The organism is Streptomyces sp. JLBG701 (genome assembly GCF_058544905.1).
The window spans coordinates 3,962,546-4,020,216 of the sequence record NZ_CM178588.1 but is presented as its reverse complement, the minus strand read 5'-3'; the positions used below and the strand labels follow the sequence as shown (position 1 = coordinate 4,020,216).

The following is a 57,671-nucleotide window of genomic DNA, read 5'->3' as shown; positions in this document are numbered from 1 at the left end:
GCGACCCTCTGCGCGGCCCTGGGCGGCCGCTCCCCATTCTCCAGGGACACCACGCTGGCCACGTTGCACGCGGTGCTCTACGAGGAGCCCGAACTCCCCTCCACAGGCGGCCCGTTGCGCGACATCCTGGCCGCGATCCTGGAGAAGGAACCCTCGGCCCGCCCCAGCCTGGAGGACCTGGAGAGCTCCCTGAAACCGATCGCCTTCCCGAGGCACGCATCGACGATTGCGGTACGGGGGGAAGAGGGCGAACCGGGGACGGGGGCCGGGCAGGGGCGGCAGCCTGGCGGGGGAGCCGAGGCTGAGGTCGGCGAGGGACGAGGGGCTGAGGCAGGGGTCGGGCGCGGTCCTGTCGGGGGGCCGGGTTCGGCTGCGCCGGGCTTCGGCGGGGGAGCGGCTGTTGGGCCGCGTTCGGCTGCGGCGGGCCCGAGTGCCAGAGAGGCTGGCGGGCCGGGTTCGGCTTCGTCGGGTCCTGGTGGGGGAGCGGCTGCTGGGCCAAGTTCGGCCGCCCCGGGCTCTGGTGGCGGACCCGCTGTTGGGCCGCCTTCGGCTGCACCGGGCTCGGGAGCCGGAGAGGCTGGCGGGCCGGGTTCGGCTTCGCCGGGCTCTGGTGGGGGAGCGGCTGCTGGGTCACGTTCGGCCGCCCCGGGGTCAGGTGGCGGTCCCGCTGTTGGGCAGTCGTCGGTCGGCCCGAGTGCTGACACCGGTCCGGCCCGCGAGGAGCGCTTCGCCACGCCGAGCCTTGGCAACAGGCGAGGCGGCGGGCAGCCGTCGCCGGTACAGGGTTCGGAGGGCGGCCAGGGCGCCGGGGAGCCGGCGCCGGAGCAAGGAGACGTGGGCCGCCCTGACTTGGGCCGGTCGTCTGCGGCGCCGGGATCTGCCGGCGGGGTCGACCTGAATCGGTCGTCGGCCGCGCAAGGATCTGCCGGTGGGTCAGAGCCGGGTCGGTCGTCGTCAGCGGCGCCCGATCGCGGGCCCGAGGCGGAGAGGGCGATGGGTGCGTCCGAGGCGGTGCCTGGTGCGCAGGCGGTGGGCGGGTCTCAGGCCACCGCCGGGCCTGGGTCCCAGCCGGCGTCCGCCACTGAGCCGACGTTCGGTTCGCAGGCGGGCGCTGTGTCTCAAGAGGGGGGTGGTTCTCAGGCCGGGTCCGGTTCTGGGATGGGGCTGGGGTCCCCACCTGGATCTGCCGCCGAGTCGGAGTCCGGTTCGCGGGCGGGGGACGCGTCTCAGACAGCGCTGGGTTCTCAAGCAGCCTCCGGTTCTCATCCTGTGGCCGCCTCCGAATGGGCGCCGGGCTCTCAGCCCGCGCCATTCCCCGAGCCCGCCTCCGGCTCGCAGTCTGCGTCCGGGGTTCGGCATGGATCCGGGGGGCAGCGTGGGTCCGGACCCGCGCCGGGATCTGTACCTGGCCCCAGCGCTACTTCCGAGCCCGCCTCCGGCTCGCAGTCTGCGTTCGGGGTCCGGCATGGACCCGGGGTGCAGCGTGGGTCCGGACCTGCGTCGGGATCTGTACCTGACACCGGCGTTATTTCCGCCCCAGGCGCTACTTCCGAGCCCGTCGCCGGCTCCGTGCCCGAACCTGCGCCGGGCCCCCAGTCCGGCCACACTCCTGGGCCTACGCCCGCTCCCGCGTCCGGAGCCGCGTCGGGGCAGGTCTTCGATCCCACGCCCGGCCACGCTTCTGGATCCGAAGCCGCTCCCGGCTCCGTGTTCGGAGTCGCGTCGGGTCAGGCCTCCGGCCTCACACCTGGCCACGCTTCTGGATCCGAGGCTGGTCCCGACCCCGCGTCCGGAGTCGCGCCGGAACAGGCTCCCGGCGCCGAGTCGGACCGAACTCCCGGCCACGCCCCCGGATCTGGGCCCGCCCCCGCCCCCGACCCCGTATCCCCACACGCCCCGAGCGTGCACCCCGGCCCCGCTCCGGGCACCACTACTGGCCCCGCGTCCGGCCCAACTCCCGCCCCCACTCCCGAATCCCCAGCCACCCCGAGGTCACCCGAATCACCAACCCCTCCCCTCCCATGGGCCCCGAGGGAGTGGCCCACCCCCGCCTTCGTGGAGGCGCCGCCTGCGCGGGCGGTCCGTGATCCGCGGGAGCCGGAGGTCATAGAGGACGCGGTACCGGTACGACCCCAACACCCGGCCCCGGTCGACGAAGAGCCGCCGGTCACCGGAGACCGACCGGTCACCGACGCGCAACCCGCCGCTGACGAGCGACCCGCCACCGGCGACCGCCCCCCGACCCAGGACACCCCCGGAGTCGAGGCCCCCACGCCTGACCCCACTCCCACGCCCCCTCCCACGCCCACCCCCACCTTCACAACCGCCGCCGCCTCCACCCCCTCCGCCGAAGCAGTCTCCGAGCTGCGGTCGGAGGCCGGTTCCGAGACGCCGTCCAAGTTGCCCAGCCGACCTCTCCCACAGGCGTCCGCCGCCAACTCCGCCAACTCCGCGGGCAACGGCCCCCGTCGAGGCGGCATCTCCCTCGCGCGTGCCCAGGCGGTGACCGAGGAGCACCGGCCGGGGCTCGGACCGCACCCCCTCTCGATGCCCCCCGGTGAACTGCCCGGCCCCGCCCTGCCGTCCACCCACCGGCGCGCCCGGCGCCGGGCGCTTCTCCTCGCCGCGATAGGGGTGGTGACCGCCGGTGCCGTGGTCGCGATCGTGCTCGCGGCGAATTCAGGGTCGTCGGGCGACAACCAGGCCGGTCCCTCGACGTCCGCCTCGTCCGCCCCCTCGAACACCCCGAGCGCCACCCCGTCGCCCACCGTCGAGGGCACGGCCAGGCCGCCCAGCATCCCGCCGGGTGCGCACCAGGAGGCCGGCGGGTTCGCGTGGGCCACGCCCACGGGCTGGCGGCGGGACGTGAAGACCGGCTCGGAGATCCACTACACCTCCCCGAACGGCAAGCAGGAGCTGGTGGCCAAGTCCACGCTGGCCCGCGGCAACCTGATGGAGTCCTGGCGCACCTCGGAGCGGAACGCCCGCGACGGCAAGGACTACCAGCTGATCCGCCTGGAGGAGACGAAGTTCCGCGGCAACCCGGCGGTCGTCTGGGAGTACACCTTCACCCTGAACAACGTGGCCTGGCACGCCCAGCTCCTCGGCTTCGACGCGCACGGCAAGTCGTACCAGGTCAACACCTGGTACCAGCCGGACATCGAGGCGCAGGCGCTCAAGACCTACGGCAAGGTGAAGGACAGCTTCACCGTGATGTGAGCGCGCCACCGGCAGAACAAGAGGGAGCCCCGAGATACGGGGCTCCCTCACGTCATGCCTTCGTGCACGGACTCAGCCGGCGGACACCTTGGCCGTCGCCTCGTCGTCCGTCACCGGCACCGCCGCGGCCCTACGACCGCCGGTCACCTTCTCCTTCACCAGAGCGATCGTCAGCACAACCGCCGCGACCAGCAACGAGAGCAGCACGGTCTCGCGCCCGTCGTGCTCGGTGTCGGTCAGCATGTAGCTGAGGACGAAGACGATCAGCGCGGCCGTCGCCCAGGTGAGATAGGGGTACAGCCACATCTTCACGACCAGCTTCTCCGGCGACTCCCGCTGGATGATCTTCCGCATCCGCAACTGCGAGAAGCAGATCACCAGCCAGACGAACAGGGCGACCGCACCGGAGGAGTTGACGAGGAAGAGGAAGACCGAGTCCGGGAACTTGTAGTTGAAGAACACGGCCACGAACCCGAACACGACCGACGCGACGATCGCCGCGAGCGGCACACCACGGGACGTGGTCCGCGCGAACGCCTTGGGCGCGTCGCCCCGCTCGCCGAGCGAGAAGGCCATGCGGGAGGCCGTGTAGAGCCCGGAGTTGAGGCAGGACAGCACCGAGGTCAGCACGATGAAGTTCATGATCTGACCGGCGTGCGCGATGCCGAGGGAGTCGAGGGCGGCGACGTAGGAGCCCTTCTCCGCGATCGAGGGGTCGTTCCACGGCAGCAGGGTCACGACGATGAAGATCGAGCCGAGGTAGAAGACGGCGATACGCCAGATGATGCTGTTGGTGGACTTGGTGACGGCCCGCTGCGGGTCCTCGGACTCGCCGGCCGCCAGCGTCGCGATCTCGCTGCCCATGAAGGAGAAGACGACGAGCAGCACACCGGTGAGGATGGCGCCGGGCCCGTTGGGCAGGAAGCCGCCGCCGTCGGTGAGGTTGGACAGGCCCGCCTTGTCGGCGTCGACGCCCGGCAGTACGCCGAAGACGGCCAGCGCGCCGATGACGATGAACGCGCCGATCGCCACGACCTTGATCCCGGCGAACCAGAACTCGAACTCGCCGTACGAGCCGACGGAGACGAGGTTCGTCGCGGTCAGCACCACCATCACGATGAGCGCCCAGCCCCACTGCGGTACGGCGGGAATCCACCCTTCGAGGATCTTGGCGCCGGCGGTCGCCTCGACGGCGAGCACGACGACCCAGAAGAACCAGTAGAGCCAGCCGATGGAGAAGCCGGCCCAGCGGCCGAGCGCGCGGTCGGCGTGCGCTGAGAAGGAGCCGGACGTGGGGTTCGCGGCGGACATCTCGCCGAGCATGCGCATCACCAGCACCACGAGCGTGCCGACGAGCGCGTAGGAGAGAAGGATGCCGGGTCCTGCGGTGGCGATGCCGGAACTGGATCCGACGAACAGACCGGCACCGATGACACCGCCGATGGCGATCATCGTCAGATGCCGGTTCTTGAGCCCTGCCTGGAGGCCACTCATGGGGGGAATTCCTTTGCGCCGGGTGCACTTCCTCCCGTAGCGGCGGTTGGGGCGCCGTACGAGTCGGTCCAGTGAATCTGAGGCAAAGGAATTATTGAACCTTTGATTCTGGATCGTTACTTGAGGTTTTCCTGAGGTTGTGCAGCGTTGCGGTCCCTTTTCCCAGGTGGCCCCCCGGCCTGCTGCCCCGAAACAGACATGTCACACTCGGACCATGCGCGTGTATCTCGGCTCCGACCATGCGGGCTTCGAACTCAAGAACCACCTCGTCGAGTGGCTCAAGGAGGCCGGCCACGACCCCGTGGACTGCGGCCCGCTCATCTACGACGCCCAGGACGACTACCCGCCCTTCTGCCTCCGCGCCGCGGAGAAGGCGGCCGCGGACCCCGACTCCCTCGGCATCGTGATCGGCGGCTCCGGCAACGGCGAGCAGATCGCCGCGAACAAGGTCAAGGGCGTACGGGCGGCCCTCGCCTGGAGCGAGGAGACCGCGTCGCTCGGGCGACAGCACAACAACGCGAACGTCGTCGCGGTGGGTGCGCGGATGCACACCGAGGAGGAGGCGACGAAGTTCGTCGAGACCTTCCTCAACACGCCGTTCTCCGGTGATGAGCGTCACATTCGCCGGATCGAGATGCTGGCGGGGTACGAGACGACGGGCGACTTGCCGCCGATCCCGGCACACCACCCGCAGCAGTAGCAGGATTTGGCGGAGACCCGGGGGGCAGGTGCTCCCGGGTCTTTCGACTCCCGCCCGTCAAGTGACCGAGACGGACGGGTGGGTGGGAAAGGAAATCGGTACGTGCCAGAAGGGCACACTATTCACCGGCTCGCGCTGGATTATGCTGCCCGCTTCTCCGGTCGGCCCGCGCAAGTCACCAGCCCCCAGGGGAAGTTCGCCGACGCCGCGGCTCTCCTCGACGGAACCGTGCTGCACACTGCGGATGCCCACGGCAAACACCTCTTCCTCGGCTTCCGAGACGGCGACTGGGTCCACGTCCACCTCGGTCTCTTCGGCAAGGTGAACTTCGGGGACGCCCCGGCGCCCCCACCCACGGACACGGTCAGGCTCCGCCTCGCGAACAGCACGTCGTACGTCGATCTCCGCGGCCCCACCACCTGTGCCCTGATCACGGACGTCGAGAAGGCCCAGATACACGACCGCCTGGGCCCGGACCCCCTCCGCCCCGACGAGGACCCGCTCCCGGCCTACGCTCGCGTCTCCCGCAGCCGTACGACCATCGCCGCCCTGCTGATGGACCAGAAGGTCATCGCCGGCGTCGGCAACGTCTACCGCGCCGAGGTCCTGTTCCGGCACGGCATCGACCCGTACCGCCTCGGCAAGGACATCACCCCGGCCGAGTGGGACGCGATCTGGACGGACCTCGTCGCCCTGATGCGCGAGGGCGTCCGCCACAACCGCATCGACACCGTCCGCCCGGAACACACCCCGGAGGCGATGAACCGCCCGCCGCGCGTCGACGACCACGGTGGCGAGGTCTACGTCTACCGCAGGGCCAACCTCCCCTGCCACATCTGTGGCGGCGCGATCCGCACCGCCGATCTTGCCGCCCGCAATCTGTTCTGGTGCCCCACCTGTCAGGCCAAGTGACCAGCCACCAGAGGCCGTCAAAGGCTGTCGCGGACTGCTAGAAGCCGTGCGGCAGCCACGGTGCCACCGTCGACGCGAACCCCACCGACGCCTCCGTCAGCGCCCCCTGCCGCAGCTCCCGCACCCGCCCGGCCGCGCCGAGCGAGGCCAGGGTCACTCCACCGAGGTACGCCGCTCCCAACTCCCGTACGGACAAGGCGAGATCGGCCGCATCCTCCGTACGCCCGCAGGACGCGCCCTTCGCGTCGCCCGTCAACCGCCAACGGCCCGCGTTCCAGGGGCAGAAGGCGTCCTCGACCTCCAACACCACGTCCACCGGCGCCTGATAGGTCCGCGCCTCCAACGCCGCCCCGACGTCCACAAGGCGTACGTGCAGCCCGTCCCGCACCCGCAGCGAGCAGTGCCTGATGTTGGACACCATGTGCTGCCACGGCTCGTCCACCGGCCGCCCGCGCGCGGTCAGCCTCGACGTGAGATCGAGCTCGAACAGGAACCGCCACAGCGCGGCGTGCGCCGCCGCGTCGAGCGCGTGCGTGTCCCGCAACTCGACCGTGCCCTTGGAAACGCCCGCCTCCCACTTGGGCTTGACGTGGTAGCGCGCGAACCCGACGACCTCCCCGTCCCGCTCCGCGACCACGCACTGCAGCGGCGACGCCCCCTCCCGGTCACTCTCCGGGTCGAGCAGCATGTACCGCTCCCAGCCGGGCCGGCGAGCCAACATGCCCGGTCGCAGCGGCACTTCGCGCGCGTACACCGCCTCGCACGCGTCGAGCACGTCGGCCGGATCGGCGTACCGCAGCCGTACGTCGTCGGTGCCGGGCGGCACGGAGAGCCGTACGCGACTCGTGTCGATGTCGAGACCGACCGCGTGCGTCGCGATGCCGTACCCGAACCGCCCGTAGATCACGGGCTCGGACGCCGTCAGCGCCGCGAGCGGCCAGCCCCAGGACCGTACGTCGTCCAACTGCCGCCGCATCATCGACGTGAGGATGCCTCGTCTGCGGTGCGTGGGTGAGACGCCGACCATCGTGACGCCCGCGGTGGGCACCTGGGCGCCGCCGGGTACTGTCAGGCGGAAGCTGTACGCGCCCGTCGTCCCGACGCACGCGTCACCGTCCCAGACCCCGATGGAGCGGTCGATCTCGGTGAGCGCGTGATCCAACTCCCGCTCTTCGGACGAATCCGGGACCCCACCGAAGGCGCGAACCAGGTTGTCGTACCACATGTCCCATTCGTCCGGCCGCAGTGCCCGCAGGACGGTCGTTCCAGAGTCAGTCCCCATGAATCATGACTACCAGGCTCAATGCGGGACGAGCGAGGGAATTTTCTTCGGGTGGCAGCGCGATGGCTTTCGGTGAAGTTCACTGTGAGGTTGAGCGCTCGGACGGGGGACAAGTGGGACCTCCCGTGCCAAGGAGCTGGTCGGATGGATAGGGTCCCGAACTAATGGCAGCAGCACGAGAGCGGCGCGCGGAGGCCGAGACGTTCACGGCCCGGTTGAAAAAGCTGGTTCACCGGGCCCGCACCGGCATGCGCAGAAGCGCCGTGGACTACTTCCGGGGGGACGGTTCGGACTGGGTCGCGCTGGCCGGTCTGCTCCTCACCGTCCCGCTGATCGCGGCCACGACACTCGCCAACTCGGTGTGGTGTTCACCGGCCGCGCTGGTCCTCCCGATCGTCGCGGGCGGCATCCTGCTGCGCCCGGCGAGCCTGCTCGGCCTGTACGCGGCCGCGGCGACCGCGCTGATCGTGGAGTCGGTCCGGCTGGGCCCGTACACGGAGGGCCCCTCCCGCGTCACACCCGGCGTGGTCCTGGTCGTCGCCGCCTGCGGCTTCTTCGGCCTGCTGATCGCCCAGTTCCGCAGCCGCGTGGGCGTGCCCTGGCGGCGCGGCGGCACCATGCTCTTCGACCTGCGCGAACGCATTCGCGTCCAGAGCAAGTTGCCCAAGCTGCCGATCGGCTGGCACCGCGAGATGGCGCTGCGGCCGGCCGGCGGCCAGTCCTTCTCGGGCGACTTCGTTGTCGCGGCCCGTACGAACGGTGGCCGCACGATGGAGGTCGTCCTCACGGACGTCTCCGGCAAGGGCATGGACGCGGGCTCCCGGGCCTTGCTGTTGTCGGGCGCCTTCGGCGGACTCCTCGGCTCCCTGCCCCCGCACGCCTTCCTCCCGGCCGCCAACGGCTATCTCCTCCGCCAGGACTGGGACGAGGGCTTCGCGACCTCGATCCACCTCGTCCTCGACCTCGACTCCGGCGACTACGAGCTCTTCTCCGCCGGACACCCGCCGGGCCTCCAGCTCAGCGCGGGCAGCGGCCGCTGGGAGGAGAAGGCCGCGGAGGGGCCGTTGTTGGGGGTGTACGACGGTGCCCAGTTCGACCCCGTGAAGGGCTCCCTGCGTCCCGGTGACGTCCTGATGCTGTTCACCGACGGCCTTGTGGAGACGTCAGACCGGGACATCGTCGAGGGCATCGACCGCCTCACCGGAGAGGCCGACCGGTATGTCGCCGGCGGCTTCCACGGCGCCGCGTGGCATCTCATCGAGGCGGTGGCGAAGGACGTCAACGACGACAGGGCGCTGCTGCTGGTGTGCCGAGAAGGTCCTACGGCTGCCGCGCAGGCTGCCGCCCGCTGAACCGGTGTTGGTGTGGGCGCGCTGGAAATGCCTGGACCGGCGCTGCCAAGCTGCCCTCAGGAGGCCCACAGTCATGACCGGCACCCCCCGAACCCCCTTGCCCCTGGCCGAAGTAGAGGCCATCGCCCGCGCCGCCCACCAGGGGCAGACCGACAAGGCGGGGCGGCCCTACGCCGAGCATCTTTTCGCCGTCGCCGAGGGCGTACGCGCGCGTGGTGGTGATGACGAGCAGATCGCGGCGGCCTGGCTGCACGACGCCGTCGAGGACGACGCGCTGTCCGAGCGATGGCTCGACGAGGCCGCGCTGAGTCGTCGTACGAAGGACATCGTGCTGGCGGTCACCAAGCGGGCCGGAGAGGCGCCCGAGGTGTATGCGGGGCGCGTACTCGCCACGCCCGGCGCGTTGTTGGTCAAGGAGGCGGACCTGGCGCACAACGCGGACCCGGCGCGCCTCGCACGCCTCGACGAGCCCACCCGCACACGACTGACCGAGAAGTACGCACGGATGCGCGCACTTCTCGGTCTGAATCGTGATTCCGATCGGTGACTAGGGTCTGTCCGGCGGATCAGGTCGCAGGAAAGCAACGGCGCCAAACCAGCGCAGGCAAGCCCCGCGTCTGCGGCATGATCCGCCGGACAGGCCCTAGGCCTGGGCGCGGACCTTCTCGCGATCTCGGGCCAGTTCCGCGGCGTCCCGTTTGAAGGCCCACCGCATCTCGGGTTCCATCGCGAACCGGAAGACGCGCCGCACCGGAGCGGTGCACAGGAGCGTCACGGCGGTGGCCGCGAGGACGGTCACGAAGATCTCGCCGAGGGGGCGGTGCAGCCAGGCGTGGTCGAACCAGCCGTAGAAGTCACCGGCCTTGATCAGGAAGCCGTGCAGCAGGTAGCCGTACAGCGTGCCCGCGCCGAGTGCCGTGAACCACATCTTGCGGCGCGGCACCCACGCGTAGAAACAGGCAGTCAGCACCAGCGAGCAGCCGAACAGGGCGAGCACCATCACGGGCCCGACCCACGCCGGGTTGCCCAACTCCTGGGCCGCGGCGCGGTGGTAGAACCACCCGGTGTTCATCCGGGGCACCGCCCACCAGCCGAAGGCCAGCGCGGCGGCGAACACGGGCACGGACAGGATCCGCACCTCGCGGCGGCGCACCAGCTGGAAGTGCTCGGGCTTCAGGCACAGGCCCAGCACGAAGTACGGCAGGAACTGCAGGACCCGCTGGATGTCCAGGTCGTCGCCGAGCTCCGGCGCGACGGACCCGAACATGGCGACGGCGAGCGCGAGCGGTAGCGGCCAACGCACCGCCTTCCACAGGGGAGTCGTCATACGCCAGATGAAGAGCGCCAGCAGGAACCAGGTGAGGTACCAGGGGTCGAGCAGGCTGATCCCGTGGCCCGGGTCGTCGTTGCCCCAGCGGGCGAAGAGGTTGTAGGCGACCTCGAAGACGACGTACGGCACGAGGACGCCGGTGACCAGGCGCCTGAGCCGGTCGGCGCGCATGTCGAAACCGCGGGAGAAGTAGCCGGAGATGATGATGAACGCCGGCATGTGGAAGGCGTACACGACCATGTACAGGCCTTCGAGGATGCGGCTGTCGCCCTTCAGCGGCTCCCAGGCGTGGGCCGCGGCGACGAGCACGATCGCCAGGTACTTGGCGTTGTCGAAGAAGGCGTCGCGCTGTTTAGGGGGCTGTTGCCCACCCTCTTGGTGCTGGTGTTGCTGTCTGTTCTGCGGGGAGCGCGGACTCGGCACTCCGTCCGCCGGCGAGGGTGCCGGGGGGAGTGGCGCTCGGTTGTGGCCTTGCTGGTGTAGCGAGTTCGTCACAGGAACCTCGCTGCACACTCGGGGGACGAGGCAGCGTAGAACATCTGAGGCACCCTAGCGTTTCCTGTGGGTTTCCGTAAAACCGGCGGCGAATTTACTGTTCATCCGCTGCGGGTACCCGCCATTTCCCGTAAGTCGACATGGTTATGGCGTGACGGCAAGCACACTTCGATCCCGCCTCACCTTCGCCCGGATTGTCGTGCTTCATCCCGACTAAATGGTGCATAAGACCAGCGGGCGACTCTGGCGAAATGTCCGCTTCATTGCTCTATTTCGCGCCTGTGACAACAATTCGAATTAGCTGCGAGCGCGATGTGTGGAGACGGAAACAATCGTCGTGAATAACCTGTGTGGGTGCGGCGTCGAATTCCTGTGCGGTACCACGCGCGGGCGCCTCGGAGGCGCCTCGGACGGCAAAGATCCCGTACGGCTGTGGCCGATGATGCGTCACCGGCCGCATACGGGGGCCTCGTTGGTGGCACGATGGTTCTGGCGGGGGTGCGCGGGGTCGCGCCTCCGGGCCGGGAGAGCGGACCGACCGAGGGTGAGTGATCAGTTGTGGCCATTTCGTTGTCAGTGGTGCTGCTGTTGGCGATCATCCTGGTGGTGTTGATCCGGGGAGGATCGATCAAGGCCGGCCCCGCGGTCGTCGCGGTGCTCTTCGGCTTCTTCCTGGCCTCGACCGGCATGGCCGACGACATCCAGCGCTTCCTCAACTCGATAGCCGAGACGATCAACTCGATCCAGTTCTGACCGTCCGAGCGTGATGCCCGTCGAGGCCAGAAATGCGCAAATCCGGCATTTCTGGCCCGGTGGTGGACTTTTGCGCGAGCGAATGCGCCCGGGTCAATCCGCAGGGGACTCGGTTGGATCGCCGGGGCGGGCTGCCGCGCTCGCGTCGGCTTCGGCCCCTCCCCGAGCAGCGTCCCCGGAAGCGACTCAGGGCCAGGCGGAGGAGTGCTGACTGCCTCTGGCCTGGCCCTGATTCGTATGGAGCGGGCGACGGGAATCGAACCCGCGTAGCTAGTTTGGAAGACTAGGGCTCTACCATTGAGCTACGCCCGCACAAGGCGCGCCGCAGGTCAGGTGACCCCGGCACACAAGGCATCGTAGCGGGTCGTGCGGCGTGACCGCACACCCCACTCGTGGTCGCCCCGCCGCCCGCACGCGCGCTCGTGAAATGCGGCAGCCGTGCCGCCTGCGGGCATGTACCCTACGTGTCGCACCAGACGGGGTGTGGCGCAGCTTGGTAGCGCGTCCGCTTTGGGAGCGGAAGGCCGTGGGTTCAAATCCCGCCACCCCGACCACCGGTCGAGCCATCGGCGACCTGTACCGACCTGATACCTCGAAAGATCGCTTTTTGGGGCGTCCCGCCGCTGCGGCTACTATGCAAGCTGCGCGCCCGTGTGTCTCACACTCTGAAGTCCTCCGGGCGGCGAAACCGCCGGACCTGTCTGGGTCCGCAACCCAAGAAGTCAGCCCCCAAGGAGACCGAACCGTGAAGAGCGCCGTGGAGACCCTGAACCCGACTCGGGTTCGGCTCAGCATCGAGGTGCCCTTCGAGGAGCTCAAGGACAGCCTCGACGCGGCGTACAAGAAGATCAACCAGCAGGTCACGGTGAAGGGCTTCCGGAAGGGCAAGATCCCGGCGCGCGTCATCGACCAGCGGTTCGGGCGCGGTGCGGTTCTGGAGGAGGCCGTCAACGACGCGCTTCCGAAGTTCTACACCGAGGCGGTCAACACGGCCGAGCTCAACGTGCTGGGCCAGCCCGAGGTCGACATCACGGAGCTGAAGGACGGCGAGACGCTGAACTTCACCGCCGAGGTCGACGTCCGCCCGACCATCGAGATCCCGGACTACTCCGGCATCGAGGTCGAGGTCGACGCCGTCGAGGTCACCGACGAGGACATCGACAAGTCCGTCGAGCAGCTCCGCGAGCGCTTCGCCTCGACCTCCCCGGTCGAGCGTGCCGCCGAGGACGGCGACGTCGTGACGCTGGACCTGGAGGCCAAGGTCGACGGCGAGGTCCTGGAGGACGGCGTCGCCGAGGGCGTCTCCTACACCATCGGCTCCGGTGAGCTGCTGGACGGCATCGACGAGGCCGTGAAGGGCGTGGAGGCCGGTGGCGAGGCCACCTTCACCTCCGAGCTCAAGGGCGGCTCGGCGGCCGGCAAGGAGGCCGAGGTCACCGTCAAGGTCACCCAGGTCGCCGCCCGCGAACTCCCCGAGCTGGACGACGAGTTCGCGCAGCTCGCCTCCGAGTTCGACACCCTCGACGAGCTGAAGGCCGACAGCCGCAAGCGCCTCGAGAACATGAAGCAGTACGACCAGGCCACGCAGGCCCAGGAGCGCGTCCTGGAGAAGCTGCTGGAGCTCGTCGAGGTGCCCGTCCCCGAGAAGCTGCTCGAGGAAGAGATCAACACCCGCAAGCACAACCTGGAGCACCACCAGCTCGGCCAGATGGGCCTCGACCTCCCGAAGTACCTGGAGATCCAGGGCAAGACCGAGGAGGAGTTCGAGACCGAGACCCGTGAGGCCGCGGTCAAGGGCATCAAGACCCAGTTCGTCCTCGACGAGCTCGTCAACAAGGAGAAGCTGAACGTCAACCAGGAGGAGCTCACCGAGCACCTCATGCGGCGTGCGGCCTCCTCCGGCATGTCCCCCGACCAGTTCGCCCAGGCGGTCGTCGAGGGCGGCCAGGTTCCCCTCCTCGTCGGCGAGGTCGCCCGCGGCAAGGCCCTGGCCGTAGTGGTCGAGGCCGCCACGGTCAAGGACACCAACGGCGAGGTCATCGACCTGGACGACGAGGACGAGACCGAGACGGCCACGGAGACGGTCGAGGCCGTCGAGGGTGCTGTCGAGGCCGAGGAGAAGACCGAGGGCTGACGCTCACGGCACCTCTGATGGACGTATGACGGGCTCCTGGGCACTGCGACCCGGGGGCCCGTTCGTCGTACCTGGGGGCAGCCACCTCAGGGGCGCGGGGCTGTATCGATATGCGGCTCCGCCGCGATGGGGTCCCCCGCTCGAGCGAAGCCGAGAGTGGGGGAGCGACCGGCCACCGCGGACCCGCAGCCGACCACGTACCAAAAGTCACCACGGCGCTACGCCCCCGGCGAACAGCCCCCTCTGCGGGATTCCCCGAAGGGACCAGCGCGTTAGGGTCCATGAGTACCAGGGCGGGGAAGTCCCGCAAACTGCCCAGCCCCCGGACGGGAACACGTGAGACGGCCCGGCGCCGTCGTAAGACGAGCAGGTGGATACGTGACGAATCTGATGCCTACCGCTGCCGGCGAGCCTTCCATCGGTGGCCTCGGCGACCAGGTCTACAACCGGCTGCTCAACGAGCGGATCATCTTCCTCGGCCAGCCGGTCGACGACGACATCGCAAACAAGATCACCGCGCAGCTGCTGCTCCTTGCCGCTGACCCGGACAAGGACATTTACCTCTACATCAACAGCCCCGGCGGCTCGATCACGGCCGGCATGGCGATCTACGACACCATGCAGTACATCAAGAACGACGTGGTGACGATCGCCATGGGCCTCGCCGCCTCCATGGGCCAGTTCCTGCTGAGCGCGGGCACCCCCGGCAAGCGCTTCGCGCTGCCGAACGCGGAAATCCTGATCCACCAGCCCTCCGCCGGCCTGGCCGGCTCGGCCTCCGACATCAAGATCCATGCGGAGCGGCTGCTGCACACCAAGAAGCGCATGGCGGAGCTGACGTCCAGGCACACCGGTCAGTCGTTCGAGGAGATCACCCGCGCCTCCGACCGTGACCGCTGGTTCGACGCCGACGAGGCCAAGGAGTACGGCCTCATCGACGAGGTCATCAGCACGGCCGCCAACATGCCGGGTGGCGGCGGCACCGGGGCCTGAGGCCCCAGCACAGCCCCCAGCCGACCGCCTCAGCCTCTAGGAGAGAGACAGTGAACGACTTCCCCGGCAGCAGCCTGTACGACCGCACACGCGCCGAGTACACGGGTCCCACGGCGGAGTCCCGTTACGTCATCCCGCGCTTCGTCGAGCGCACCTCGCAGGGCATCCGCGAGTACGACCCGTACGCGAAGCTCTTCGAGGAGCGGGTCATCTTCCTCGGCGTCCAGATCGACGACGCCTCCGCCAACGACGTCATGGCGCAGCTGCTGTGCCTGGAGTCGATGGACCCGGACCGTGACATCTCGGTCTACATCAACAGCCCCGGCGGCTCCTTCACGGCGCTGACCGCGATCTACGACACGATGCAGTTCGTGAAGCCGGACGTCCAGACGGTCTGCATGGGCCAGGCGGCCTCCGCCGCGGCGATCCTGCTGGCCGCCGGCACGCCGGGCAAGCGCATGGCGCTGCCGAACGCGCGCGTGCTGATCCACCAGCCGTACAGCGAGACGGGTCGCGGTCAGGTCTCCGACCTCGAAATCGCCGCGAACGAGATCCTACGGATGCGTGCGCAGCTGGAGGAGATGCTGGCCAAGCACTCGACCACGCCGATCGAGAAGATCCGCGAGGACATCGAGCGCGACAAGATCCTCACGGCCGAGGAAGCGCTCTCGTACGGCCTGATCGACCAGATCATCTCCACCCGGAAGATGAACAACGAATCCGTGCGCTGACGCGGACGCTGTATCGTCTGCCGCCCCTTGGCACGGTTTGACACGCTGCACGTCAAAGCGAACCGTGCCAAGGGGGGCCCGAACGGGGGGCCCGGCAAGGTACCGTCGGACATAAGGCAGCACCAGGAGCCGCTGGACCTAGGCGTCTCCCAGGCGAAGGGGAAGCACACCGTGGCACGCATCGGTGACGGCGGCGATCTGCTCAAGTGCTCGTTCTGCGGCAAGAGCCAGAAGCAGGTCAAGAAGCTCATCGCAGGGCCCGGTGTGTACATCTGCGACGAGTGCATCGACCTCTGCAACGAGATCATCGAGGAAGAACTCGCGGAGACGAGCGAGGTGCGCTGGGAGGAACTCCCCAAGCCCCGCGAGATCTACGAGTTCCTCGAGGGTTACGTGGTCGGCCAGGAGCCGGCCAAGAAGGCGCTCTCGGTCGCGGTGTACAACCACTACAAGCGGGTCCAGGCCGGTGAGAACGGCGGCGGTCAAAACCGCGAGGACGCCATCGAGTTGGCCAAGTCCAACATCCTTCTGCTGGGCCCCACGGGCTCCGGCAAGACGCTGCTGGCGCAGACACTGGCCCGCATGCTGAACGTCCCGTTCGCGATCGCCGACGCGACCGCGCTGACGGAGGCGGGCTATGTGGGCGAGGACGTGGAGAACATCCTCCTCAAGCTCATCCAGGCCGCCGACTACGACGTCAAGAAGGCCGAGACGGGCATCATCTACATCGACGAGATCGACAAGGTCGCGAGGAAGAGTGAGAACCCTTCCATCACCCGTGACGTGTCGGGCGAAGGTGTTCAGCAGGCCCTGCTGAAGATCCTGGAGGGCACGACGGCCTCGGTGCCGCCGCAGGGCGGGCGCAAGCACCCCCACCAGGAGTTCATCCAGATCGACACGACGAACGTCCTGTTCATCGTGGGCGGCGCGTTCGCGGGCCTGGAGAAGCTCATCGAGTCGAGGGCGGGCGCCAAGGGCATCGGCTTCGGCGCCACGATCCGCTCGAAGCGGGAGCTGCAGTCCAAGGACCAGTTCGAGGACGTCATGCCCGAGGACCTGGTCAAGTTCGGCATGATCCCCGAGTTCATCGGCCGCCTCCCCGTCATCACCTCGGTCCACAACCTGGACCGCGAGGCGCTCCTCCAGATCCTGATCGAGCCGCGCAACGCGCTGGTGAAGCAGTACCAGCGCCTCTTCGAACTCGACGGCGTGGAGCTGGACTTCGAGCGCGAGGCCCTGGAGGCCATCGCCGACCAGGCCATCCTGCGCCAGACCGGCGCGCGCGGCCTGCGCGCCATCATGGAGGAAGTCCTCATGTCCGTGATGTACGAGGTCCCGTCCCGCAAGGACGTGGCCCGCGTCGTCATCACGGCGGACGTCGTCCACTCCAACGTGAACCCGACCCTGATCCCGCGCGACGCGCGCCCCGGACGGGGCCCGGGCGAGCAGAAGACGGCGTAACCGCCACCGCCACAGGCATGAGCGAGGGGCCCCGGTCGATCAACCGACCGGGGCCCTTCGCCGTTGACGGAGTGTCAGACTCAGGCCTCGACGCGCACGTCGTTACGGAGCTTGGCGGCCAACTCGGCCGCGTCCTCCATCGACGTGCTCTTGCCGTCGGCCAGGCCGGCGATGTCGTACGAGATCACATAGCTGAGGGTGCTGTGGTCACCCCAGATGCAGATGGGCATCGTCGTGGTCGTACCGGACTCGGTGGACTCGATCTCCTGGCACTTCATGACGCCGTTGTCGAAGCCGGACGGCGTGAACTCCTTGGGGCTGCCCACGAGTTTGCCGTCGGAGGCGTCGGCCTCCGCCACGGAGTCCTTCTTCATCTCGGCGAACAACGCGTCCACGACCTTCTCCGGGTCGTCGATCGTGCCGTACACGCCGGCGAACATCAGGCTCTTCATGCTGAGCCCGGAACCGGCCGTGTAGACGGCGCTGACGTCCTTGGGGTCCTTGACCCCCCACGACTCGGCGTCCTTGATCTCCTCGTCGGTCATCCCGTCGGTCTCGGCGTCGCTGCCCTTCTTGTACGTGCCGTCGACGACCGTGGCCGGCGTCGAGAGCTTGTGCGCCCCGTCGTCGGCGATGTCGGAGCCGCTGCCGCTCCCGCTGCCCGCGCCGATCACGAAGTACGCCCCCACGGCGATCGCGGCCACGACGGCCACCGCGCCGAGGATGATCCCCACCTTCTTCCCGCCGCCGCCTCCGGAGGGCGGCTGGGGCACCCCGTACGGCGCCTGGCCGTAGGGCGGCTGCTGGCCGTACGGGTCCTGCTGGCCGTACGGCGGCTGCGGCTGGGTCGGGACGCCCTGCGTGGGCTGCTGCGGGTAGCCGTAGCCCGGCTGGGGCGGAGGGGCCTGCTGGGGGTAGCCGTAGCCGGGCTGGGGGGCCTGCGGCGGCTGGCCGTACGGACCGGGCTGGCCGTACGGTCCTGGCTGCTGTGGCTGCCCGCCGTACGGGCCCGGCTGGTTGTAGCTCATCTCTGGGTTCCCCTCCAGATGCTTATGTGTTCCTGACATCCTGGCCCAGTCACAAGAACCACACGGCCCCGGGGCACGCACCGTTACAGAGGAATCCCGTTTCGGGACTGCCCGGTGACACCCCTAAACTGAGCGGGTGACCGAGAACGCTCAGCAGCAGCCAACAGCGCCCCACACCGAACTGCCGACTCAGTACGCGCCGGCCGATGTAGAGGCGGCGCTGTACGAGCGCTGGGTAGAGCGCGGCTACTTCGAGGCGGACGAGAAGAGCGACAAGCCGCCGTTCACCGTCGTCATCCCGCCGCCGAACGTCACGGGCAGCCTGCACCTCGGCCATGCCTTCGAGCACACGATCATCGACGCCCTCACCCGCCGCAAGCGCATGCAGGGTTACGAGACGCTGTGGCAGCCCGGCATGGACCACGCCGGTATCGCGACCCAGAACGTCGTCGAGCGCGAGCTCGGCAAGGAGGGCAAGTCCCGTCACGACCTGGGCCGCGAGGCCTTCGTCGAGCGTGTCTGGCAGTGGAAGGCCGAGTCCGGCGGCCAGATCTCCGGTCAGATGCGCCGCCTTGGCGACGGCGTCGCGTGGTCCCGCGAGCGCTTCACCATGGACGAGGGGCTCTCCCAGGCCGTCCAGACCATCTTCAAGCGGCTCTACGACGACGAGTTGATCTACCGCGCCGAGCGCATCATCAACTGGTGTCCGCGCTGTCTCACCGCGATCTCCGACATCGAGGTCGAGTACCAGGACGACGACGGCGAGCTCGTCTCCATGAAGTACGGCGAGGGGGACGACACGATCGTCGTCGCCACCACGCGCGCGGAGACGATGCTCGGCGACACCGCCGTCGCCGTTCACCCGGAGGACGAGCGGTACAAGCACCTCGTCGGCAAGCTCATCAAGCTGCCGCTGACGGACCGTTCCATCCCGGTCGTCGCGGACGAGCACGTCGACCCCGAGTTCGGCACGGGCGCCGTCAAGGTCACCCCGGCCCACGACCCGAACGACTTCGAGATCGGCCAGCGGCACGACCTGCCGGCCATCACGATCATGGACGAGCATGCGGTCATCACCGCCCACGGCCCCTTCCAGGGCCTGGACCGCCTGGAGGCCCGCTCGGCGATCGTCGCCGCGCTGCGCGCCGAGGGCCGGATCGTCGCCGAGAAGCGGCCGTACGTCCACTCGGTCGGCCACTGCTCGCGCTGCAAGACCACGATCGAGCCCAGGCTCTCCATGCAGTGGTGGGTCAAGGTCGGCCCGCTGGCGAAGGCGGCCGGCGACGCGGTCCGCGACGGCCGGGTCAAGATCCACCCCCAGGAGATGGAGAAGCGGTACTTCGACTGGGTCGACAACCTCCACGACTGGTGCATCTCACGGCAGTTGTGGTGGGGCCACCGCATTCCGGTCTGGTACGGCCCCGACGGCGAGGTCGTCTGTGTCGGTCCCGACGAGGAGCCGCCGAGCGGCGAGGGCTGGCGTCAGGACACCGACGTCCTCGACACCTGGTTCTCCTCGGGTCTTTGGCCCTTCTCGACCCTCGGCTGGCCCGAACAGACCGAGTCGCTCGCGAAGTTCTACCCGAACTCCGTCCTGGTCACCGGCTACGACATCCTCTTCTTCTGGGTCGCCCGGATGATGATGTTCGGCCTGTACGCGATGGACGGCACCCCGCCGTTCCACACCATCGCCCTGCACGGCATGGTCCGCGACCAGTTCGGCAAGAAGATGTCGAAGTCCTTCGGGAACGCTGTCAATCCGCTGGACTGGATGGACAAGTACGGCTCCGACGCGCTGCGTTTCACCCTCGCGCGCGGCGCCAACCCGGGCGTCGACGTCCCGATCGGCGAGGACTGGGTCCAGGGCTCCCGCAACTTCGCCAACAAGATCTGGAACGCCACGCGCTTCGCGCTCATGAACGGCGCGACGGTCGAAGGCCCGCTGCCGGACGCCGCCGAGATGTCGGCGACCGACCGCTGGATCCTCTCCCGTCTCAACGCCACCGTCGCCGAAGTCGACGCGCTCTACGAGGACTTCCAGTTCGCGAAGCTCTCCGACGCCCTCTTCCACTTCGCGTGGGACGAGGTCTTCGACTGGTACGTCGAGCTGTCCAAGACGACGTTCCAGGCGGGCGGCGAGCCGGCCGAGGTCTCCAAGCGCGTCCTGGGCGAGGTCCTCGACGTCACGCTGCGACTGCTGCACCCGGTCGTCCCGTTCGTCACGGAGACGTTGTGGACGACGCTGACGGGCGGCGAGTCGGTCGTCATCGCCGAGTGGCCGGCCGACTCGGGCTTCCGGGACGCCGAAGCCGAGCGCGAGATCGAGACGCTCCAGTCGGTCATCACCGAGGTCCGCCGCTTCCGCTCCGACCAGGGCCTCCAGCCCGGCCAGCGAGTCCCGGCCCGCCTGACGCTGGACGGCACGGCGCTCGCGCCCCACGAGGCCGCCATCCGCCAGCTCCTCCGCCTCCAGCCGGAGGGCGAAGAATTCGCGGCCACGGCAACCCTGCCGGTCGCGGGAGCCACGGTCGCCCTCGACCTCTCCGGCACGATCGACGTCGCGGCCGAGCGCAAGCGCCTGGCCAAGGACCTCGCGGCGGCCGAAAAGGAGAAGTCCCAGGCAACGGCCAAGCTCGGCAACGAGGCGTTCCTGGCAAAGGCCCCGGACAACGTCGTGGAAAAGATCCGCGCCCGCCTCACGAAGGCCGACGAGGACATCGAGCGCATCAAGACCCAGCTGGACCGCCTGCCACAGGCGTAGGTGGTTGTACGGAAGTGAGGGCCCCGGTACTGAAAAGCGCCGGGGCCTTTCGCAACTCAAGGGGCCCGGTGCTACGAAGCACCGGGCCCCATCACCCACCTGGGGGCGCGGGGAACTGCGCGACCAGCCCCCACCGGCCCGCAGACGAAAGACGAGCCGACCTCCGTAGACTGCCCTTGTGAGCGAAACCGACCCCTTCGACGAGATCGTCGCCGCAGAGACCGACCGCGACCCCGACCTCGCGATCATCGAGGCAGGCAGCCGCACCCTGCGTACCCAGGGCGCCCCGCCGGAGGCCGACGTGCCGGGACGCCCCGACGACCCCGAGGTCGACAAGGCCCTGCGCCAGGTCGAGGCGGACCTGGCGACCCGCTGGGGCGAAACAAAGCTGGAGCCCTCCGTAAGCCGTATCGCCGCGCTGATGGACGTCCTGGGCGAGCCGCAGCGCTCGTACCCCTCGATCCACATCACGGGAACGAACGGCAAGACGTCAACGGCCCGCATGATCGAGGCCCTCCTCGGCGCCTTCGACCTCCGCACCGGCCGCTACACCTCCCCCCACGTGCAGTCCGTGACCGAGCGGATCAGCCTCGACGGCGCCCCGATCTCCGCCGAGCGCTTCATCGAGACGTACGAGGACATCAAGCCGTACATCGAGATGGTCGACGGCATGCAGGAGTTCCGGCTCTCCTTCTTCGAGGTGCTGACCGGCATGGCGTACGCAGCCTTCGCGGACGCGCCCGTCGACGTGGCCGTCGTCGAGGTCGGTATGGGCGGCAGCTGGGACGCCACCAACGTGATCGACGCGGACGTCGCCGTCGTCACCCCCATCGACCTCGACCACACCGACCGGCTCGGCGAGACGCCCGGCGAGATCGCCGCCGAGAAGGCGGGCATCGTCAAGCAGGACGCGACCGTCATCCTGGCCCAGCAGCCGGTGGACGCGGCGCAGGTGCTGCTGAAGAAGGCCGTCGAGGTCGACGCCACAGTGGCCCGGGAGGGTCTGGAGTTCGGCGTTGTGGCCCGCCAGGTCGCCGTAGGCGGACAGCTGGTGACCCTGCGCGGGCTCGGCGGCGAGTACGACGAGGTGTACCTCCCCCTGCACGGCGCCTACCAGGCGCACAACGCGGCCGTGGCGCTCGCCGCCGTCGAGGCGTTCTTCGGCGTCGGCTCCCAGCGGCCCGAGCGGCTCGACATCGACACCGTCCGCAAGGCCTTCGCCGCGGTCTCCTCGCCGGGCCGCCTGGAGGTCGTACGGCGCTCGCCGACCGTCGTCCTGGACGCGGCGCACAACCCGGCGGGCGCCCGCGCGACCGCCGAGGCGGTGCAGGAGGCCTTCGAGTTCAGCCGGCTGATCGGGGTCGTGGGCGCGAGCGGCGACAAGAACGTACGGGGGCTGCTCGAAGCCTTCGAACCGATCTTCGCCGAGGTCGTCGTCACGCAGAACTCCAGTCACCGCGCGATGGACGTGGACGAACTGGCCGGAATCGCCGTCGAGGTGTTCGGTGACGACCGCGTCCAGGTCGAGCCGCGGCTGCCCGACGCCCTGGAGGCCGCGATCACACTGGTCGAGGAGGACGGCGAGTTCGCGGGCGGCGGTGTCCTGGTCACCGGCTCCGTCATCACCGTCGGCGAGGCCCGACTGCTTCTGGGGAGGGGCTGACTTTCCGTGCGTACGCTCTGTGCTTCGACGCTGATCGGCGAATTCTTCGTGATCGGCTTCGCCGGACTTGTCGCGATGAAGGACCCCGATCTGTCCACGACGACGGTGTGGACGGTCAGCGGCATCGCGATGCTGCTCTCCGTCCTGCTGTGCGGTGTGGTGACCCGGCCCGGCGGCGTCCAGCTCGGCTGGGCCTTCCAAGTCGCGCTGATCGCCTCCGGCTTCGTCGTCCCGACCATGTTCTTCATGGGCGCGATCTTCGCGGCCCTGTGGTGGGCCTCCGTCCACTACGGCCGGAAGATCGACGAGGCGAAGGCGAGATTCGCAGCTCAGGCGGATTCCGCCTCGGCTGACGCGGTGTAAGAGGCACTCATACAGGCCCTGTAGCCTCAGCATCACCCCGCACGTTTTATACGAAGGAGCTCGCTCGTGACCCAGCGCACCCTCGTCCTCCTCAAGCCCGACGCCGTCCGTCGTGGCCTGACCGGCGAGATCATCAGCCGTATCGAGCGCAAGGCCGGCTGGCAGATCACCGCGCTGGAGCTGCGCACCCTGGACCAGGAGACCCTGGAGCAGCACTACGGCGAGCACAAGGGCAAGGTCTTCTACGAGCCGCTGGTCGAGTTCATGGCGTCCGGTCCGGTCGTCGCCCTGATCGTCGAGGGCGAGCGGGTCATCGAGGGCGTCCGCGCGCTGGCCGGCCCGACCGACCCGATCGCCGCCGCCCCGGGTTCCATCCGCGGGGACTTCGGTGTGATCGTCCGTGAGAACCTCATCCACGCCTCCGACTCCGAGGAGTCCGCCGAGCGCGAGGTGAAGATCTTCTTCCCGGGCCGGGCCTGAATCTCCGTCAGTAACCCACACGTCCGACCATTCGTCTGACCTGGGACGGCCGCGCATTTCCGGCCGTCCTTCGGCATATGCGTGCCGATCGGGGGAACGAGTGCCCCCGATGGACCGTCTCCACAAGCGAGGCGGTGCTTCATCTGCTGACAATGGCGAAGACCCTCGCGCGGTGTTCGTGCAGGCGCGTCTACGATGGAAGCCTTCACGTCACTGCACCCACTTCGCCGACCTGAAAAGCCCTCAAAAGCTCCCAGGAAGGCCAGTCGAATCCTGATGGGGAACTCAATGTCGTTCATCGGCCGTGACATGGCTGTCGACCTCGGGACCGCCAACACGCTGGTGTACGTCAGGGGTCGCGGGATCGTACTCAACGAGCCGTCAGTCGTCGCGATCAACACCAACACCGGTGGAATTCTCGCGGTCGGCTCCGAAGCGAAGAAGATGATCGGGCGTACGCCCGGCAACATCGTTGCCGTGCGTCCGCTGAAGGACGGCGTGATCGCCGACTTCGAGATCACCGAGCGGATGCTCCGCTACTTCATTCTGAAGATCCACAAGCGGCGGTATCTGGCTCGTCCGCGGGTCGTCGTCTGTGTGCCCTCGGGCATCACGGGCGTCGAGCGCCGCGCCGTCATCGAGGCGTCGTCCCAGGCCGGCGCCCGTCAGGTGCACATCATCGAGGAGCCCATGGCCGCGGCCATCGGCTCCGGCCTGCCGGTCCACGAGGCCACCGGCAACATGGTGGTGGACATCGGCGGCGGCACGACGGAGGTCGCGGTCATCTCGCTCGGCGGCATCGTCACCGCTCAGTCCATCCGTGTCGCCGGCGACGAGCTGGACAACGCGATCATCCAGCACATCAAGAAGGAGTACTCCCTTCTGCTGGGTGAGCGGACGGCCGAGCAGATCAAGATCACGATCGGTTCCGCGTACGACCTCGACGACGACCAGCACACCGAAATCCGCGGCCGGGACCTGGTCTCCGGCCTCCCCAAGACCGTCGTGATCTCCGCGGCCGAAGTCCGCAAGGCGATCGAGGAGCCGGTCAACGCGATCGTCGACGCCGTGAAGACCACGCTCGACAAGTGCCCGCCGGAGCTGTCCGGTGACGTCATGGACCGCGGAATCGTTCTGACCGGCGGCGGCGCCCTGCTCAAGGGCCTCGACGAGCGGCTGCGCCGCGAGACCGGCATGCCGATCCACATCGCCGAGGACCCGCTGGACAGCGTGGCGCTCGGTTCCGGCAAGTGCGTGGAGGAGTTCGAGGCGCTCCAGCAGGTGCTGGACGCTCAGCCCCGCAGATGACGTAACTCTTCGATTCCGCCGTACGGGATGATCTCCTCTCGTACGGCGGATCGTTGATATAGAGGCATAAGCTCCCACAAAAGAGCCCCAGGGGTTACCCCGGCATTCCCAGGGTCACCCGTCGGGCTTCCCGCATTCTTATGAGGAAGGGCACGGCCGCCGCACGTGAGGGACACACGAGAGAGCCGGCTGCTCCTGGTGCTGCTGATCGCCATCGCGTTCGCGCTGATCACGGTGGACATCCGCGGCGGAGAGGACTCACCGGTCGACGGTGCCCGCCAGGTCGCGGCCACGGTCTTCGGCCCGATCGAGAACGGTGTGTCGGCAGCGGTAGACCCGGTCGGCAACGCGGTCTCCGCGATCCGCGACTCGGGCGACCGCCACGACCGGCTCGCGGCCCTGGAGACGGAGAACGCGGCTCTCAAGGCGAAGCTCGGCAGCGACGACCGCAACAACAGCCGCCTCAAACAGCTCGACAAGATGCTGAAGATCGCGGGCGAGGGCCAGTACGGCATCAAGGGCGCCGAGGTCATCGCGATAGGAGCGGCCCAGGGCTTCTCCTGGACCATCACGATCGACGTCGGCGTGAGCGACGGCATCAAGCGCGACATGACCGTCTTGAACGGGGATGGCCTGGTCGGGCGCGTGACGACGGTCGGGCCCAACACGGCGACCGTGCTGCTCGCCAACGACCCCGACTTCACCGTCGGCACCCGCATGGAGTCCACCGACGAACTCGGCTTCGCCTCCGGACAGGGCGACCGCCCGATGCGCGTCGAACTCCTCAACGGCAAGGCCCAGATCAAGAAGGGCGACCGGTTGGTCACCTTCGGCTCCCAGGCCGACAAGCCGTTCGTGCCCGGCGTCCCGGTCGGCATCGTCTCCCAGGTCGACCCCTCCGGCGGCAACCTGACCCGCATCCTCTACGTCACGCCGTACGTCAGCTTCACCAAGCTCGACATCGTCGGCGTCGTCGTGGAAGCCCCGAAGAGCGACCCGCGCGACACGGTCCTCCCGGACAAGCCGAAGCCCACCCCCACGCCGACCGTGACGGTGACGGTCACCCCGTCGGCGAACGCGCCCGTCGACGGCCAGCAGCAAGAGCAGTAGGAGCTGAGTTTTCCCATGCGCTTCAACCGGATCCTGCTCTCCACCACGCTGGTAGTCGTCGCCCTGGTCCTCCAGGTGAGCGTCCTGGCCCGCCTCCACCTCCCGGGCGCCGTCCCCGACCTGCTCCTCCTGACCGTCCTGGGCCTCGCCATGGTCTACGGCCATGTCGGCGGCGCCCTCGTCGGCTTCGGCGCCGGTCTCCTCGCCGACCTCGCCCCGCCCGCCGACCATGCCGCCGGCCGCTACGCCCTCGTGCTGTGCGTCATCGGCTACTTGGCAGGGCTGATCAAGCCCGAGAACGGCCGCCTCAAGTCGGCCACCGGCCCCATGCTCGTCGTGGTCGGCGCCGCGATCGGCTCGACCCTGCTCTACGCCGGCGTCGGCGCCCTCGTCGGCGACACCGCCGCCCGCCATGTCGGCCTCGCCGGGCTGCTGTTCAGCGCCGCCCTGTACGACCTGCTGCTCGCCCCGTTCGTCGTCCCCGGCATCATGTTCCTGGCCCGGCGCGCGGAGAACGACCCGCTCGCCGAGACCAACTCCCCCGCGAAATCCACCGACATCTCCTCCGGCTGGCTCTCCGCCGGCACCGGCCTGCGCATCGGCAGCCAGCGCGGCGGCCTCGGCGGACTGAAGGTGAAGGCCTCCCGGGTCCGCACGGCACGCGCGGGACGCATCAAGGGGGTCAAGCGGCTGTGAACACACGCCAATTGACGGTCGCGGGACCCCGACTTCGGGTCCACAGCTTGACCGTGTACTCGTATCACTCGTACGCGTACTGAGAGGGGGAGGCAGCAGCAGTGACCAACATCCCGGAGACCGGTCGGAGCCCACGGGTCCAGACCCGCCTCATCATCATCCAGATCCTCGTCCTCTCCCTCCTGGGCACCCTCGGCGGCCGCCTCTGGTACCTCCAGATCCGCAACGGGCAGGAGTACGCGGCGGAGGCCTCCGGCAACCACGTCCAGCAGGTCGTCGAGCCCGCCGTACGCGGCTCGATCCTGGACGCGCGCGGTGTGCCGATCGCCGACAACGAGACCCGGCTGGTGGTCTCCGCCTCCCGCACCGACCTGCTGAAGATGGCCGACGACGGCAAGGCCGTCCTCACCAAGCTGGCCGGCGTGCTTGGCATGAAGGCCAAGGACGTCATCGAGAAGGTCCGGCTGTGCGACGCCAAGACGCCGCAGCCCTGCTGGAACGGCTCGCCCTACCAGCCCATCCCCATCACCGACGAGGCCACCGCCAAGCAGGCCCTCCAGATCCGCGAGCGCGCCGAGGACTTCCCCGGCATCACCGCCGAGCCGGAGGCCGTACGCCGCTACGCCGCCCCCGGCGGCGCCAACACCGCCCAGGTCCTCGGCTATCTCTCGCCCGTCACGGACGAGGAGATCACCCAGGCCCAGGACACCGACTCGCCCTACCTGCGCTCTGACCAGGTCGGCCGCTCGGGCCTGGAGCGGGAGTACGACAAGGAACTGCGCGGCAAGGCCGGCGTCACCCGCTACGAGGTCGACAACCTCGGCCGCGTCATCGGCGAGGCCGAGGCCGACGCCGCCGAGCCCGGCTCCAACCTCGTCACCAGCATCGACTCCCGCGTCCAGCGGGTCGCCGAGTACGAGCTGAACGACGCCATGAAGGAAGCCCGCAAGCAGTTCGACGACAACACCGGCGAGAACTACAAGGCGGACTCCGGCGCGGTCGTCGTGATGGAGGCCAAGACCGGCCGCATCGTCGCCATGGCGTCCAACCCGTCGTACGACCCCAACGCCTGGGTCGGCGGCATCTCCGCCAAGGACTACACGAAGCTCACCGGCAAGGACTCCAACTACCCGCTCCTCAACCGGGCCATACAGGGTCAGGCGGCGCCCGGCTCGATCTTCAAGGTGGTCTCCACGGCCGCCGCCGTCGAGGCCGGCTACGACTTCGACGGCAACTACGACTGCTCCAGCTCCTACTCGGTCGGCGGCCAGGTCTTCAAGAACTTCGAGTCGCAGGGCTACGGCCCGATCAACCTGGGCCGGGCTCTTGAGGTCTCCTGCGACACCGTCTTCTACCGGCTCGCGCACAGCGAGTGGCAGCGCGACGGCGGCATCAACCCGAAGAAGGGCGAGCCCAAGGACTACTTCTTCAAGGCCGCCCACCAGTTCGGCCTCGGCTCGACCACCGGAATCGACCTGCCCAACGAGGTCTCCGGCCGGATCCCGGACCGCCAGTGGAAGCAGAACTACTGGAAGGCCAACAAGGACGTCTGGTGCAAGACCGGTAAGAAGAACGGCAGTTACGTCGAGCAGATCGCCTACGAGAACTGCCTCGAAGGCAACAAGATGCGCGCCGGTGACGAGATCAACTACTCCATCGGCCAGGGCGACACCCTCGTGACCCCGATCCAGATGGCCACGATCTACGCGGCGATCTCCAACGGCGGCACCCTGTACGACCCGACGGTCGGCAAGGCCATCGTCAGCGCCGACGGCAAGAGCGTCCAGGAGATCAAGCCCAAGTCGCACGGCAAGCTGCCCGTGAGCAAGGCCACGCTGAGCGAGATGGACGAGGCCCTCGCGGGCGTCGCCACCCGGGGCACCGCCGCCTGGCGGTTCGCCGACGTCGGCTGGCCGCAGGACAAGATCGCGATGCACGCCAAGACCGGTACCGCTGAGGTCTACGGCAAGCAGACGACGTCGTGGTTCGCCACGTACACCAAGGACTACACGGTCGTCATGACGATCTCCCAGGGTGGTACGGGCTCCGGCGCCTCGGGCCCGGCCGTCCGCAACATCTACGACGCGCTCTACGGCGTCTCCGACGACGGCACGATCAACAAGAAGAACGCCCTGCTGCCCACCCCGCAGAAGAGCCTGCCGAAGGTCCAGACGGACGGCTCGATCATCTCTCCGAAGGTCTCCAAGGACCCGGCCAAGGAGCAGCGGGCCAGCCAGGAGGGCCTCGCCGAGCAGGACGAGACGCAGCTGGCGGGGACCACGGCCTCGCCCACGACAGGCAACCGCGACACCCGACGGCGACGGCGGGGCGGCGGTCGTAGGAATCGTCAGAGTTGTCAGAGGGGAAGCCGGAGGATGCTCACATGACCGGCAACAGCTTCTCCGTCTCCGGGTACGGGCCCGACCGGGCCGGCTGGACGCGGCTCTTCGCCCGTGACTCGCTGGCCCGGCGCCTCGACTGGCCGATACTGCTGTCGGCCATCGCCCTGTCGCTCATCGGCTCGGTCCTCGTCTACTCGGCGACCCGCAACCGCACCGAGCTCAACAACGGCGACCCGTACTACTTCTTCTTCCGGCACCTCCTCAACACCGGCATCGGCTTCGCCCTGATGATCGGCACGGTCTGGCTCGGCCACCGCACCCTGCGCACGGCCGTGCCGATCCTCTACGGCCTCTCGGTGTTCCTCGTTCTGTTGGTGCTCACCCCGCTGGGCGCGACCATCAACGGCGCCCACGCCTGGATCGTCGTCGGCGGCGGCTTCTCGCTCCAGCCCTCCGAGTTCGTGAAGATCACGATCATCCTGGGCATGGCGATGCTGCTCGCGGCCCGCGTCGACGCGGGCGACAAGGCGTACCCGGACCACCGCACGGTGGTACAGGCCCTGGGCCTGGCGACCGTCCCGATCCTGGTCGTGCTGCTCATGCCCGACCTCGGGTCGGTGATGGTGATGGTGATCATCATCCTCGGTGTGCTGCTCGCCTCCGGCGCCTCCAACCGCTGGATCTTCGGCCTGCTCGGCGTCGGCGCGCTGGGCGCGGTCGCGGTGTGGCAGCTCGGCGTGCTCGACGAGTACCAGATCAACCGCTTCGCCGCCTTCGCCAACCCCAACCTGGACCCGGCCGGCGTCGGCTACAACACCAACCAGGCCCGTATCGCGATCGGCTCGGGCGGACTGACGGGCTCGGGCCTCTTCCACGGCTCGCAGACCACGGGCCAGTTCGTCCCCGAACAGCAGACGGACTTCGTCTTCACGGTCGCGGGCGAGGAACTGGGCTTCGTCGGCGCCGGGCTGATCCTGGTCCTGCTCGGCGTGGTCCTGTGGCGCGCCTGCCGCATCGCCCGCGAGACGACCGAGCTCTACGGCACGATCGTCGCCGCCGGGATCATCGCCTGGTTCGCCTTCCAGGCCTTCGAGAACGTCGGCATGACCCTGGGCATCATGCCGGTGGCGGGCCTGCCGCTGCCGTTCGTGTCGTACGGCGGTTCGTCGATGTTCGCGGTGTGGGTGGCGGTGGGTCTGTTGCAGTCGATTCGGGTACAGAAGCCTATGTCGGCATAGGTCACCTCATGGTCCCCTCGGGTTTCCCTGGGGTTCATCCATGGTGTGCTCTGTTGTTGCGGACCGACTGCAACTAGATTCGGGTCATGGCGGACACAAAGCGCGAGATCGAGCGTAAGTACGAGTCCGACGAGAGCGGTCTTCCGAACCTCACCGGCGTCGCGGGTGTCGCAGCCGTCATCGACAAAGGTGTCGCCGAGCTGGACGCCACCTACTACGACACCGCCGACGAGGCCCTCGCCGCCGCGTCGATCACCCTGCGCCGCCGCACCGGCGGCTCCGACGCGGGCTGGCACCTGAAGTTCCCCGTCGCCCGCAACGTGCGCGACGAGATCCAGGCCCCCCTCTCCGACACCGTGCCCCGCTCCTTCACCGGGCTCGTCCGCTCCCGCGTCCGCGACGCCGAGCTGCTGCCCGTCGTCCGGCTCCGCTCCGCCCGCGACATCCGCCACCTCGTCGACGCCGAGGGCGCGCTGCTCGCCGAGGTCAGCGTCGACGCCGTACGCGCCGAGCGCCTCGCCGGGGGCGCCGGCAAGGCCCAGTGGACCGAGATCGAGGTGGAGCTCGCCGACGACGCCGACCCCAACTTCCTCGACAAGGTCGAGAAGAAACTACGCAAGGCGGGCGTCCGACCGTCCGCGTCGGCGTCGAAGCTGGCGCGGGCGCTGGAGGAGACGGCGGGGAAGAAGAAGCGCAAGGGGACCAAGGGGAACGCTCCCGCGGACCCCGTGACCGCCGGCGACCACGTCCTCGCATACGTCCGCGCCCAGCGGGACGCGATCATCGAGCTCGACCCCGCGGTGCGGCGCGACGAGTACGACTCCGTGCACAGCATGCGCGTCGCCACCCGTCGGATGCGCAGCGCCTTCCGGTCGTACGGCAAAGTCCTCGACCGGACCGTGACCGACCCGATCGGCGACGAACTGAAGTGGCTCGCGGGCGAGTTGGGCGTCGACCGCGACCAGGAGGTCCTCACGGAACGCATCACCGCCGCCCTGGACGACCTGCCCCGCCAGCTGGTCTCCGGCCCGGTCCGCGGCCGTCTGCGCACCTGGACGAACGCCCGACGCGGGGGATCGCGCCGCCGCCTCATCGCCGTACTGGACGGAAAGAGGTATCTGGAGCTGCTGGGCACGCTGGACGCACTGGTCGAGGACCCGCCGCTCCTCGAAGCGGCCGCCGGGCAGCCCTCCAAGGTGATCGCCAAGGCCGTACGGAAGGACTTCGGCAAGCTGGCCGCACTGGTCGAGCAGGCGGTGGAGCTGGAGCCGGGGTCCGATCGCGACCTCGCGCTGCACAACGCGCGCAAGAAGGCCAAGCGGACCAGGTACGCGGCGGAGACGGCGGCCCCGGCGCTCGGTGACCCCGCGTCCGCCCTCGTCAAGTCGATGAAGTCCCTGCAGACCCTGCTGGGCGACCACCAGGACAGCGTGATGACCCGCGAGGCCCTGCGCGAGCTGGCGGGACAGGCACACGCGGCGGGGGAGAGCTCCTTCACGTACGGGGTGCTGTACGGGCGCGAGGAGCAGCGGGCAGCGGCCGTGGAGGCCGAGGTGCCCGAGGCCTGGACGGGGATCAAGGGCGGGGCGGAGGTCTGAGGGGCGTTAGGCTGGATGGCCACCCCTGCACCACCCCCTGTCAGCCCACGGAAGTGCGAGATGTCAGCCGAAACCGCCGAGGCCGTTGAGTCTGTGTTCCCGCAGCTCGAAGCTCTGCTCCCGCATGTGCAGAAGCCGATCCAGTACGTCGGCGGAGAGCTCAACTCCACGGTCAAGCCGTGGGAGACCTGTGACGTCCGCTGGGCGCTCATGTACCCCGACGCCTACGAGGTCGGCCTGCCCAACCAGGGCGTCATGATCCTCTACGAGGTGCTCAACGAACAGCAGGGCGTCCTCGCCGAGCGCACGTACAGCGTGTGGCCGGACCTGGAGGCGCTGATGCGCGAGCACCGGGTCCCGCAGTTCACGGTGGACAGCCACCGCCCGGTGAAGGCCTTCGACGTGTTCGGCCTGTCGTTCTCGACGGAGCTGGGCTACACGAACATGCTGACGGCGCTCGACCTGGCGGGCATCCCGCTGGAGTCGAAGGACCGGGGCCTGGACGACCCGATCGTGCTGGCCGGCGGCCACGCCGCCTTCAACCCCGAGCCGATCGCCGACTTCATCGACGCGGCGATCATCGGCGACGGCGAGCAGGCCGTGCTCGACATGACGGAGATCATCCGCGAGTGGAAGGCGGAGGGCCGCCCCGGAGGCCGCGAGGAGGTCCTCTTCCGCCTCGCGAAGACGGGTTCGGTGTACATCCCGGCGTTCTACGACGTGGAGTACCTGGCGGACGGCCGTATCGCGCGTGTCGTACCGAACAAGAGCGGTGTGCCGTGGCGGGTGTCGAAGCACACGGTCATGGACCTGGACGAGTGGCCGTACCCGAAGCAGCCCCTGGTCCCTCTCGCGGAGACGGTCCACGAGCGGATGTCCGTCGAGATCTTCCGCGGCTGCACGCGCGGCTGCCGCTTCTGCCAGGCCGGCATGATCACGCGCCCCGTGCGCGAGCGCTCGATCACGGGTATCGGCGAGATGGTGGAGAAGGGCCTGAAGGCGACGGGCTTCGAGGAGGTGGGGCTGCTTTCGCTGTCGAGCGCCGATCATTCGGAGATCGGCGACATCGCGAAGGGCCTGGCGGACAGGTACGAGGAAGACAAGATCGGCCTCTCCCTCCCCTCCACCCGCGTGGACGCCTTCAACGTGGACCTGGCGAACGAGCTGACGCGCAATGGGCGGAGGTCGGGCCTGACCTTCGCGCCCGAGGGCGGCTCGGAGCGCATGCGCAAGGTCATCAACAAGATGGTGTCGGAGGAGGACCTCATCCGGACGGTGTCGACGGCGTACGGCAACGGCTGGCGCCAGGTGAAGCTGTACTTCATGTGCGGCCTGCCCACGGAGACCGACGAGGACGTCCTCCAGATCGCCGACATGGCGATGAACGTGATCGCCGAGGGCCGCAAGGTCTCGGGCCAGAACGACATCCGCTGCACGGTCTCGATCGGCGGCTTCGTCCCCAAGCCCCACACGCCCTTCCAGTGGGCCCCGCAGCTCTCGGCTGAGGAGACGGACGAGCGCCTCACCAAGCTCCGGGACAAGATCCGCGGCGACAAGAAGTACGGCCGCTCGATCGGCTTCCGCTACCACGACGGCAAGCCGGGCATCGTGGAGGGCCTGCTGTCGAGGGGCGACCGGCGGGTGGGTGCGGTGATCCGCGCGGTCTACGAGGACGGCGGCCGCTTCGACGGCTGGCGCGAGCACTTCTCCTACGACCGCTGGATGCGCTGCGCGGAGAAGACGCTGCCGGCGTACGGGGTCGACGTCGACTGGTACACGACCCGCGAGAAGACCTACGAGGAGGTCCTGCCCTGGGACCACCTCGACTCCGGCCTGGACAAGGACTGGCTCTGGGAGGACTGGCAGGACGCCCTCGACGAGACGGAGGTCGAGGACTGCCGGTGGACGCCTTGTTTCGACTGTGGGGTGTGCCCCGCCATGGACACGACCATTCAAATCGGCCCTACGGGCAAGAAGTTGCTGCCGTTGACGGTCAAGCAGCCTGCCGGGGGCGGGCACAGTCACTGAGTCGGTCGGCCGGGGCTGCCGTCGGTGGCAGCCCCGGCTCATTGGCGTTTACTTGCTGGCCGCGAAGCGCATCAGGGCCATTTCGTCGCCCTGCTTGATCTTGCCGGTCACGTTGATGACTTCGAGCTTCCAGGTGGTGCCGGTGCGGACGGCCTTGGCGACGGCGCAGCCGTTGTCCGTGGTGAGCATGCTGGGCCAGATGTCGGCGACCTGCTGGGTGCTGCCGCCGGAGGCGTCGTAGACCTTGAAGCTGATGTTGCGCGCCTTCTGGAAGGAACTGCCCTTCTTGTAGGCGGCGGCGACGAACACGATCGATGTGATGTGCGGCGGGATCTTCTCGAACTGGACGGTGACCGTCTCGTCGTCGCCCTCCCCGTGCCCGGTCTGGTTGTCGCCGCTGTGCAGCAGGGAGCTGTTGCCGATGGGGTCGGGGGAGTCGAGGCCTGCCAGGCGCACCGGGTCCGCGTCGTGCAGGGCGATGGCTATCAGGTCGAGGTCGGTGCCGGACTTGTGGCGGAGCTTGCCGATCAGTCCGCCGCTGCTGCCGGCGGTGGGGTCCCAGGAAACCCCTATGGTCAGGTGGGTCATCCCGTCCAGATCGGCGGGGCCGTCTTCCTTCGTCAGCGTAATCATGCGCACATACTGCCTGGATCTTCGCCGAGGTCCCAGAACAGGCCGGCCATGACGGCCAGGGACTCCCGGGCCACCGATCCCAACAGGTGCTCGTTCGGGGCGTGTTGGGCGCAGGAGGGGTGGGAGTGGGGGACCCAGACCGTGGGCAGGCCGAGGATCTCCGCGAAGGCGTCGTTGGGGAGGGTGCCGCCGAGGTTGGGGAGGATGGCCGGGGTTTTGCCGGTGGTCCGGTGGAGTGATGCCTTCGCCCAGTGGACCCAGGGGGAGTCGGGGTCGAGGCGCGTTGCCGGGACCGCCTGGAGGACCTCGACCTCGACCATGCGCAGCCCGTGTGCGTCGAGGTGAGCCCGGACGATCGACGCCAGGTTCCGCCAGTCCGTGCCCACCACGAAACGGAGTTGTACGTCCGCGTGTGCCGTGCCCGGGATCGCGCCCACCGGCTTGGCCGGGTCCCCGGCGGACAGGGCCAGGACCTCCAGGGTGTTCCAGGCGAAGACTCGCTCGGCGGTGGTGAGGCCCGGCTCGCCCCAGTCCGTGTCGACCGTGGGGTCCGCCTCGCCGCCGCCGACCGTCAGGTCCGCGAGGGCCGCCCGCACCGGCTCGGGGATCGCGGGCGGTCGTAGGCCTTCGACGAGGATGCGGCCCTGGGCGTCGACCAGGGTCGTCACAGCCGCTGCCAGCACCGTCGCCGGGTTGCGCAGTGCGCCGCCCCAGTTGCCGGAGTGGTGGGCGCCGTCGCGCAGGGGCACGCTCAGGCGGAAGTTGGCGGCGCCGCGCGAGCCGAGGAAGAGGGTGGGGCGGTCGGCGGCGAGGCGGGGGCCGTCGGAGGCGATGAGGACGTCTGCCGTCAGGTCGTCCTTCATACGGCGGCAGAACTTGTGCAGGCCCGGGGAGCCGGACTCCTCGCCTGTCTCTATCAGCAGCTTGAGGTTGAAGCCGAGCCTGCCGTCCCGGGCCGCCAACACCTGTTCCAGCGCTGCCAGGTTGACGGTGTGCTGGCCCTTGTTGTCCGCCGTGCCGCGGCCGTAGAGGCGGTCGCCCTCGACCACCAGGTCCCAAGGGGACAGGCCCGCGCGCCAGCGGCCCTCCTGGCCGGGGACGACGTCACCGTGGCCGTAGACCAGGACGGTGGGCGCATCGTCCGCCTCGTGGCGGTGGGCGAGGAGGAAGGGGCCGGCCCCCGGGACCGGGTTGTCGAGGATGCGGACCGTCCCTCCCAAACGGCGTGCGGCCGGGGCGAGTTCGTCCTGCAAGTACGCGTGGAGGCGGGCCGTGTCCGTGGGGGGCCGGCTCTCCGTCGGCATCGCGACCCGGCGGCGCAGGTCGGTCAGGAAGGCGCCGGAGTCGTAGTAGGCGGTGGCCCGGTCGATGGCGGTCTCGCGTGTCGTCATGCCTCGTCGTCCCCGTTCTCCGGCTTGTCGTGGGTGGCCAGGCGGCCGTCCTCGCGGTCCAGCCAGTGCCGTCGTAGCGCGTCCAAGAGGACGGAGACGTCGAAGGACGTCACCCCGGGCAGGTCTGCCAGGTCCCGGGTGAGGAACTCGGCGAGGCCCTCCTCGTCGCGGAAGACGCCGTGGTGGATCACGCCGGCGGTGCCCGCTGTGGTGACCACGTAGCGGGCGGAGGGGTGCCGGGCGAGTACGTGGGCCACCTCGCTCATCGCGCTGGGGGTGACCGTCAGGGTGATCGCGACTTCAAGGGCGTAGCCGAGCAGGCCGGGTTCGATCTCCACGCGGGGGCGGACCAGGCCGCGTTGGAGGAGGGACTGGGTGATGCGGTAGGCGGTGGACTGGCCGATGCCGAGCTCGCGGGAGACCTGGGCGGCGGTGATACGGCCGTCGGCGGCGAGCAGGCGGAGGGTGCGGAGTTCGTCGTCGGTGAGCGTGGCGTGGCGGGCCGGGGTGTCCACTGCCGCGTCCTGGGCCGCGTGTTCGGTGAGGCGTCGTACCTGGGCCTCGGACAGGCGGGGCAGGCGCCAGGAGTCGGACTTGGTGGTGGCCGAGAGGACGAGTTCGGAGCGGGCGGAGCGGACGCCGGGGGTGGCCGGAATGGTCCGGGTCAGCAGCTCGGTGGTCTGGTCGCGGAGGGCGGGTTGGACGGAGCAGTAGACGTCCGACTGCCCGGCGGTGACCGCGACATGGCTCGTCCCCGGCAGGTCGGCGAGGCGGCGGGCCACCTCGGTCGCCCGGCCGGGTTCCGCGGTCACCCAGACCTGCCACGGATGGCCCTCGCCGGACACCGACCAGGCGAGCTGGCCGATCACCCGCAGCAGCCGCTCGGACTCCAGCCGGGCCAGCCGGCGCCCCGCGGTGCTCGCCGAGACGCCCAGCACCTCCGCCAGCAGGCTCAGCGGGGCCCGTGGGGCGTGCTGGAGCGCGGCGACCAGGTCGAGATCGTCGTCGTCCAGAGTGTCCATGTCGTACATCCATTCACAGAACGAATCCGTCAACCAGCGGCTTCACGAGAACGATATGAGCGCAACAAGCATTTTACTTGCATGATCTCACCGCTCGGGTTGTCAATGGGGAGGTGACCGCCACTTCCTCCCCGCCATCCCCCGCCCCTTCGAAGCCGCTCTCCCGACTGCTCTCCGTGCTCATGCGGATCGAGCACATGGGCAACAAACTGCCGCATCCCTTCTGGTTGTTCGGGGTGCTCAGCGTCGTACTCGCGCTCGCCAGCTGGGCGTTGTCCGCCGCCGACGTCTCCGCGCTGAACCCCGCCACCGACGAGACCGTGACCGTCCACAGCCTCGTCTCCGGCGAGGGGCTGCGGATGATGATCGGCGACGCGGTCACCAACTACGCCACCTTCCCGCCGCTCGGCACGATCCTCGTCGTCATGCTGGGCGTGGCCGTCGCCGACCGGGCCGGGCTGCTCCCGGCGATGCTGCGGGCCGCCGTCGCCCGGGTGCCGGCGCGCTGGCTGACGTTCACGCTCGCCTTCAGCGCGATGGTCGCGCACGTCGCCTCCGACGCCGCGTACGTCGTGCTGGTCCCGCTCGGCGCGATGGCGTTCAGGGCCGTGGGGCGCAGCCCGATGCTGGGCGCCGTGGTGGCGTTCGTGTCGGTGTCCGCCGGATATGACGCGAGTCCGCTGGTCACGCCGACGGACGCGGTGCTGTCCGGGCTCACCACAGCAGCCGCGCAGACCGTCGACCCGGGGTATGTGGTCACTCCTCTCTCCAACTACTTCTTCTCGCTCGGCTCTTCGCTGGTGCTGGCCGTCGTCGTCACCGTCGTCACCGAGAAGGTCATCGCGCGGCGGGTGGCGGCGATGCCGGAGGAGGACGACGCCTCGGAGGAGGCCGCCGAAGGGCTGACCCTGCGCGACGACGAGCGGCGAGGGCTGCGTCGCGCGGGCCTCGCCCTGCTCATCTACGCCGCCGTGATCGTGGCGGCGATGATCCCGTCCGGATCCCCGCTGCGGGGCGAGGGCGGCAGCATCGTGCAGTCGCCCGTGCTCACCGGCATCGCGGTCGTGCTCGCGGTGGCGTTCCTGATCGTCGGCGCGGTGTACGGCAAGGTTGTCGGCACCGTGCGCACCGGCCGGGACATCCCGGACCACATGGCGAAGGGGCTGCGCGAGATGGCGCCGATCCTGGTGCTGTTCTTCGCGATCTCGCAGTTCCTGGCGTACTTCAAGTGGACCGGCGTCGGCGAGGTCATGGCGATCCGGGGCGCCGACCTGCTCAAGTCGGCCGGTATCACCGGGCCGGTGGCCTTCCTCGGCGTCCTGGCGGTGTGCACCTGCATCAACCTGCTCGTCACCAGCGGATCCGCCCAATGGGCCCTGGTCGGACCGGTGTTCGTGCCGATGTTCATGCTCCTGGACATCTCGCCGGAGGTGACGCAGGCGGTGTACCGGATCGCCGACTCCTGCACCAACGCGATGACCCCGATGAGCGCCTACTTCGTCATGACCCTGGGCGTGATCCAGCGCTACCGCCGCTCGGCCGGCATCGGCACCCTGCTGTCCCTGACCCTGCCGCTGTGCCTGACCATGCTGGTCGCCTGGACGCTGTTCTTCTACGCCTGGTGGGCGCTGGGCATCCCGCTGGGGCCCGGGGTGCCCGTCCGCTGACCGACGTATCGACGAGGAGAGCCGCACATGTCCCTGCAGCACATCGAGTCCCTGGCCCGAACCGCCCTGCCCGAGATGACCGACGACCTGCGCACGCTGGTCGAACTCGAAACCCCCAGCAACGACAAGGAGTTGCTCACCGCCGGCCTCACCGCGATCGAGGCGTGGACCCGCCGACGGCTCGGCCCGCCCGACGAGTGGCGGCACCACGACGGCGGCCCGCACGGCGACATGCTGGAGCTGCTGTACGAGGGCACCTCGCCCGCGACGGTCCTGGTGCTGTGCCACTACGACACGGTGTGGCCGGCCGGCACCCTCGCCGAGTGGCCGTTCCGGGTCACCGACGAGGGCCGGGCGAGCGGGCCGGGCGTGTTCGACATGAAGTGCGGCCTGGTGCAGGCGGTTTGGGCGCTGCGGCTGCTGCGTGAACTGGACCTGCCGCGCCCCGCCGTACGGCTGTTCCTCAACGGCGACGAGGAGATCGGCAGCCCCGCATCCCGGCCGCACGTCGAGCGGTTGAGCGAGGACATGGCGGCCGCGCTGGTGTGCGAGGCGTCGGCCGGGCCCGAGGGGGCGCTGAAGACCTCCCGCAAGGGCGGCGGCATCTTCGAGTTGACGGTGGACGGGGTGGAGGCCCACGCCGGTCTCGAACCGGAGCGGGGCGCGAGCGCGGTCCACGCCCTCGCGGAACTCGTCACGCAGGTCGTCGCGTTGGCCGACCCGGCACTCGGCACCTCGGTCAACGTCGGTGTGATCAGCGGCGGTACGGGACGCAACGTCGTGGCCGGACAGGCCCGCTGCGGCATCGACGTACGCATCGCCGTCCCCGCCGAGACGGCCCGCATCGACGCCGCCCTGGCCGCGCTGACGCCCTCCGACCCCCGGGTGAAGGTCACGCTCACCGGCGGCTGGGCCCGGCCGCCGATGGTGCCCAACCCGGCCTCGGACCTGCTCTTCAAGCAGGCGCAGGCGATCGCCGCCGACCTGGGCTGGACGGCCCGCGAGACCGCCGTCGGCGGAGCGAGCGACGGCAACTTCGTCGCCGCCCTGGGCCGCCCGGTCCTCGACGGCCTCGGCGCGGTGGGGGACGGTGCCCACGCCCGCCACGAGCACGTCCTGCTGGACCACATGCCTTCGCGTACGGCGCTGATCGCGGGGCTGCTGACGGGGTGCGCGACGTAGGGCTATGGCCGGGGCTTGGTCGCCCGGATGGTCGTCGAGTGCATGGCGTCGGCCACCGGGTGGGTCGGGATGAGTTCGATGTCGGTGAAGCCCGCCTCGGTCAGGCCCTCTCGGTACTCCGTGAAGGAGAGAGCGCCGGCGATGCAGCCGACGTAGTCGCCGCGTGCCGCTCGTTGGGCGGGGGTGAGGGTGTCTTCGGCGACGATGTCGGAGACGCCCAGGCGGCCGCCGGGGCGTAGGACGCGGAACGTCTCCGTGAAGACGGCCCGCTTGTCCGTGGACAGGTTGATCACGCAGTTGGAGATGACCACGTCGATGCTGTTCGCGGGCAGGGGGATGGACTCGATCGTGCCCTTGAGGAACTCGACGTTCCGCGCGCCCGCCTTCCTCGCGTTGGTCAGGGCCAGGGCCAGCATCTCCTCGGTCATGTCCAGGCCGTAGGCCTTGCCCGTGGGGCCTACGCGGCGAGCGGAGAGCAGGACGTCGATGCCGCCGCCGGAACCGAGGTCGAGGACGTGGTCGCCCTCGTGGAGATCGGCTACGGCGGTGGGGTTGCCGCAGCCGAGTGAGGCGGCGACCGCCTCGGCGGGCAGTGCGTCGTGGTCGTCGGCGGTGTAGAGGGCCGGGCCGAAGTTGTCGTCGGTCTCCACCGCGTCCATCGGCTGGGGGCCGCAGCAGGACGTTCCGCCTTCGATGACCTGGAGTGCGGCTGCCGCATAGCGGCGGCGGACGGTTTCGCGCGGGTCGGTGGGCTGATCAGGCATGGCTGACTCCTCGGATGATCTAGCTGAGCTGCCTGTATTGAGGTTTGTTGATGCAAGCTTGCGTCTTTGATCGACGGCTGTCAATATAGAAATGTATCGAAACAAGAGCTGGTGGTGCTGGGGCGGCACCGTGATCATCACGATGGGGTGCGGGGGTTGCCGGCGGAGCTGCACGGCTGACGAAACTCCGTGGCCGGGCTCCGGCCCGTCGCGCCACACTGGGGCGATGCCGCAGCTGACGCCGCCTCATGTCCGGTTCCGTGCCTCGTTCCTGGAGGCCGTGGGGGAGAACGTGGCCGAAGGAGAGGCCTTCAGCGACGCCCTCACGCGGGAGCTGCGGACGTACGGCGGCAGCTGGCACGAGCCGGACGGGTTCGCACGGTACGTGGCCGCCGTACGCGAGGAGGAACTGGAGGAGGGGCGACGGCCCGAGGGCTTCGTGCCCGCCAGTTGGTACTGGTACGTCGACGGTGACCTCTACCTCGGTCGAATCCAGATCCGCCACCGCCTCACGGACTCCCTCCGCGACTACGGCGGTCACATCGGGTACGGCATCCGGCCCTCCGCCCGCCGCAAGGGCCACGCGACCGCCATGCTCCGGGACGTCCTGCCGCACGCCCGCGCTCTCGGCCTCGACCGCGTCCTGGTCACCTGCGATGTCACCAACACCGCCTCCCGCAAGGTGATCGAAGCCAATCGCGGGGAATTCGAGGATCAGCGGGGTGGAAAGCTGCGTTTCTGGATCCGGACGGGGCGCTGAGGCGTCCTCGTCTGTATGGACCTCGAGAAGCCGGCCCCGCAGCAGCAGAACCCCGAAGGGTGTCTCGTCGTCGCGATTCGCATCCCTGTGCGGATCGTGGTGCTTGTGCTGGTCGTGCCGGTGCGGATGGTGTGGGACGGGCTTGTCGTCGCCTGGCGGTTTCTGAACGACACCGTGTTCAGGCCGCTCGGGCGCGCTCTGCTGTGGATCGGGCGTGCCGTATTCGTGTGGCCGGTGGTGGGGCTGTGGCGGTACGTCGTCGTCCCCGTCGGCAAGGGGCTCGTCTGGCTGGGGAATCTGCTCGTCGTCGTACCTCTCGGCTGGCTCTACCGTCACGTCCTCACACCCCTCGGACACGCCGTCGCCTGGGTCGGGCGAGGACTTGCCGCCGGGTTCACGTGGGTGTACGCGCGCGTGCTCACTCCGGTCGGGCACGCGGTCGTGTGGGTGCTGAAGGGCGTCGGGGCCGTGTTCGCCGCCGTCGGGATCGGGGTGTACACCGCCTTGGCCTGGCTGGGGCGGTATCTCCTCGTCGTACCCGCGCTGTGGCTGTACGAGTGGGTCCTCGCGCCCGTCGGACGCGCGATCGCCTGGATCGGGAACGTCATCGTCACCGGGATCGGAGCGGCCCTGTACTGGACGACCCGTGTCCTGGTCGTCCTGCCCGCCCTCGCCCTGTGGCGCTGGGTGCTCGTGCCGGTCGGGCGGGTCCTTGCCGTTGTGGGGCGGGAAGTGTGGGACGCGATCGGGCATGCCTGGCGGGTCGCCGGGCGGATCTCGCTCGTCGTCGGAAGGTTCCTCGGGACCCTCTTCCGGTGGATCTTCGTGGAGCCCGTGCGGTGGGTGTACGCGCGCGTGCTCACGCCGGTCGGGCATGTCGTACGGGATGCGGTGCTCAAGCCCGTCGCCGAGGCCCTGCGCGGTGTGGGGCGGGTGACGCGGCAGGCTCTGGCCGCCGCGCGTGAGTCCGCCCGGCAGGCGCGTGCCGACTTCCGGCGGATGGTCTTCGGGGAGCCGCGGCAGCCGGAGGCGGTGGAGCGACGGGAACCTGTGGGCGTCGAGACACGTACTCTTGGTAGTAGTACGACCGCTCTCACGAAGGACTGAACGACACTGGGCAAGCGACAGCCCGAAGGCCCGCCGCCCGCACCCGCGGTGCAGCGCATCCGACTGCGCTACACCAAGCGCGGCCGCCTCCGGTTCACCAGCCACCGTGACTTCCAGCGCGCCTTCGAGCGTGCGCTGCGCCGCGCCGAGGTGCCGATGGCGTACTCGGCGGGGTTCACGCCGCATCCGAAGGTGTCGTACGCCAATGCCGCACCCACCGGCACGGGCAGTGAGGCGGAGTATCTGGAGATCGCGCTCACCGAAGCGCGCGATCCCGAAAAGCTGCGCGAGCTGCTCGACGAGTCGCTGCCCACCGGGCTCGACATCGTCGACGCGGTCGAGGCCCGGACCTCGGGGCTCGCCGACCGGCTCACCGCTTCCGTCTGGGAGCTGCGGCTGGTCGGGGTGGCGCCCGAGGACGCCGAGCGCGCGGTGGCCGCATTCAACGCGGCCGAAAGCGTAGAGGTCCAGCGCATGGCCAAGAACGGCATGCGCACCTTCGACGCCCGCCCCGCAGTAGCAAGCCTTGAAGCCAGTCTTGAATCCAGTTATGAGACGCACAGTCCACAGGCTGATAGGCCTATCGACCAGCCCTGTGCGATACTGCGCCTGGTTGTTCGGCACGTGACGCCTGCCGTACGACCCGACGACGTCCTGTCCGGTCTCCGCGCCGTGGCCGACCTGGCGCCGCCGGTCCCCGCAGCGGTGACCAGGCTGGCGCAGGGGCTGTTCGATGAAGAGACCGGCACGGTGACCGACCCGCTCGCGCCCGACCGCGAGGCAGACAAGGCCCCAGTTTCGGCCTGACGTCTGCCGCCGCGAAGGCGTCGGCGTAAGGAAGGTCCCGCGTAGGGACGGACGTCGTAGCGCCGCCCTCGTATCCGGGAGCCACCTGGGTCGGGCAGCGCGACCACCACAAGACTTTCGCCAGGCCGTCCGCATATGGGCGTACGGAACCGGCGAGACAGGACACAGAGAGCTCCCGTGCGGCGCCCGCGCCCCGGACGGCGGCACCGCGCAACGCGCGAGCCGCGGACGTCACCGGCATCACAGCCGGACCAGGTGCGGCGCCCGGGAGCCTGACGGGAGAAACGCCCGCATGCTCGAGCCGACCGAACCCACCGAGGGTTCCGAACTCAACACCCCCAGCGACACCCTGCCGCCGCGTCGTCGGCGCAGGGCCGCTTCCCGACCGGCGGGCCCGCCGGTCGCCGACACCGCGGCCGAGACGACCGCGCCGGCCATACCGGCCGCCGATTCCGCCGACCTCGCCGACTCCGTTGCCGATGTGGCGGAGGAGAAGGCCGAGACCGACGAGAAGGTCGAGGCCGAGGAGGCCGCGCCCGCCGCTCGTACGCGACGCCGGGCCACCCGCCGTGCCTCCGCGCCTGCCGGGGCTCCCGCGCCGGTCGAGGCCGCCGAGACCGTCGTGCCTGCCGCCGAAGAGTCCGTGGACGAGGCCGAAGAGGCCGAAGAGTCCGTGGAGGAGGCCGCTCCCCCTCGTACCCGCCGTCGCGCCACGCGCCGGGTGTCCGCGCCCGCCGTGGCTCCGGCCGCCGCCGAGGTCGTGGAACCGGCTGTGGAGCCGGCTGAGGTCGTCGAGACCCCCGCCGTCACCGAGCCCTCCGTCGCTGCCGAGGCCCCCGCCGTCACCGAGGACGCCGCGCCCGCCGGGCGTTCCCGGCGTCGTGTGGCCCGTCGTGCGTCCGCGCCCGCCGGGGCCCCTGCTGCCGCCGAGGTCGTGGAGACCGCGCCGGTCGTCGAAGAGGCCGCCGAGACGCCGGTCGAGGCCGATGAGGTCACCGAGGACGCCGCCCCGCGTCGTAGCCGCCGCCGTGCCACGCGCCGTGTCGCCGCGCCCACCGCGACCCCCGCCAGCGAGGAGGCCCCCGTGGCCGCCGAACCGACCGACGAGAACGAGACCGAGGCCGCCGAGACGGTCGTAGAGACGAAGGCCGACGAAGCGCCCGTCGAGGGTGCCGCTCCGCGGCGTGCGCGGCGGCGGGCCGTGCGGCAGGCCGCCGGTGGGTTCTCCGCGCCCGCGCCGAAGAGCGGTGACGAGGCCGATGGGCCGCGTAAGCCCGCCCGGCCCGCGGTCGCCGTGTTCCAGGCGCCCGTCTTCACCGAGCCGATGTTCCAGACGCCGGAGCGGGCCGCCGCTGCCGCTGCCGCCCAGGCGGCGGAGGTTGTCGAGGAGCCTGCCGAGGCCGCAGCGGCCGTGGTAGAGGCTCCCGAGCCCGTCGAGGAGGAGACCGGGGGGCGGCGTCGTCGCCGTCGCCGGGGTGCCGCCTTCGTCGAGGAACCCGAGGCTGCCGCCCCGGTCGCCGAGACCGTCGTAGAAGAAGACGAGTCCGAGGAAGTCGAGGACGCCGTCGACGGTGAGGACGGGGAGGAGACCGGGTCGCGTCGTCGGCGTCGTCGTGGTGGGCGTCGCCGTCGTCGGGGTGAGACCGCCGAGTCCGCCGGTGAGTACGAGGCCGAGGACGGCGACGAGCTTGCCGTCGAGCAGGCCGAGCAGGATGCCGAGGACACCGCCGAGCAGGTCGAGGAAGACGCCGAGGACGACGAGGGGCGTGAGGAGTCGGGCGGTTCCGGCTCCAGCAGCAGCCGTCGCCGGCGCCGTCGTCGCCGTCGTGCCGGTGACTCCGGTACCGAGGGCGACGCGACGGCCGACGACCCCGAGCGCACCGTCGTCAAGGTCCGCGAGCCGCGTCCGGCCAAGAAGGACGAGCACCCGAGCGACGAGGTGCAGTCCATCAAGGGCTCGACCCGCCTGGAGGCCAAGAAGCAGCGCCGCCGGGAAGGCCGTGAGCAGGGGCGCCGACGCGTTCCGATCATCACCGAGGCCGAGTTCCTGGCCCGTCGTGAGGCCGTCGAGCGGGTGATGGTCGTCAGGCAGTACGGCGACCGTACGCAGATCGGCGTCCTGGAGGACGGCGTGCTCGTCGAGCACTACGTCAACAAGGAGCAGTCGACCTCGTACGTCGGCAACGTGTACCTGGGCAAGGTCCAGAACGTGCTGCCGAGCATGGAGGCCGCGTTCATCGACATCGGCAAGGGGCGCAACGCCGTTCTCTACGCCGGTGAAGTGAACTTCGAGGCGCTCGGCATGGCCAACGGGCCGCGGCGCATCGAGTCCGCGCTGAAGTCGGGCCAGTCGGTGCTCGTCCAGGTCACCAAGGACCCGATCGGGCACAAGGGCGCGCGGCTCACCAGCCAGGTCTCCCTCCCCGGGCGCTACCTCGTGTACGTCCCCGAGGGCTCGATGACCGGCATCAGCCGCAAGCTGCCCGACACCGAGCGGGCCCGGCTGAAGACCATCCTCAAGAAGATCGTCCCCGAGGACGCGGGCGTCATCGTGCGCACCGCCGCCGAGGGCGCGAGCGAGGACGAGCTGCGCCGCGATGTCGAGCGACTGCAGGCGCAGTGGGAGGACATCCAGAAGAAGACGAAGAGCGGCAACGCCCCGACGCTGCTCTACGGCGAGCCGGACATGACCGTCCGGGTCGTCCGAGACATCTTCAACGAGGACTTCACCAAGGTCATCGTCAGCGGTGACGAGGCCTGGGAGACCATCCACGGGTACGTCTCCCACGTCGCGCCCGACCTGGCCGAGCGGCTGTCCCGCTGGACGTCCGAGGTCGACGTCTTCGCGACGTACCGGATCGACGAGCAGCTCGCAAAGGCGCTGGACCGCAAGGTGTGGCTGCCCAGCGGTGGCTCGCTGGTGATCGACAAGACCGAGGCGATGATCGTCGTCGACGTCAACACCGGTAAGTTCACCGGCCAGGGCGGCAACCTCGAAGAGACCGTGACCAGGAACAACCTGGAGGCGGCCGAGGAGATCGTGCGCCAGCTGCGGCTGCGCGACCTGGGCGGCATCGTCGTCATCGACTTCATCGACATGGTCCTCGAGTCCAACCGGGACCTGGTGCTGCGGCGCCTCCTTGAGTGCCTGGGCCGGGACCGTACGAAGCACCAGGTTGCCGAGGTCACCTCGCTGGGCCTCGTCCAGATGACCCGCAAGCGGGTCGGCCAGGGTCTCCTGGAGTCCTTCTCCGAGACCTGCGTCCACTGCAACGGTCGCGGCGTCATCGTGCACATGGAGCAGCCGACCTCCGCCGGTGGCGGCGGCAAGCGCAAGAAGCGCGGGCGTGGCGGTGCCGAGCAAACGCACGAGCACGAGAGTGCCGCGGACGTGGCCGAGGAGATCGAGACCGAGGCCGAGCTCGCCGCCGAGGTCGCCGAGCCCCTCGCGCTGACCGAGCCCGTCTTCGAGCCCGACGAGGAGTTGTACAGCAGCGCCGCCGAGGCGGAGGCCGCCGCCACACGTGGGCGTTCGCGGCGCCGGTCGAGCCGTCGGGCTTCGGCTCCGGCGGGTGCGCCCCGGGGCGAGGAGCGTCCGATGGTGGAGTCCGCCGTCGTCGCGCACGCCGAGCCCGTCGCCGTCGAGGACCCGGTCGTCGAGGCGCCGGTCGCGGAGGCTCCGGCTGCCGCGGCTCCGGTTTCGGACGAGGCCGCGCCCAAGGGCCGTACGCGTCGTCGTGCGACCCGGAAGGTGTCCGCGCCGGCCGGTTCGCCCGCGTCGGCCACGGCCGAGGAGGTCGTGGTGACGGTCAGCGAGCCGGCGCCCGTGGAGGCTCCGGCCGTCGCGGAGCCCGAGGCGCCCGTCGAGAGCGCCGCTCCGGCCCGGCCACGGCGTCGCGCCGTCCGCAAGGAGACCGCGCCCACCGCGTCCGAGGAGATGGCCGTCGTGGTCGTCCCGTCGGCCACGGCCGAGCCCGAGCCCGAGGCCGAGGAAGCGGCTCCGGCCGCCAAGAAGACGGCCGCCCGCAAGACGGCCAAGAAGGCGACGGCGAAGAAGGCCGCCACCAAGAAGACCGCGGCGAGCAAGACGGCCGCCAAGAAGACCGCCGCGAAGAAGACGACCGCCAAGAAGGCGGCGACGAAGAAGAAGACGGCGGCGGCCGAGCAGCAGGAACAGTCGACGGTCTCGGCGGCCACGGAAGGCTGATCGACTCCGGAAGTGATGAACGGCGGTGGCCCGCTCGGTGCGAACCGGGCGGGCCACCGCCGTTCCGCGTCGCTTACCGAATCCACACCGTTGGAGCAGGTGAACTGCGTGTGAATAGCGGTCAGGGGACAAGGTTAAGATGAGGAGATTGAATAACGCCAAACTCAGACAAACGGGGATTTTGATCCCCGCACATGCATCGCATGGGGGGTTAATACGTGAAGGCTCTCGTGCTCTCCGGGGGAGCGGGCACCCGCCTCCGCCCGATCACGCACACCTCGGCCAAACAGCTGGTGCCGGTCGCCAACAAACCAGTGCTCTTCTACGGCCTGGAAGCGATCGCCGAAGCAGGGGTCACCGAGGTCGGAATCGTCGTCGGGGACACCGCGGACGAGATCCGCGAGGCGGTCGGCGACGGTTCCCGGTTCGGGATCGAGGTCACCTACATTCCGCAGGACGCGCCGCTGGGCCTCGCCCACGCCGTGCTCATCGCCCAGGACTTCCTCGGCGACGACGACTTCGTGATGTACCTGGGCGACAACTTCATCGTCGGCGGCATCACGGGCCTGGTGGAGGAGTTCCGCAGTGAGCGGCGCGACGCACAGATCCTGCTGACCAAGGTCCCCAACCCCACCTCCTTCGGTGTCGCGGAACTCGACGCCGAGGGCCGGGTGATCGGCCTGGAGGAGAAGCCCAAGGAGCCCAAGAGCGATCTGGCGCTCGTCGGCGTGTATCTGTTCACCGCGGCAGTACACGAGGCCGTCCGCTCCATCAAGCCTTCCTGGCGCGGCGAGCTGGAGATCACGCACGCCATCCAGTGGCTGATCGACGAGAAGCGTGACGTCCGCTCCACCACGATCTCCGGCTACTGGAAGGACACCGGCAATGTCACCGACATGCTGGAGGTCAACCGGTCCGTCCTGGAGACCGTGGAGCCGCTGAACGCGGGCACGGTGGACGAGGGCAGCGAGATCATCGGCCGGGTGCGCATCGAGGCGGGCGCCCGGGTCAGCGGCAGCCGGATCGTCGGACCCGCGATCATCGGCGCCGGTACGGTGGTGAGCGACGCGTACATCGGCCCGTTCACCTCGATCTCCGAGGACTGCCGGATCGAGGACAGCGAGATCGAGTACTCCATCGTGCTGCGCGGCTCCTCCGTGACCGGCGTGCGGCGGGTGGAGGCTTCCCTCATCGGGCGCGATGTCGAGGTCACGCCCGCCCCCCGTCACCCTTCGGCCCACCGACTCGTGCTCGGCGACCACAGCAAGGTGCAGATTTCCTCATGACGACGAAAATCCTGGTGACCGGCGGGGCCGGTTTCATCGGCTCCCACTACGTCCGTACGCTGCTCGGCCCGCAGGGCCCCGGTGATGTCGAGATCACCGTCCTGGACAAGCTGACGTACGCGGGCAACCCGGCCAACCTCGACGAGGTGCGCGCGCACCCCGGATTCGCCTTCGTGCAGGGCGACATCTGCGACCCCGGGCTGGTCGGCAAGCTGATGGCCGAGCACGACCAGGTGGTGCACTTCGCCGCCGAGTCGCACGTGGACCGCTCGATCGACGGGGGCGCGGAGTTCGTCCGCACCAACGTGGTCGGCACCCACACGCTCATCGACGCGGCACACCGGGCCGGCATCAAGACCTTCGTGCACATCTCCACCGACGAGGTCTACGGCTCGATCGACGAGGGCTCCTGGCCCGAGACGCACCCGCTGGAGCCCAACTCGCCCTATTCCTCGGCGAAGGCGTCCAGCGACCTGATCGCGCTGTCGTACCACCGCACCCACGGCCTGGACGTCCGCGTCACCCGCTGCTCCAACAACTACGGGCACCACCACTTCCCCGAGAAGGTCATCCCGCTCTTCGTCACGAACCTCCTCGACGGCAAGAAGGTCCCGCTGTACGGCGACGGCGGTAACGTCCGCGACTGGCTGCACATCGACGACCACGTCCAGGGCATCGAGCTGGTCCGCACCAAGGGCCGGGCCGGCGAGGTCTACAACATCGGCGGCGGCACCGAGCTGTCCAACAAGGAGCTCACCGGGCTGCTCCTCGCGGCCTGCGGCGCCGACTGGGAGACCAGCGTCGAGTACGTCGAGGACCGCAAGGGCCACGACCGGCGCTACTCCGTCGACTGCACGAAGATCCGCGAGGAGCTCGGCTACGAGCCCCGCAAGAGCTTCGAGCAGGGCTTGGCGGAGACGGTCCAGTGGTACCGGGACAACCGGTCGTGGTGGGAGCCGCTGAAGGAGCGCGCGGCGCTGTGACAGACAACCGAAACTGGCTGGTCACCGGAGCGGGCGGCATGCTCGCCCAGGACGTGCTCGACCAACTGGCCGCCGAGGGCGAGCAGTTCGTCGCGCTGGACCGCGCGGCCCTGGACCTCACCGACCCCGCGGCCGTCCGGGAGGCGCTGGAGCTCCACCGCCCCGCCGTGGTCGTCAACTGCGCGGCCTGGACCGCCGTGGACGACGCCGAGACCCGCGAGGCCGAGGCGCTGCGGATCAACGGTGACGGCCCGGCCCACCTGGCCGCCGCCTGCGCGAGCACCGGCGCCGTCCTGCTCCACGTCTCCACCGACTACGTCTTCGCCGGCGACGCCACCACCCCGTACGCCGAGGACGCCCCCACCGCCCCGCGCAGCGCCTACGGCCGCACCAAGCTGGCCGGTGAGCAGGCCGTCCTGAAGACCCTCCCGGACCACGGCTATGTGGTCCGCACCGCCTGGCTGTACGGCGCCGGCGGCTCCAACTTCGTGCGCACCATGATCCGGCTGGCGGGCGAGCGGGACACCCTGGACGTCGTGGACGACCAGCGCGGCCAGCCCACTTGGAGCGCCGATCTGGCCGGACTGCTGCTGGCCCTTGGCCGCGGCGCTCTGGCCGGCACCGCCCCGGCCGGGATCTACCACGGCACCAGCTCCGGCGAGACCACCTGGTACGGCTTCACCCGGGAGATCTTCCGGCTCCTTGGCGCCGACCCGGACCGGGTCCGCCCGACCACCAGCGCGGCGTTCACCCGCCCCGCCCCCCGACCCGCCTACAGCGTCCTTGGCCACGACCGCTTCCACGCGGCCGGCATCGAGCCGCCGCGCGACTGGCGCGCGGCTCTCGCCGAGGCCTTCCCGGAGATCCACCGGGTCCACGAGAAGGAGAACCCGGCGTGACAGTCAAGGTCAGCGTCGTCATCGCGGTCTACAACCCCGGCAAGTACGTCGAGGACTGTGTCTCCTCCCTGCTGCGGCAGAGCCTGACCCCGGACGAGTTCGAGGTCTTCTTCGTCGACGACGGCTCCACCGACGAGACGCCCGCCCGCCTCGACGAGCTGGCCGCCGAGCACGCCCATATGCACGTCATCCACCAGGAGTCCTCCGGCTGGTCCGGCCGCCCCCGCAACACCGGCGTCGACGCCGCCCGCGGCGAGTACGTCATGTTCGTCGACCACGACGACTGGCTCGGCGACGAGGCCCTGGAGCGGATGTACGAGTACGGCAAGGCGAACGACGCCGACGTGGTCGTAGGAAAGATGGCGGGCATCGGCCGCCCGGTCCCGCAGGAGCTGTTCCGGGTCAACCGGCCGCACGCCACCGTGGAGAACGCGCCGCTGATCGACAGCCTGACCCCGCACAAGATGTTCCGCCGGGCGTTCCTGAACGAGCACGGCATGCGGTTCAAGGAGGGCCGTCGGCGGCTGGAGGACCACGTCTTCGTCGCCGAGGCCTACCTGAGGGCGAAGAGCGTCGCCGTCCTCGGCGACTACCTCTGCTACTACCACATCACCCGGGACGACGGCTCGAACGCCGGCTTCCAGCGCTTCGACCCGGCCGGTTACTTCGGGAACCTGCGCGAGGCCCTCGACGTGGTCGAGGAACTCACCGAGCCGGGCCCGCTGCGCGACCGGCTGTTCAGCCGCTGGCTGCGCAACGAGATGGTCGAGCGGCTGCGCGGCAAGCGTCTCCTCAAGCTCCCCGAGGACTACGCCGAGGAGCTCTACCGCGAGATCCGCGGCGTGGTCACCGAACGCTTCGGACCGGGCGTCATCGCGCAGATCGCCCCCGTCCAGCAGGTGGTGGCCGGCCTGATCGTCGCCGACCTCTACCAGGACATCCGGGCGCTCGCCGAATGGGAGGCCGCGATCCGGCCCACCGGCGAACTCACCTCCCTGGCCTGGGAGAACGGCAAGCTCAACATCGGCTTCAGCGGCGAGTACGACGTGGACGGCGCCCCGCTGACCTTCCGCCGCGACGGTGAGCGCGACCTGCTCGGGCTGCCGCTCTCCGCCGAGGCGCTCAAGGCCCTGGCCGGGCAGGACATCAGCCTGGACGCCCCGGTCGACGCCAGCGGCGTGGACCTGGTCGTCCGGCACCGGGACAACGCCACGCAGTACTACCTCCCGCTGGACAGCGAGCCGCACCGGCTGGACGCTGGCGACGACTCCTTCGCGCTGCGGATGACCGCGCGTGCCGTGCTCGACCCGGAGACCGCGGCCGCGGGCGGGCCCCTGGACAAGGGCATCTGGGACCTGCACCTGCGTGTCAAGTCCTGCGGCTGGGGCAAGGAGACCCGGCTCGGCGCGGTGCGTGGCGAGGATGTGGAGGCCGGCCGGGTGGCCGCGCTCACCGGTGAGCCGAGGCGGCTGGTCCTGCCGTACTGGACCGACGGGCCGGGCAACCTCTCGCTCGACGTCGACCAGCACACCGGCAAGCTGGAGGGCGAGGCGGTGGCAGTGATGGACCCGGCCGCTGCCGTGGTCGACGGCTCCACTGTCCGGCTCCCGCTCCCGCTGCACCTCGCGGCGGACGCCGGGAACGCGGTGCAGCTGCGGTTCGAGCGCAAGAACGTGGGCAAGTTCCCGGCCGACGCCGTGGTCGACGGTCGTAGCGTGAGCGCTTCGCTGCCGCTGGAGCAGCTCACCGGGAAGCGCTGGGCGGTCCGGATCGGTGTGCCGTCCGCCGCCCGGGGCGCGGCGAAGTGGACCCGGCTGCCCGTCGACGTGGTCGTGGACGCGGAGGCGACCGCCCGGGTGATCGACCGGCACACCCCGCCGGAGCCCAAGCCCGCGCCGAAGCCCGTCGCGGAGAAGAAGCCCGCCCCGCCGCGTCCGCTGTGGCGCCGGGCCGCCGGGCGCGTCAAGCGCGCCCTCACGAACCAGCAGAAGAAGAGCTGAGGACCCTCTGATGCGACCCCTTTCGATTTCCGGCGCCTGGGTGCACGAGCCGAAGGTCTTCCCCGACGGCCGGGGCAGCTTCCACGAGTGGTTCAAGGCGCCCCTGTTCACCGAGGCGGCCGGGCACCCGCTCACCCTGGCCCAGGCCAACATGTCCGTCTCCAGCCGGGGCACCCTGCGCGGCATCCACTTCGCGGACGTGCCGCCCGGCCAGGCCAAGTACGTCAAGTGCGTGCGCGGCGCGGTCCTCGACGTGATCGTGGACATCCGGACCGGCTCGCCCACCTTCGGCCAGTGGGAGGCGGTCCGCCTCGACGACCGGGACCACCACGCGGTCTACCTCTCCGAGGGCCTCGGCCACGGCTTCATGGCCCTCAGCGACGACGCCACCGTGGTCTACCTCTGCTCCGAGGGCTACGCCCCCGAGCGCGAGCACGGCATCCACCCGCTCGACGCCGACCTCGGCATCGAGTGGCCGACGGACCTCGCCCCGCTGCTCTCCGCCAAGGACGAGCAGGCGCCCACCCTGGCCGAGGCCCGCGAACAGGGCCTGCTGCCCTCCTACGAGGCGTGCGTGGCCTACCGGGAGAGCCTCGGGTCCCTCGGTTCCTGACCCGGACGGGGCCCGGTTTGACCCCTCACGCCGGGCCCCGTAACCTTGACCGTCGGCGTGTCCTTGGATATGGGCGCGCCACATCCCCGTAAACCTCATCCCTCCCGGCTTGCCTCGGCGGCTGGGAGAGGCCGCCGGTGTTCCTTCCCGGGCGGCTGGACTGCGGGGGTGCCGTTCTTGAGTGAGAGAGTGAGATCCGCGTGTACGCCATCGTGCGCAGCGGTGGTCGCCAGCACAAGGTTGCTGTCGGCGACATCGTTGAGGTTGACAAGATTTCCACTGCCAAGGTTGGCGACACGGTCGAGCTCTCGACCCTGCTCGTTGTCGACGGCGACGCCGTGACCAGCGACCCGTGGGTGCTGGCCGGCATCAAGGTCCAGGCCGAGGTCGTGGACCACCACAAGGGTGTCAAGATCGACATCCTTCGCTACAAGAACAAGACCGGCTACCGCCGTCGTCAGGGCCACCGCCAGCAGTACACGGCGATCAAGGTCACTGAGATCCCCGCGGCTGCGAAGTAAGGGACTGAGGAGAGATGGCACACAAGAAGGGCGCATCGTCCACCCGGAACGGTCGCGACTCCAATGCCCAGCGGCTCGGCGTGAAGCGCTTCGGCGGTCAGGTCGTCAACGCTGGTGAGATCCTGGTCCGCCAGCGCGGCACCCACTTCCACCCCGGTGCGGGCGTCGGCCGTGGCGGCGACGACACGCTGTTCGCGCTGAACGCCGGTGCGGTGGAGTTCGGTACCCACCGTGGCCGCAAGGTCGTGAACATCGTTCCGGTCGCCTGAAGCATCAGGTAACTGATTCAGGCACCTGATCGGAAGCTTTCGCGAGGCGGACCTCACTTCCCTTGTGGGAAGGCGGGTCCGCCTTTCGCGTGTTGTTAATAGAAACAGCAGCTCCTGAGCTGTGTCGGCACTATCTGGAGGCACCGAACCATGACCACCTTCGTGGACCGCGTCGAACTGCATGTCGCCGCGGGTAGCGGAGGTCACGGCTGTGCCTCCGTCCACCGTGAGAAGTTCAAGCCGCTCGGCGGCCCGGACGGCGGCAACGGCGGCCGGGGCGGCGATGTGATCCTCACCGTCGACCAGTCCGTCACCACGCTTCTCGACTACCACCACTCCCCGCACCGCAAGGCCACCAGCGGCAAGCCCGGCGAGGGCGGCAACCGCTCCGGCAAGGACGGGCAGGACCTGGTGCTGCCGGTGCCGGACGGCACGGTCGTGCTGGACAAGGCGGGCAACGTGCTCGCCGACCTGGTCGGCCAGGGGACGACGTACGTCGCCGCGCAGGGCGGCCGGGGCGGGCTCGGCAACGCCGCTCTCGCCTCCGCCCGCCGCAAGGCGCCCGGCTTCGCGCTGCTCGGTGTGCCCGGCGACTTCCAGGACATCGTGCTGGAGCTGAAGACCGTCGCCGATGTCGCGCTGGTCGGATACCCGAGCGCCGGCAAGTCCTCGCTGATCTCGGTGCTGAGCGCCGCCAAGCCGAAGATCGCCGACTACCCCTTCACCACCCTCGTCCCCAACCTGGGCGTCGTCACGGCGGGCGCGACCGTCTACACGATCGCCGACGTGCCCGGGCTGATCCCCGGCGCCAGCCAGGGCAAGGGGCTCGGCCTTGAGTTCCTGCGGCACGTGGAGCGGTGCAGCGTGCTCGTGCACGTGCTGGACACGGCGACCCTGGAGTCCGAGCGCGATCCCGTCTCCGACCTCGACATCATCGAGGAGGAGCTGAAGCAGTACGGCGGCCTCGGCAACCGTCCCCGGATGGTCGTCCTGAACAAGATCGACGTACCGGACGGCAAGGACCTCGCCGAGATGGTGCGGCCGGAGCTGGAGTCCCGGGGCTACCAGGTCTTCGAGGTGTCCGCCGTCGCGCACCTCGGGCTGAAGGAACTCTCGTTCGCGCTCGCGGACCTGATCGCCAAGGCGCGCGCCGCCAAGCCGAAGGAGGAGGCGACGCGGATCGTCATCCGGCCCAAGGCCGTGGACGACGCGGGCTTCACCGTGACGCAGGAGGAGGACGGCCTGTTCCGCGTGCGGGGCGAGAAGCCCGAACGCTGGGTGCGGCAGACCGACTTCAGTAACGACGAGGCCGTCGGCTATCTCGCCGACCGGCTCAACCGCCTCGGCGTGGAAGAGAAGTTGATGAAGGCGGGCGCCCGCTCCGGTGACGGCGTCGCCATCGGCCCCGAGGACAACGCGGTCGTCTTCGACTGGGAGCCCACCGTCATGGCCGGCGCCGAGATGCTCGGCCGACGGGGCGAGGACCACCGCTTCGAGGCACCCCGGCCCGCGACCCAGCGCCGCCGCGACAAGCAGGCCGAACGGGACGAGGCGGAGCAGGAGTTCGACGACTTCAATCCCTTCTAGGGGACCTGAGCGGGTTACGCCAGGGAGTCGTACCGGGCGCGGATGAGGATCTTGTCCTCTCCGCGCCCGGCTTTTGTTTCAGGCCTCGGGAGCCGACGTGCCCGGGACCATGGGGTGCTTCGTCAAGGCTGATCACTGATCTACCGTCAGACCCGTTGCGACAAGGGAGCGTTCCCGTGCCGCAGCGGGTCTTCTGCTGTCTGCCTATTTGTCATGCTCGCGAAGGATCGGGTTCAGCCGGCGGACCGACCCGGAGCGTGAGCTTCCAAGGTGTCCAAGAGGCCAGCGACGCAAGGGAGTTCGCGATGACCGGAGCAGTATCCCCCGACCGACGCCGCTTTCTGACCGCGGGCGCCGCCGTGCTCGGCGCCGCCGCCTCCACCCAGCTGTGGCTGCCGTCCGCCGCCGGAGCTGCCGAAACCCCGCTGCCCGACGGCGTGTTCAGCCTCGGTGTGGCTTCCGGCGACCCGCTGCCCGACGGCATCGTGCTGTGGACGCGACTCGCCCCCGACCCGCTGAACGGCGGCGGCATGCCCGACCGCGCTGTGCCGGTGGAGTGGGAGATCGCCTCCGACGAGCGGTTCAGGAGGGTCGTACGCCGGGGTGTGGCCCGGGCCCGTACCGAGTACGGGCACAGCGTTCACGTGGATGTACGTGGGCTGCTCCCGGGGCGCGCGTACTGGTACCGCTTCCGCGCCGACGGCCAGCTCTCGCCCACCGGCCGCACCCGCACCGCGCCCGCCCGGAACAGCTCGGGCGGCAGCCTGCGCGTGGCTCTCGCGTCCTGCCAGAACTGGCAGCACGGCTACTTCACGCCGTACGCGGACATGCTGGCCCAGGACCCCGACGTCGTCGTGTTCGTCGGCGACTACATCTACGAGTCGACGCCCGCGTCGACGGGTGTCCGCAGGCATGAGGGGACCGGAGAGCCGTACACCCTGGTCGAGTACCGCAACCGGTACGCGCAGTACCGCACCGACCCGGACCTCGCGGCGATGCACGCGAACGCGCCCTTCGTGGTCACCTTCGACGACCACGAGATCGACAACGACTTCGCCGGCGAGATCCCGCAGGACCCGGACAAGCAGACGCACGACGCGTTCGTGGCCCGGCTGACCGCGGGCTATCAGGCCTACTACGAGCACATGCCGGTGCGGGCCGCCGCGATCCCCAGCGGGCCGCACATCCAGATGTACCGCCGCCTGGAGTTCGGCCGGCTCGCCCGGCTCAACGTGCTGGACACCCGGCAGTACCGCAGCGACCAGGTGACCAGCCAGGAAGCGGCCAAGAGCCCGTCGCTCACCATGCTCGGCGGCGAGCAGAAGCAGTGGCTGCTTGACGGGCTGCAGGACTCGCCCGCCCGCTGGAACCTCGTCGCCTCGCAGATCATGGTCGCCGAGACCGATCTGCTGGTCGGCGAGGGCAAGCAGTGGTTCTACGACGCCTGGGACGGCTACCAGGTCGAACGCAACGCGCTGATGGCGGAGTTCGCAGACGTCCGCAACCCGGTCGTGCTCACCGGCGACCGCCACCTGACGATGATCAGCGACCTGAAGAAGGACTACGCGGATCCGGACTCGGACGTCGTCGGCGCCGAGTTCGTCGGTACGTCCATCTCCAGCAACGGGGACCAGGACCAGGCCGCCTTCCACGCCCAGTTCGACCCGCTGGTCCCGGACAACCCGCACTGGAAGCTGATCGACGCCCACCGCGGCTACCACCTCTTCGACATCCGGCGCGACGGCATCGACGCGGAGGTCCGGACGGTGAGCACCGTGCGGCAGCCGACGGCGGTCGCGAGCACGCTGGCCAAGCTGCGTGTCGAGTCGGACGAGCCGGGCGTGCGCATGGTGTGAGTCTCACCTGAGGCGGGCGGGAGCCTGCGTGACGGAAGTCACAAATGTGAAAAGTGTGTGGCTGGAGCCTAGGACTCATCTGTGTTCCAGGCTTCTCTCAGCACAGTCTCAGGGATTCCTCTTACTATCCCTTAACCATGGAGACGGACTGTACGAGAGATGAACTCCCGGCCAACGGCGCGAAGGCGATAGCCCCCCTGCCGACCGGGACCCGGCTGCTGCACATCGGCCCGCACAAGACGGGTACGACGTCGATCCAGGGCGCGCTGTTCGCGGCGAAGGACGCGATGCCCGAGCACGGCGTCGTCTTCCCGGCGAGCAGCAGGCACCCGATGGAAGCGGTGCTCGCCGCCTGCGCCCGCCCCGGGATGATGGGCAACACCAAGCCCACCGAGCGGCACTGGCAGCGGCTGGTGGAGCAGGTCGACGCCACCGGCGGGCAGACCTCGGTGATCAGCAGCGAGTTCTTCGCGGACGCCCCGGACGACGAGACCATCGCCCGGGTCGTCGAGGAGCTCGGCGGCGACCGGGTGCACGTCCTCGTGACCCTGCGCCCGCTGGCGAAGATCATGCCCTCGCAGTGGCAGCAGTACGTCCAGAACGGCCTGCGCATGGGCTACGAGGACTGGCTGGAGCACATGCTCCG

Annotated in this window: 45 protein-coding genes, 2 tRNA genes and 1 pseudogene (2 of these 48 running past the window's edge); 39 read left to right on the top strand and 9 right to left on the bottom strand. The window is 69.6% G+C overall.

Going from position 1 to position 57,671, the window contains the following annotated elements; genetic code table 11:
- Together AC5DRG_RS18410 and AC5DRG_RS18405 are read left to right on the top strand one after the other, a co-directional pair.
- Positions 1–180, top strand: a pseudogene (locus AC5DRG_RS18410) (serine/threonine-protein kinase) (its annotated part extends 585 nt beyond the left edge of the window); the annotation flags it as partial.
- 1,875 nt (positions 181–2,055) lie between these two features.
- Complete coding sequence (locus tag AC5DRG_RS18405) at positions 2,056–3,219, top strand: serine/threonine kinase C-terminal domain-containing protein (RefSeq protein ID WP_491813075.1); 1,164 nt, start codon at positions 2,056–2,058, stop codon at positions 3,217–3,219.
- A gap of 72 nt (positions 3,220–3,291) precedes the next feature.
- Here the strand turns inward: AC5DRG_RS18405 and AC5DRG_RS18400 are convergent, their stop codons facing one another.
- Complete coding sequence (locus AC5DRG_RS18400) at positions 3,292–4,713, bottom strand: amino acid permease (protein ID WP_491811626.1); 1,422 nt, start codon at positions 4,711–4,713, stop codon at positions 3,292–3,294.
- 214 nt (positions 4,714–4,927) lie between these two features.
- Here AC5DRG_RS18400 and AC5DRG_RS18395 point away from each other — a divergent pair, with 214 nt between their 5' ends.
- Positions 4,928–5,413: a ribose-5-phosphate isomerase gene (locus tag AC5DRG_RS18395; RefSeq protein WP_491811625.1), complete on the top strand. Its 486-nt coding sequence runs from the start codon at positions 4,928–4,930 to the stop codon at positions 5,411–5,413.
- Positions 5,414–5,515: 102 nt separating this feature from the next.
- Complete coding sequence (locus AC5DRG_RS18390; RefSeq protein WP_491811624.1) at positions 5,516–6,325, top strand: Fpg/Nei family DNA glycosylase; 810 nt, start codon at positions 5,516–5,518, stop codon at positions 6,323–6,325.
- Between the two features lie 37 nt (positions 6,326–6,362).
- Here the strand turns inward: AC5DRG_RS18390 and AC5DRG_RS18385 are convergent, their stop codons facing one another.
- Positions 6,363–7,607, bottom strand: coding sequence for a GNAT family N-acetyltransferase (locus tag AC5DRG_RS18385; RefSeq protein WP_491811623.1), 1,245 nt, complete (start codon positions 7,605–7,607; stop codon positions 6,363–6,365).
- A 164-nt stretch (positions 7,608–7,771) separates the two neighbouring features.
- Between AC5DRG_RS18385 and AC5DRG_RS18380 the strand changes: the two genes are divergently transcribed.
- On the top strand, positions 7,772–8,959 hold the full coding sequence (locus tag AC5DRG_RS18380) for a PP2C family protein-serine/threonine phosphatase (protein WP_491811622.1): 1,188 nt from the start codon (positions 7,772–7,774) through the stop codon (positions 8,957–8,959).
- 73 nt (positions 8,960–9,032) lie between these two features.
- Entirely contained in the window at positions 9,033–9,506 is a 474-nt protein-coding gene (locus tag AC5DRG_RS18375; RefSeq protein ID WP_491811621.1) for an HD domain-containing protein, read from the top strand.
- 96 nt (positions 9,507–9,602) lie between these two features.
- Here the strand turns inward: AC5DRG_RS18375 and AC5DRG_RS18370 are convergent, their stop codons facing one another.
- The gene (locus AC5DRG_RS18370) at positions 9,603–10,784 is read right to left on the bottom strand and encodes an acyltransferase family protein (protein WP_491811620.1); all 1,182 of its coding nucleotides are present in this window, start codon (positions 10,782–10,784) and stop codon (positions 9,603–9,605) included.
- A 558-nt stretch (positions 10,785–11,342) separates the two neighbouring features.
- On the opposite strand from AC5DRG_RS18370, the gene AC5DRG_RS18365 reads away from it, so the two are divergent.
- Positions 11,343–11,537, top strand: coding sequence for a hypothetical protein (locus AC5DRG_RS18365; protein ID WP_190035304.1), 195 nt, complete (start codon positions 11,343–11,345; stop codon positions 11,535–11,537).
- Between the two features lie 238 nt (positions 11,538–11,775).
- Here AC5DRG_RS18365 and AC5DRG_RS18360 read toward each other — a convergent pair.
- Positions 11,776–11,849, bottom strand: a tRNA-Gly gene (locus tag AC5DRG_RS18360).
- A gap of 165 nt (positions 11,850–12,014) precedes the next feature.
- Here AC5DRG_RS18360 and AC5DRG_RS18355 point away from each other — a divergent pair.
- The 5 genes from AC5DRG_RS18355 (at position 12,015) to clpX (ending at position 16,856) form a co-directional block, all read left to right on the top strand.
- Positions 12,015–12,091 (top strand) — tRNA-Pro (locus AC5DRG_RS18355).
- A 191-nt stretch (positions 12,092–12,282) separates the two neighbouring features.
- The gene (gene tig, locus AC5DRG_RS18350) at positions 12,283–13,671 is read left to right on the top strand and encodes a trigger factor (protein WP_491811619.1); all 1,389 of its coding nucleotides are present in this window, start codon (positions 12,283–12,285) and stop codon (positions 13,669–13,671) included.
- Positions 13,672–14,061: 390 nt separating this feature from the next.
- Positions 14,062–14,664: an ATP-dependent Clp protease proteolytic subunit gene (locus AC5DRG_RS18345; protein WP_491813074.1), complete on the top strand. Its 603-nt coding sequence runs from the start codon at positions 14,062–14,064 to the stop codon at positions 14,662–14,664.
- Positions 14,665–14,714: 50 nt separating this feature from the next.
- Positions 14,715–15,395, top strand: coding sequence for an ATP-dependent Clp protease proteolytic subunit (locus AC5DRG_RS18340; RefSeq protein WP_491811617.1), 681 nt, complete (start codon positions 14,715–14,717; stop codon positions 15,393–15,395).
- 171 nt (positions 15,396–15,566) lie between these two features.
- Positions 15,567–16,856: an ATP-dependent Clp protease ATP-binding subunit ClpX gene (gene clpX, locus AC5DRG_RS18335; RefSeq protein WP_491811616.1), complete on the top strand. Its 1,290-nt coding sequence runs from the start codon at positions 15,567–15,569 to the stop codon at positions 16,854–16,856.
- A gap of 80 nt (positions 16,857–16,936) precedes the next feature.
- Here the strand turns inward: clpX and AC5DRG_RS18330 are convergent, their stop codons facing one another.
- Positions 16,937–17,884, bottom strand: coding sequence for a hypothetical protein (locus AC5DRG_RS18330; RefSeq protein ID WP_491811615.1), 948 nt, complete (start codon positions 17,882–17,884; stop codon positions 16,937–16,939).
- A gap of 136 nt (positions 17,885–18,020) precedes the next feature.
- Here AC5DRG_RS18330 and AC5DRG_RS18325 point away from each other — a divergent pair, with 136 nt between their 5' ends.
- The 11 genes from AC5DRG_RS18325 (at position 18,021) to AC5DRG_RS18275 (ending at position 33,471) form a co-directional block, all read left to right on the top strand.
- On the top strand, positions 18,021–20,645 hold the full coding sequence (locus AC5DRG_RS18325) for a valine--tRNA ligase (protein ID WP_491811614.1): 2,625 nt from the start codon (positions 18,021–18,023) through the stop codon (positions 20,643–20,645).
- Positions 20,646–20,823: 178 nt separating this feature from the next.
- Positions 20,824–22,308: a bifunctional tetrahydrofolate synthase/dihydrofolate synthase gene (gene folC / locus AC5DRG_RS18320; protein WP_491811613.1), complete on the top strand. Its 1,485-nt coding sequence runs from the start codon at positions 20,824–20,826 to the stop codon at positions 22,306–22,308.
- Positions 22,309–22,314: 6 nt separating this feature from the next.
- Positions 22,315–22,671 carry a DUF4233 domain-containing protein gene (locus tag AC5DRG_RS18315; RefSeq protein ID WP_491811612.1) on the top strand — a complete coding sequence of 119 codons (357 nt, stop codon included), beginning with the start codon at positions 22,315–22,317 and terminating at the stop codon, positions 22,669–22,671.
- Positions 22,672–22,737: 66 nt separating this feature from the next.
- Positions 22,738–23,151 carry a nucleoside-diphosphate kinase gene (ndk, locus tag AC5DRG_RS18310; protein WP_491811611.1) on the top strand — a complete coding sequence of 138 codons (414 nt, stop codon included), beginning with the start codon at positions 22,738–22,740 and terminating at the stop codon, positions 23,149–23,151.
- Between the two features lie 288 nt (positions 23,152–23,439).
- Entirely contained in the window at positions 23,440–24,459 is a 1,020-nt protein-coding gene (locus AC5DRG_RS18305) for a rod shape-determining protein (RefSeq protein WP_355921444.1), read from the top strand.
- 165 nt (positions 24,460–24,624) lie between these two features.
- The gene (mreC, locus tag AC5DRG_RS18300) at positions 24,625–25,569 is read left to right on the top strand and encodes a rod shape-determining protein MreC (protein WP_491811610.1); all 945 of its coding nucleotides are present in this window, start codon (positions 24,625–24,627) and stop codon (positions 25,567–25,569) included.
- Between the two features lie 15 nt (positions 25,570–25,584).
- A complete protein-coding gene (gene mreD, locus AC5DRG_RS18295) occupies positions 25,585–26,265 on the top strand; it encodes a rod shape-determining protein MreD (protein WP_491811609.1) in 681 nt (226 codons plus the stop codon).
- Positions 26,266–26,366: 101 nt separating this feature from the next.
- Complete coding sequence (gene mrdA / locus AC5DRG_RS18290; protein ID WP_491811608.1) at positions 26,367–28,652, top strand: penicillin-binding protein 2; 2,286 nt, start codon at positions 26,367–26,369, stop codon at positions 28,650–28,652.
- The gene (gene rodA / locus AC5DRG_RS18285) at positions 28,649–29,845 is read left to right on the top strand and encodes a rod shape-determining protein RodA (protein ID WP_491811607.1); all 1,197 of its coding nucleotides are present in this window, start codon (positions 28,649–28,651) and stop codon (positions 29,843–29,845) included. The genes mrdA and rodA overlap by 4 nt, the downstream gene beginning before the upstream one ends.
- A gap of 86 nt (positions 29,846–29,931) precedes the next feature.
- A complete protein-coding gene (locus tag AC5DRG_RS18280; protein WP_491811606.1) occupies positions 29,932–31,443 on the top strand; it encodes a CYTH and CHAD domain-containing protein in 1,512 nt (503 codons plus the stop codon).
- 60 nt (positions 31,444–31,503) lie between these two features.
- Positions 31,504–33,471, top strand: a complete 1,968-nt coding sequence (locus AC5DRG_RS18275) for a TIGR03960 family B12-binding radical SAM protein (protein WP_491811605.1) — start codon at positions 31,504–31,506, stop codon at positions 33,469–33,471.
- A gap of 48 nt (positions 33,472–33,519) precedes the next feature.
- Here AC5DRG_RS18275 and AC5DRG_RS18270 read toward each other — a convergent pair whose 3' ends face one another.
- Genes AC5DRG_RS18270 through AC5DRG_RS18260 form a run of 3 tightly spaced genes read right to left on the bottom strand, consistent with a single transcriptional unit; the run spans position 33,520 to position 36,517 of the window.
- Positions 33,520–34,104 (bottom strand): TerD family protein, encoded by a 585-nt coding sequence (locus AC5DRG_RS18270; protein WP_491811604.1) that lies wholly within the window; start codon positions 34,102–34,104, stop codon positions 33,520–33,522.
- Positions 34,101–35,495: a M20 family metallopeptidase gene (locus tag AC5DRG_RS18265; RefSeq protein ID WP_491811603.1), complete on the bottom strand. Its 1,395-nt coding sequence runs from the start codon at positions 35,493–35,495 to the stop codon at positions 34,101–34,103. Before AC5DRG_RS18265 ends, AC5DRG_RS18270 begins: the two co-directional genes overlap by 4 nt.
- Positions 35,492–36,517 (bottom strand): Lrp/AsnC family transcriptional regulator, encoded by a 1,026-nt coding sequence (locus tag AC5DRG_RS18260; protein ID WP_491811602.1) that lies wholly within the window; start codon positions 36,515–36,517, stop codon positions 35,492–35,494. The genes AC5DRG_RS18265 and AC5DRG_RS18260 overlap by 4 nt, the downstream gene beginning before the upstream one ends.
- Before the next feature lie 113 nt (positions 36,518–36,630).
- Between AC5DRG_RS18260 and AC5DRG_RS18255 the strand changes: the two genes are divergently transcribed.
- Both AC5DRG_RS18255 and AC5DRG_RS18250 read left to right on the top strand, forming a co-directional pair.
- Positions 36,631–38,184 (top strand): AbgT family transporter, encoded by a 1,554-nt coding sequence (locus AC5DRG_RS18255; protein ID WP_491811601.1) that lies wholly within the window; start codon positions 36,631–36,633, stop codon positions 38,182–38,184.
- 27 nt (positions 38,185–38,211) lie between these two features.
- Positions 38,212–39,366 (top strand): M20 family metallopeptidase, encoded by a 1,155-nt coding sequence (locus AC5DRG_RS18250; RefSeq protein ID WP_491811600.1) that lies wholly within the window; start codon positions 38,212–38,214, stop codon positions 39,364–39,366.
- Positions 39,367–39,368: 2 nt separating this feature from the next.
- Here the strand turns inward: AC5DRG_RS18250 and arsM are convergent, their stop codons facing one another.
- Complete coding sequence (arsM, locus tag AC5DRG_RS18245; RefSeq protein WP_491811599.1) at positions 39,369–40,130, bottom strand: arsenite methyltransferase; 762 nt, start codon at positions 40,128–40,130, stop codon at positions 39,369–39,371.
- A gap of 226 nt (positions 40,131–40,356) precedes the next feature.
- Here arsM and AC5DRG_RS18240 point away from each other — a divergent pair, with 226 nt between their 5' ends.
- From AC5DRG_RS18240 to AC5DRG_RS18175, 14 genes are all read left to right on the top strand, one after another.
- Entirely contained in the window at positions 40,357–40,890 is a 534-nt protein-coding gene (locus AC5DRG_RS18240; protein ID WP_491811598.1) for a GNAT family N-acetyltransferase, read from the top strand.
- 15 nt (positions 40,891–40,905) lie between these two features.
- Entirely contained in the window at positions 40,906–41,997 is a 1,092-nt protein-coding gene (locus AC5DRG_RS18235; protein WP_491811597.1) for a hypothetical protein, read from the top strand.
- Between the two features lie 48 nt (positions 41,998–42,045).
- Positions 42,046–42,804 carry a TIGR03936 family radical SAM-associated protein gene (locus tag AC5DRG_RS18230; protein ID WP_491811596.1) on the top strand — a complete coding sequence of 253 codons (759 nt, stop codon included), beginning with the start codon at positions 42,046–42,048 and terminating at the stop codon, positions 42,802–42,804.
- Positions 42,805–43,096: 292 nt separating this feature from the next.
- Positions 43,097–47,011 carry an Rne/Rng family ribonuclease gene (locus AC5DRG_RS18225; RefSeq protein ID WP_491811595.1) on the top strand — a complete coding sequence of 1,305 codons (3,915 nt, stop codon included), beginning with the start codon at positions 43,097–43,099 and terminating at the stop codon, positions 47,009–47,011.
- A gap of 218 nt (positions 47,012–47,229) precedes the next feature.
- Positions 47,230–48,297, top strand: coding sequence for a glucose-1-phosphate thymidylyltransferase (locus AC5DRG_RS18220; protein WP_491811594.1), 1,068 nt, complete (start codon positions 47,230–47,232; stop codon positions 48,295–48,297).
- Complete coding sequence (gene rfbB, locus AC5DRG_RS18215) at positions 48,294–49,280, top strand: dTDP-glucose 4,6-dehydratase (protein WP_491811593.1); 987 nt, start codon at positions 48,294–48,296, stop codon at positions 49,278–49,280. Before AC5DRG_RS18220 ends, rfbB begins: the two co-directional genes overlap by 4 nt.
- The gene (gene rfbD, locus AC5DRG_RS18210; RefSeq protein ID WP_491811592.1) at positions 49,277–50,179 is read left to right on the top strand and encodes a dTDP-4-dehydrorhamnose reductase; all 903 of its coding nucleotides are present in this window, start codon (positions 49,277–49,279) and stop codon (positions 50,177–50,179) included. The genes rfbB and rfbD overlap by 4 nt, the downstream gene beginning before the upstream one ends.
- Positions 50,176–52,179 carry a glycosyltransferase family 2 protein gene (locus AC5DRG_RS18205; protein ID WP_491811591.1) on the top strand — a complete coding sequence of 668 codons (2,004 nt, stop codon included), beginning with the start codon at positions 50,176–50,178 and terminating at the stop codon, positions 52,177–52,179. Before rfbD ends, AC5DRG_RS18205 begins: the two co-directional genes overlap by 4 nt.
- A 10-nt stretch (positions 52,180–52,189) precedes the next feature.
- The gene (rfbC, locus tag AC5DRG_RS18200; RefSeq protein ID WP_491811590.1) at positions 52,190–52,792 is read left to right on the top strand and encodes a dTDP-4-dehydrorhamnose 3,5-epimerase; all 603 of its coding nucleotides are present in this window, start codon (positions 52,190–52,192) and stop codon (positions 52,790–52,792) included.
- Positions 52,793–52,992: 200 nt separating this feature from the next.
- Positions 52,993–53,313, top strand: coding sequence for a 50S ribosomal protein L21 (gene rplU / locus AC5DRG_RS18195; RefSeq protein WP_007381993.1), 321 nt, complete (start codon positions 52,993–52,995; stop codon positions 53,311–53,313).
- A 14-nt stretch (positions 53,314–53,327) separates the two neighbouring features.
- Entirely contained in the window at positions 53,328–53,582 is a 255-nt protein-coding gene (rpmA, locus tag AC5DRG_RS18190; protein ID WP_007381992.1) for a 50S ribosomal protein L27, read from the top strand.
- Positions 53,583–53,732: 150 nt separating this feature from the next.
- Positions 53,733–55,169, top strand: a complete 1,437-nt coding sequence (gene obgE / locus AC5DRG_RS18185; protein ID WP_491811589.1) for a GTPase ObgE — start codon at positions 53,733–53,735, stop codon at positions 55,167–55,169.
- A gap of 305 nt (positions 55,170–55,474) precedes the next feature.
- Positions 55,475–57,025 (top strand): alkaline phosphatase D family protein, encoded by a 1,551-nt coding sequence (locus AC5DRG_RS18180; RefSeq protein WP_491811588.1) that lies wholly within the window; start codon positions 55,475–55,477, stop codon positions 57,023–57,025.
- Between the two features lie 137 nt (positions 57,026–57,162).
- Positions 57,163–57,671 carry the start of a hypothetical protein gene (locus tag AC5DRG_RS18175; protein WP_491811587.1) on the top strand. Its footprint extends 697 nt past the window's final position, so 509 of the gene's 1,206 nt are visible here — the first part of the coding sequence; it begins with the start codon at positions 57,163–57,165; the stop codon falls past the right edge of the window.

Excerpts from the sequence above, each read along its gene's own strand:
- AC5DRG_RS18380 (WP_491811622.1), top strand. The coding sequence starts at position 7,772 with ATGGCAGCAGCACGAGAGCGGCGCGCGGAGGCCGAGACGTTCACGGCC.
- AC5DRG_RS18260 (WP_491811602.1), bottom strand. The coding sequence starts at position 36,517 with ATGGACACTCTGGACGACGACGATCTCGACCTGGTCGCCGCGCTCCAG.
- AC5DRG_RS18345 (WP_491813074.1), top strand. The coding sequence starts at position 14,062 with ATGCCTACCGCTGCCGGCGAGCCTTCCATCGGTGGCCTCGGCGACCAG.
- AC5DRG_RS18375 (WP_491811621.1), top strand. The coding sequence starts at position 9,033 with ATGACCGGCACCCCCCGAACCCCCTTGCCCCTGGCCGAAGTAGAGGCC.
- rfbC (WP_491811590.1), top strand. The coding sequence starts at position 52,190 with ATGCGACCCCTTTCGATTTCCGGCGCCTGGGTGCACGAGCCGAAGGTC.
- AC5DRG_RS18280 (WP_491811606.1), top strand. The coding sequence starts at position 29,932 with ATGGCGGACACAAAGCGCGAGATCGAGCGTAAGTACGAGTCCGACGAG.
- rodA (WP_491811607.1), top strand. The coding sequence starts at position 28,649 with ATGACCGGCAACAGCTTCTCCGTCTCCGGGTACGGGCCCGACCGGGCC.
- AC5DRG_RS18235 (WP_491811597.1), top strand. The coding sequence starts at position 40,906 with ATGGACCTCGAGAAGCCGGCCCCGCAGCAGCAGAACCCCGAAGGGTGT.
- rpmA (WP_007381992.1), top strand. The coding sequence starts at position 53,328 with ATGGCACACAAGAAGGGCGCATCGTCCACCCGGAACGGTCGCGACTCC.
- mreD (WP_491811609.1), top strand. The coding sequence starts at position 25,585 with ATGCGCTTCAACCGGATCCTGCTCTCCACCACGCTGGTAGTCGTCGCC.
- rfbB (WP_491811593.1), top strand. The coding sequence starts at position 48,294 with ATGACGACGAAAATCCTGGTGACCGGCGGGGCCGGTTTCATCGGCTCC.
- AC5DRG_RS18330 (WP_491811615.1), bottom strand. The coding sequence starts at position 17,884 with ATGAGCTACAACCAGCCGGGCCCGTACGGCGGGCAGCCACAGCAGCCA.
- AC5DRG_RS18385 (WP_491811623.1), bottom strand. The coding sequence starts at position 7,607 with ATGGGGACTGACTCTGGAACGACCGTCCTGCGGGCACTGCGGCCGGAC.
- AC5DRG_RS18270 (WP_491811604.1), bottom strand. The coding sequence starts at position 34,104 with ATGATTACGCTGACGAAGGAAGACGGCCCCGCCGATCTGGACGGGATG.
- AC5DRG_RS18250 (WP_491811600.1), top strand. The coding sequence starts at position 38,212 with ATGTCCCTGCAGCACATCGAGTCCCTGGCCCGAACCGCCCTGCCCGAG.
- AC5DRG_RS18180 (WP_491811588.1), top strand. The coding sequence starts at position 55,475 with ATGACCGGAGCAGTATCCCCCGACCGACGCCGCTTTCTGACCGCGGGC.
- AC5DRG_RS18275 (WP_491811605.1), top strand. The coding sequence starts at position 31,504 with ATGTCAGCCGAAACCGCCGAGGCCGTTGAGTCTGTGTTCCCGCAGCTC.
- AC5DRG_RS18240 (WP_491811598.1), top strand. The coding sequence starts at position 40,357 with ATGCCGCAGCTGACGCCGCCTCATGTCCGGTTCCGTGCCTCGTTCCTG.
- AC5DRG_RS18305 (WP_355921444.1), top strand. The coding sequence starts at position 23,440 with ATGTCGTTCATCGGCCGTGACATGGCTGTCGACCTCGGGACCGCCAAC.
- AC5DRG_RS18225 (WP_491811595.1), top strand. The coding sequence starts at position 43,097 with ATGCTCGAGCCGACCGAACCCACCGAGGGTTCCGAACTCAACACCCCC.
- AC5DRG_RS18265 (WP_491811603.1), bottom strand. The coding sequence starts at position 35,495 with ATGACGACACGCGAGACCGCCATCGACCGGGCCACCGCCTACTACGAC.
- AC5DRG_RS18400 (WP_491811626.1), bottom strand. The coding sequence starts at position 4,713 with ATGAGTGGCCTCCAGGCAGGGCTCAAGAACCGGCATCTGACGATGATC.
- arsM (WP_491811599.1), bottom strand. The coding sequence starts at position 40,130 with ATGCCTGATCAGCCCACCGACCCGCGCGAAACCGTCCGCCGCCGCTAT.
- obgE (WP_491811589.1), top strand. The coding sequence starts at position 53,733 with ATGACCACCTTCGTGGACCGCGTCGAACTGCATGTCGCCGCGGGTAGC.
- AC5DRG_RS18395 (WP_491811625.1), top strand. The coding sequence starts at position 4,928 with ATGCGCGTGTATCTCGGCTCCGACCATGCGGGCTTCGAACTCAAGAAC.